The 57,671-nt window shown below is 64.5% G+C and carries 53 protein-coding genes, 1 tRNA gene and 1 riboswitch (2 of these 55 only partly in view); of the genes, 45 read left to right on the top strand and 9 right to left on the bottom strand.

Annotated elements, in window-relative coordinates; genetic code table 11:
* Both sucB and lpdA read right to left on the bottom strand, forming a co-directional pair.
* Window positions 1-394 carry the start of a 2-oxoglutarate dehydrogenase, E2 component, dihydrolipoamide succinyltransferase gene (sucB, locus tag CYJ22_RS01025; protein WP_101600405.1) on the bottom strand. Its footprint begins 1,373 nt before the window's first position, so only the first 394 of its 1,767 coding nucleotides appear in the window; its start codon is at window positions 392-394; the stop codon falls past the left edge of the window.
* Window positions 395-421: 27 nt separating this feature from the next.
* Window positions 422-1,795 (bottom strand): dihydrolipoyl dehydrogenase, encoded by a 1,374-nt coding sequence (gene lpdA / locus CYJ22_RS01020; protein WP_007589040.1) that lies wholly within the window; start codon window positions 1,793-1,795, stop codon window positions 422-424.
* A gap of 212 nt (window positions 1,796-2,007) precedes the next feature.
* Here lpdA and CYJ22_RS01015 point away from each other — a divergent pair, with 212 nt between their 5' ends.
* The gene (locus CYJ22_RS01015; RefSeq protein WP_007589065.1) at window positions 2,008-2,499 is read left to right on the top strand and encodes a hypothetical protein; all 492 of its coding nucleotides are present in this window, start codon (window positions 2,008-2,010) and stop codon (window positions 2,497-2,499) included.
* Between the two features lie 87 nt (window positions 2,500-2,586).
* On the opposite strand, the gene CYJ22_RS01010 is transcribed toward CYJ22_RS01015, so the two are convergent.
* Together CYJ22_RS01010 and CYJ22_RS01005 are read right to left on the bottom strand one after the other, a co-directional pair.
* Window positions 2,587-3,048, bottom strand: a complete 462-nt coding sequence (locus CYJ22_RS01010; RefSeq protein WP_034496702.1) for a tRNA (cytidine(34)-2'-O)-methyltransferase — start codon at window positions 3,046-3,048, stop codon at window positions 2,587-2,589.
* Window positions 3,049-3,053: 5 nt separating this feature from the next.
* Window positions 3,054-3,581: a YbhB/YbcL family Raf kinase inhibitor-like protein gene (locus CYJ22_RS01005; RefSeq protein WP_007589109.1), complete on the bottom strand. Its 528-nt coding sequence runs from the start codon at window positions 3,579-3,581 to the stop codon at window positions 3,054-3,056.
* A gap of 130 nt (window positions 3,582-3,711) precedes the next feature.
* Between CYJ22_RS01005 and CYJ22_RS01000 the strand changes: the two genes are divergently transcribed.
* The 3 genes from CYJ22_RS01000 to CYJ22_RS00990 are packed head-to-tail and all read left to right on the top strand — an operon-like array spanning window position 3,712 to window position 8,928.
* Window positions 3,712-4,194: a hypothetical protein gene (locus tag CYJ22_RS01000; protein WP_034496701.1), complete on the top strand. Its 483-nt coding sequence runs from the start codon at window positions 3,712-3,714 to the stop codon at window positions 4,192-4,194.
* Window positions 4,195-4,203: 9 nt separating this feature from the next.
* Window positions 4,204-5,757, top strand: coding sequence for a DNA polymerase Y family protein (locus CYJ22_RS00995; protein WP_101600402.1), 1,554 nt, complete (start codon window positions 4,204-4,206; stop codon window positions 5,755-5,757).
* A gap of 39 nt (window positions 5,758-5,796) precedes the next feature.
* The gene (locus CYJ22_RS00990) at window positions 5,797-8,928 is read left to right on the top strand and encodes a DEAD/DEAH box helicase (RefSeq protein ID WP_101600400.1); all 3,132 of its coding nucleotides are present in this window, start codon (window positions 5,797-5,799) and stop codon (window positions 8,926-8,928) included.
* Here the strand turns inward: CYJ22_RS00990 and CYJ22_RS00985 are convergent.
* Window positions 8,925-9,989: an alcohol dehydrogenase catalytic domain-containing protein gene (locus tag CYJ22_RS00985; protein ID WP_101600398.1), complete on the bottom strand. Its 1,065-nt coding sequence runs from the start codon at window positions 9,987-9,989 to the stop codon at window positions 8,925-8,927. The two genes, CYJ22_RS00990 and CYJ22_RS00985, sit on opposite strands and share 4 nt — an antisense overlap.
* A gap of 115 nt (window positions 9,990-10,104) precedes the next feature.
* On the opposite strand from CYJ22_RS00985, the gene CYJ22_RS00980 reads away from it, so the two are divergent.
* Window positions 10,105-13,392 (top strand): error-prone DNA polymerase, encoded by a 3,288-nt coding sequence (locus CYJ22_RS00980; RefSeq protein ID WP_101600396.1) that lies wholly within the window; start codon window positions 10,105-10,107, stop codon window positions 13,390-13,392.
* On the opposite strand, the gene CYJ22_RS00975 is transcribed toward CYJ22_RS00980, so the two are convergent.
* On the bottom strand, window positions 13,389-14,057 hold the full coding sequence (locus CYJ22_RS00975; protein WP_207760485.1) for an HAD hydrolase-like protein: 669 nt from the start codon (window positions 14,055-14,057) through the stop codon (window positions 13,389-13,391). The two genes, CYJ22_RS00980 and CYJ22_RS00975, sit on opposite strands and share 4 nt — an antisense overlap.
* A gap of 88 nt (window positions 14,058-14,145) precedes the next feature.
* On the opposite strand from CYJ22_RS00975, the gene CYJ22_RS00970 reads away from it, so the two are divergent.
* From CYJ22_RS00970 to CYJ22_RS00945, 6 genes are all read left to right on the top strand, one after another.
* Window positions 14,146-14,634, top strand: a complete 489-nt coding sequence (locus CYJ22_RS00970) for a MarR family winged helix-turn-helix transcriptional regulator (RefSeq protein WP_007589085.1) — start codon at window positions 14,146-14,148, stop codon at window positions 14,632-14,634.
* A gap of 78 nt (window positions 14,635-14,712) precedes the next feature.
* A tRNA-Leu gene (locus CYJ22_RS00965) sits at window positions 14,713-14,799 on the top strand.
* Between the two features lie 71 nt (window positions 14,800-14,870).
* Window positions 14,871-15,542 carry a DsbA family oxidoreductase gene (locus tag CYJ22_RS00960; RefSeq protein WP_034496711.1) on the top strand — a complete coding sequence of 224 codons (672 nt, stop codon included), beginning with the start codon at window positions 14,871-14,873 and terminating at the stop codon, window positions 15,540-15,542.
* On the top strand, window positions 15,539-16,033 hold the full coding sequence (locus tag CYJ22_RS00955) for a nucleoside triphosphate pyrophosphohydrolase family protein (RefSeq protein WP_101600394.1): 495 nt from the start codon (window positions 15,539-15,541) through the stop codon (window positions 16,031-16,033). Before CYJ22_RS00960 ends, CYJ22_RS00955 begins: the two co-directional genes overlap by 4 nt.
* Window positions 16,034-16,125: 92 nt before the next feature.
* The gene (locus tag CYJ22_RS00950; RefSeq protein WP_007589111.1) at window positions 16,126-17,223 is read left to right on the top strand and encodes an NAD(P)/FAD-dependent oxidoreductase; all 1,098 of its coding nucleotides are present in this window, start codon (window positions 16,126-16,128) and stop codon (window positions 17,221-17,223) included.
* Between the two features lie 33 nt (window positions 17,224-17,256).
* Window positions 17,257-17,535 (top strand): hypothetical protein, encoded by a 279-nt coding sequence (locus CYJ22_RS00945; RefSeq protein ID WP_007589090.1) that lies wholly within the window; start codon window positions 17,257-17,259, stop codon window positions 17,533-17,535.
* A gap of 147 nt (window positions 17,536-17,682) precedes the next feature.
* On the opposite strand, the gene CYJ22_RS00940 is transcribed toward CYJ22_RS00945, so the two are convergent.
* Both CYJ22_RS00940 and CYJ22_RS00935 read right to left on the bottom strand, forming a co-directional pair.
* Window positions 17,683-18,618, bottom strand: coding sequence for an aldo/keto reductase (locus CYJ22_RS00940; protein ID WP_101600390.1), 936 nt, complete (start codon window positions 18,616-18,618; stop codon window positions 17,683-17,685).
* Window positions 18,619-18,622: 4 nt separating this feature from the next.
* Window positions 18,623-19,477, bottom strand: coding sequence for a RecB family exonuclease (locus CYJ22_RS00935; RefSeq protein WP_101600461.1), 855 nt, complete (start codon window positions 19,475-19,477; stop codon window positions 18,623-18,625).
* A gap of 79 nt (window positions 19,478-19,556) precedes the next feature.
* On the opposite strand from CYJ22_RS00935, the gene CYJ22_RS00930 reads away from it, so the two are divergent.
* Genes CYJ22_RS00930 through nusB form a run of 12 tightly spaced genes read left to right on the top strand, consistent with a single transcriptional unit; the run spans window position 19,557 to window position 30,872 of the window.
* Window positions 19,557-20,606, top strand: coding sequence for a tRNA (adenine-N1)-methyltransferase (locus tag CYJ22_RS00930; RefSeq protein WP_101600388.1), 1,050 nt, complete (start codon window positions 19,557-19,559; stop codon window positions 20,604-20,606).
* Window positions 20,599-22,143, top strand: a complete 1,545-nt coding sequence (arc, locus tag CYJ22_RS00925) for a proteasome ATPase (protein WP_101600386.1) — start codon at window positions 20,599-20,601, stop codon at window positions 22,141-22,143. Before CYJ22_RS00930 ends, arc begins: the two co-directional genes overlap by 8 nt.
* Window positions 22,140-23,660 carry a depupylase/deamidase Dop gene (gene dop / locus CYJ22_RS00920; protein WP_007589287.1) on the top strand — a complete coding sequence of 507 codons (1,521 nt, stop codon included), beginning with the start codon at window positions 22,140-22,142 and terminating at the stop codon, window positions 23,658-23,660. Before arc ends, dop begins: the two co-directional genes overlap by 4 nt.
* Before the next feature lie 25 nt (window positions 23,661-23,685).
* Window positions 23,686-23,862, top strand: coding sequence for a ubiquitin-like protein Pup (locus CYJ22_RS00915; protein ID WP_007589199.1), 177 nt, complete (start codon window positions 23,686-23,688; stop codon window positions 23,860-23,862).
* Window position 23,863: 1 nt separating this feature from the next.
* Entirely contained in the window at window positions 23,864-25,249 is a 1,386-nt protein-coding gene (gene pafA, locus CYJ22_RS00910; protein ID WP_007589270.1) for a Pup--protein ligase, read from the top strand.
* Window positions 25,246-26,286 (top strand): FKBP-type peptidyl-prolyl cis-trans isomerase, encoded by a 1,041-nt coding sequence (locus tag CYJ22_RS00905; protein ID WP_007589257.1) that lies wholly within the window; start codon window positions 25,246-25,248, stop codon window positions 26,284-26,286. The genes pafA and CYJ22_RS00905 overlap by 4 nt, the downstream gene beginning before the upstream one ends.
* Window positions 26,287-26,346: 60 nt before the next feature.
* Window positions 26,347-27,558, top strand: a complete 1,212-nt coding sequence (gene aroC / locus CYJ22_RS00900; protein ID WP_007589302.1) for a chorismate synthase — start codon at window positions 26,347-26,349, stop codon at window positions 27,556-27,558.
* Window positions 27,555-28,064 (top strand): shikimate kinase, encoded by a 510-nt coding sequence (locus CYJ22_RS00895; protein ID WP_007589202.1) that lies wholly within the window; start codon window positions 27,555-27,557, stop codon window positions 28,062-28,064. Before aroC ends, CYJ22_RS00895 begins: the two co-directional genes overlap by 4 nt.
* Window positions 28,061-29,143 (top strand): 3-dehydroquinate synthase, encoded by a 1,083-nt coding sequence (gene aroB / locus CYJ22_RS00890; RefSeq protein ID WP_007589230.1) that lies wholly within the window; start codon window positions 28,061-28,063, stop codon window positions 29,141-29,143. Before CYJ22_RS00895 ends, aroB begins: the two co-directional genes overlap by 4 nt.
* Window positions 29,140-29,664: a shikimate kinase gene (locus CYJ22_RS00885; RefSeq protein WP_101600384.1), complete on the top strand. Its 525-nt coding sequence runs from the start codon at window positions 29,140-29,142 to the stop codon at window positions 29,662-29,664. The genes aroB and CYJ22_RS00885 overlap by 4 nt, the downstream gene beginning before the upstream one ends.
* A gap of 24 nt (window positions 29,665-29,688) precedes the next feature.
* Window positions 29,689-30,252, top strand: coding sequence for an elongation factor P (efp, locus tag CYJ22_RS00880; RefSeq protein WP_007589238.1), 564 nt, complete (start codon window positions 29,689-29,691; stop codon window positions 30,250-30,252).
* Window positions 30,252-30,872 (top strand): transcription antitermination factor NusB, encoded by a 621-nt coding sequence (nusB, locus tag CYJ22_RS00875; protein WP_101600382.1) that lies wholly within the window; start codon window positions 30,252-30,254, stop codon window positions 30,870-30,872. Before efp ends, nusB begins: the two co-directional genes overlap by 1 nt.
* Window positions 30,873-30,945: 73 nt before the next feature.
* Here the strand turns inward: nusB and CYJ22_RS00870 are convergent, their stop codons facing one another.
* Entirely contained in the window at window positions 30,946-31,242 is a 297-nt protein-coding gene (locus CYJ22_RS00870) for a DUF2249 domain-containing protein (RefSeq protein ID WP_101600379.1), read from the bottom strand.
* A 357-nt stretch (window positions 31,243-31,599) separates the two neighbouring features.
* Here CYJ22_RS00870 and pyrR point away from each other — a divergent pair, with 357 nt between their 5' ends.
* From pyrR to lnt, 22 genes are all read left to right on the top strand, one after another.
* On the top strand, window positions 31,600-32,163 hold the full coding sequence (pyrR, locus tag CYJ22_RS00865) for a bifunctional pyr operon transcriptional regulator/uracil phosphoribosyltransferase PyrR (protein WP_003792391.1): 564 nt from the start codon (window positions 31,600-31,602) through the stop codon (window positions 32,161-32,163).
* Between the two features lie 3 nt (window positions 32,164-32,166).
* Window positions 32,167-33,153, top strand: coding sequence for an aspartate carbamoyltransferase catalytic subunit (locus CYJ22_RS00860; protein ID WP_007589266.1), 987 nt, complete (start codon window positions 32,167-32,169; stop codon window positions 33,151-33,153).
* On the top strand, window positions 33,146-34,465 hold the full coding sequence (locus CYJ22_RS00855; RefSeq protein WP_101600377.1) for a dihydroorotase: 1,320 nt from the start codon (window positions 33,146-33,148) through the stop codon (window positions 34,463-34,465). The genes CYJ22_RS00860 and CYJ22_RS00855 overlap by 8 nt, the downstream gene beginning before the upstream one ends.
* The gene (gene carA / locus CYJ22_RS00850) at window positions 34,462-35,649 is read left to right on the top strand and encodes a glutamine-hydrolyzing carbamoyl-phosphate synthase small subunit (protein WP_007589201.1); all 1,188 of its coding nucleotides are present in this window, start codon (window positions 34,462-34,464) and stop codon (window positions 35,647-35,649) included. Before CYJ22_RS00855 ends, carA begins: the two co-directional genes overlap by 4 nt.
* Window positions 35,649-38,948, top strand: a complete 3,300-nt coding sequence (gene carB / locus CYJ22_RS00845; protein WP_101600375.1) for a carbamoyl-phosphate synthase large subunit — start codon at window positions 35,649-35,651, stop codon at window positions 38,946-38,948. Before carA ends, carB begins: the two co-directional genes overlap by 1 nt.
* Entirely contained in the window at window positions 38,945-39,811 is an 867-nt protein-coding gene (pyrF, locus tag CYJ22_RS00840; protein ID WP_007589276.1) for an orotidine-5'-phosphate decarboxylase, read from the top strand. Before carB ends, pyrF begins: the two co-directional genes overlap by 4 nt.
* A 101-nt stretch (window positions 39,812-39,912) precedes the next feature.
* Window positions 39,913-40,224 (top strand): integration host factor, actinobacterial type, encoded by a 312-nt coding sequence (gene mihF / locus CYJ22_RS00835; RefSeq protein WP_007589281.1) that lies wholly within the window; start codon window positions 39,913-39,915, stop codon window positions 40,222-40,224.
* Between the two features lie 27 nt (window positions 40,225-40,251).
* A complete protein-coding gene (gene gmk, locus CYJ22_RS00830) occupies window positions 40,252-40,809 on the top strand; it encodes a guanylate kinase (RefSeq protein ID WP_101600373.1) in 558 nt (185 codons plus the stop codon).
* Between the two features lie 36 nt (window positions 40,810-40,845).
* Window positions 40,846-41,112, top strand: a complete 267-nt coding sequence (gene rpoZ, locus CYJ22_RS00825; RefSeq protein WP_003792400.1) for a DNA-directed RNA polymerase subunit omega — start codon at window positions 40,846-40,848, stop codon at window positions 41,110-41,112.
* Window position 41,113: 1 nt separating this feature from the next.
* Window positions 41,114-42,343 (top strand): bifunctional phosphopantothenoylcysteine decarboxylase/phosphopantothenate--cysteine ligase CoaBC, encoded by a 1,230-nt coding sequence (coaBC, locus tag CYJ22_RS00820; RefSeq protein WP_101600371.1) that lies wholly within the window; start codon window positions 41,114-41,116, stop codon window positions 42,341-42,343.
* Window positions 42,340-43,527: a methionine adenosyltransferase gene (gene metK / locus CYJ22_RS00815; protein WP_007589210.1), complete on the top strand. Its 1,188-nt coding sequence runs from the start codon at window positions 42,340-42,342 to the stop codon at window positions 43,525-43,527. The genes coaBC and metK overlap by 4 nt, the downstream gene beginning before the upstream one ends.
* Window positions 43,524-44,159: a vitamin K epoxide reductase family protein gene (locus CYJ22_RS00810; RefSeq protein ID WP_007589261.1), complete on the top strand. Its 636-nt coding sequence runs from the start codon at window positions 43,524-43,526 to the stop codon at window positions 44,157-44,159. Before metK ends, CYJ22_RS00810 begins: the two co-directional genes overlap by 4 nt.
* 42 nt (window positions 44,160-44,201) lie before the next feature.
* A complete protein-coding gene (locus CYJ22_RS00805; protein WP_101600369.1) occupies window positions 44,202-46,184 on the top strand; it encodes a primosomal protein N in 1,983 nt (660 codons plus the stop codon).
* Window positions 46,185-46,218: 34 nt separating this feature from the next.
* Window positions 46,219-47,163 (top strand): methionyl-tRNA formyltransferase, encoded by a 945-nt coding sequence (locus tag CYJ22_RS00800; protein WP_101600366.1) that lies wholly within the window; start codon window positions 46,219-46,221, stop codon window positions 47,161-47,163.
* Window positions 47,160-48,632: a transcription antitermination factor NusB gene (locus CYJ22_RS00795; RefSeq protein ID WP_101600363.1), complete on the top strand. Its 1,473-nt coding sequence runs from the start codon at window positions 47,160-47,162 to the stop codon at window positions 48,630-48,632. Before CYJ22_RS00800 ends, CYJ22_RS00795 begins: the two co-directional genes overlap by 4 nt.
* A gap of 10 nt (window positions 48,633-48,642) precedes the next feature.
* Window positions 48,643-49,305 carry a ribulose-phosphate 3-epimerase gene (gene rpe, locus CYJ22_RS00790; protein WP_007589304.1) on the top strand — a complete coding sequence of 221 codons (663 nt, stop codon included), beginning with the start codon at window positions 48,643-48,645 and terminating at the stop codon, window positions 49,303-49,305.
* Between the two features lie 111 nt (window positions 49,306-49,416).
* Window positions 49,417-49,546, top strand: a riboswitch (FMN riboswitch).
* Window positions 49,547-49,602: 56 nt separating this feature from the next.
* Window positions 49,603-50,376 carry an ABC transporter permease gene (locus CYJ22_RS00785; RefSeq protein WP_101600361.1) on the top strand — a complete coding sequence of 258 codons (774 nt, stop codon included), beginning with the start codon at window positions 49,603-49,605 and terminating at the stop codon, window positions 50,374-50,376.
* Between the two features lie 12 nt (window positions 50,377-50,388).
* Entirely contained in the window at window positions 50,389-51,438 is a 1,050-nt protein-coding gene (locus tag CYJ22_RS00780) for an ABC transporter substrate-binding protein (RefSeq protein WP_007589226.1), read from the top strand.
* A 49-nt stretch (window positions 51,439-51,487) separates the two neighbouring features.
* Complete coding sequence (locus CYJ22_RS00775) at window positions 51,488-52,420, top strand: helix-turn-helix transcriptional regulator (RefSeq protein WP_101600358.1); 933 nt, start codon at window positions 51,488-51,490, stop codon at window positions 52,418-52,420.
* Window positions 52,413-53,351 (top strand): helix-turn-helix transcriptional regulator, encoded by a 939-nt coding sequence (locus tag CYJ22_RS00770; RefSeq protein WP_101600356.1) that lies wholly within the window; start codon window positions 52,413-52,415, stop codon window positions 53,349-53,351. Before CYJ22_RS00775 ends, CYJ22_RS00770 begins: the two co-directional genes overlap by 8 nt.
* Window positions 53,348-56,116, top strand: coding sequence for a DEAD/DEAH box helicase (locus CYJ22_RS00765; protein WP_101600354.1), 2,769 nt, complete (start codon window positions 53,348-53,350; stop codon window positions 56,114-56,116). The genes CYJ22_RS00770 and CYJ22_RS00765 overlap by 4 nt, the downstream gene beginning before the upstream one ends.
* 15 nt (window positions 56,117-56,131) lie before the next feature.
* Window positions 56,132-57,671, top strand: the 5' portion of a protein-coding gene (lnt, locus tag CYJ22_RS00760) for an apolipoprotein N-acyltransferase (protein ID WP_101600352.1). It continues 80 nt past the right edge of the window; 1,540 of the gene's 1,620 nt are visible here — the first part of the coding sequence; the start codon lies at window positions 56,132-56,134; the stop codon falls past the right edge of the window.

Here is a 57,671-nt window from a genome sequence, read left to right as displayed (position 1 = left end):
TGACGGATTCGCCCAGAGCGGGCATGCGCACCTCTGTACCCTGCGCGGGAGCAGAGGCAGGGGCAGCCGCAGTCTCGACAGGAGCTGCAACGGGGGCCGCAGGAGCCTCGACGGGAGCGTCCGCGGGTGCAGCTGCGGGGGCTGCCGATGCCTCGGACGCGTCGCCAATACGAGCGATTTCGGTGCCGACCTCGACGGTCTCGTCCTCGGGGACCAGGATCTCCAGCAGGACGCCGGCCACGGGGGAAGGGACCTCGGAGTCGACCTTGTCCGTGGACACCTCAACGATGGGCTCGTCGAGCTCGACGGTGTCGCCGACCTGCTTGAGCCACGTGGTGACGGTGCCCTCGGTGACGGACTCGCCCAGAGCGGGCATGGTCACTGAAGTTGCCATGTGTGTTCTCCTATTAAAAAATTTCGGTCAGTTGTGGACGTGGAGCGGCTTGCCTGCCAGCGCCATAGCCGCTTCACCAAGCGACTCGTTCTGGCTGGGGTGTGCGTGGATCAGGGAAGCGACATCCGAGGGGTATGCCTCCCAATTCACCATGAGCTCGCCCTCACCAATCTGTTCGCCGATGCGCGCGCCGATGCCGTGGAAGCCCACGATCGGACCGCCCTCAACCGAGACCAGCTTGATGATGCCCGATGTGGCCAGGATAGACGACTTTCCGTTGCCGGCGAGGTTGTACTCGACGGTGCGCACCTGGTCTCCAAACTTTTCGCGTGCCTGCTTCTCGGTCATACCGACGGAGGCAATCTCCGGCTCGCAGAACGTCACGCGCGGGATGTTGATATCAGCCTGCATGGTCGGGTTCAGGCCGGCGATCTCTTCGGCGACGAAGATGCCCTGCATGAAGCCGCGGTGTGCCAGCTGAAGGCCGGGAACGATGTCGCCGACCGCGTAGATGTTTCCGACGCCGGTGTGCAGGCGGTCGTTGGTGATGACGAAGCCGCGATCCAGCGTGATGCCGGCCTGCTCATAGCCCAGGCCCTCGGTGACGGGGCCGCGGCCGACTGCGACGAGGAGGACGTCGGCGTCGAAAGCCTTGCCGTCTTCAGTCGTGACGTGCACGCCCTGCTCGTTCTGCGTGGCCGAGGCGAAGCGAGTGTTCGTGTGGAACTTGATGCCGCGCTTGCGGTAGGCGCGCTCGAGCTGCTTGGAAATGGCCTCGTCCTCGTTGTTGGCGAGGTGGGGGAGGGCCTCGATAATCGTGACCTCGGCGCCAAAGCTGCGCCACACGGAGGCAAACTCCAGGCCGATGACGCCGCCGCCAAGAATCACGGCGGAGGAGGGAACCCAATCCATCTGAAGGGCCTGGTCGGAGGAGATTACGCGGCCGCCGATCTCGAGGCCGGGGATCGAACGCGAGTAGGATCCGGTCGCCAGAACGATGTTGCGGCCGGTAATGCGCTGGCCGTTCACCTCGATGGTGTTCGCGTCGGCGAGGCGGCCCCAGCCGGAGATGACCTCGACGTTGCGAGACTTGAGCAGGCCCTGCAGGCCCTTGTACAGACCGGAAATAACGGAGTCGCGGTACTTACCCACCTGAGCCATGTCAATGCCGTTGAAGGTGGAGGAGACGCCGAACTTGGAGGACTCGCGCACGGCCTCGGCCGTTTCTGCAGCGTGCAGGTACGCCTTGGTGGGGATGCAGCCGCGGTGCAGACAGGTGCCGCCCACCTTGTCGCCGTCGATGAGGGCGACCTTCATGCCCAGCTGCGCAGCGCGCAGGGCGGTCGCATAGCCGCCGGAACCCGCACCCAGAATGACGATGTCGTAGGTCGATTCGCTCAAGGTTTAAAACTCCTCGCTGATGAGCCGAAGCTCAGATGGTTGTTTTCATGGCGGGCCTCACGGTCCTTATAGGCCCATTGTCCCACGTTTGTGCAACGCTGTCTTGAAGCTCGGTGTTCCATCGTGGTGCTTCAGGCCACATGGCGCGATAGCCTGCGGCGTAGATGTCCGATGCAATGCGCAGCGTTCGTTGCCTCGGTAGGATCGGTGTTGTGCACGGACAAGACACGACGAACGAGGCCGTCGGTGCGCGCGATCAGCGCCCGCCGTCCCTGGGCCTCGGCCGCATTATTATCGCCATGTTTTGGCTCCTCGGAGCCTGGATTCTCGTGATGGCGATCATCGACCTTTTTCATGCGCAGGGACAGCCCTGGGGTCCGCGTATCGTTGCGCTCCTCGCGGGTATTGACTATCTCATCGCGGCGACGGCGCTCACCCATAACGGGCGACGGATGCGTGTGGTTGGTTGGGTGACGATTGCCCTGTCGATCGCCATTCCGGTCATTTTGTGGGTTGCTTCGCTCGGTCTCGATGAGCTGAATTCCGCCCGCTCCGCCTGGACCGGCTTTGGTATGGACTTCTACTATCTGCCCCTCGTCGTGTCGATGATCGGCTTGATCTGGATGTGGCGCTCGAACCCGCGCAGGATCGTTTCTCTCGCTGAGCAGGTTGAGCGCCCGTCCTCGCCATGGAAAGCAGGTTGAGGCGCGGCCTGACTGAGTGATGATGCGCAATAAACGAGGCCTGGAGCAGTGAATCGCTCCGGGCCTCGTTTCTGTTGCCTATCCGGCTTAGACGCCACCCGGGAACCCGAGTTGGCGCCATGCTTCGTACAGGACGATCGATGCAGAGTTTGCCAAGTTCAGCGAACGCACCCCGCCAACCATCTGAATGCGCACGCGATCCTCCACGCGCGGATGATGCATCGCATTCTCGGAGAGGCCGACCGACTCACGCCCAAAAAGGAGACCGTCTCCATCGGCATAGGAGACGTCGGAGTACATGGTGGTTGCGTGGCCCGTGAGTGCCCAGACGCGCCCTGGAACCTCGGCGAGTGCCTCGTCCAGGGAGTCGTGAACCTTCACGTGTGCAAGGTCGTGGTAGTCCAGGCCCGCACGGCGGAGCTTCGCGTCGTCCATGTCGAAGCCCAGTGGCTTGACCAAGTGCAGCATTGATCCGGTGCATGCGGACAAGCGAATAGCGGCTCCCGTATTGCCGGGGATTTCCGGCTCCCAAAAAATAATGTGCAGCATCGTCCTCAGGCCTGGTGGGTAACGGTCAGGGATGCGCGTGCGATCGTATGCTCGAGCGCCGCGAACGAGGCCATGGCTGGGGTCGCGTCGTCGTCGAGCCCCAGCGAATCCGTATCGAGGGCGTGCACCGTGAACACGTAGCGGTGGGGGCGGTCGCCGGCGGGGGGAGCGGCTCCGAAGTAGGACGCTTCTCCCGCATCGCCGCGCAGGTGGAAAGCCGGACCGTCCAGCATGAGGTCGGATGCTCCGGCGCCCGCCTCCAGGTGGGTCATGGACGACGGGATGTCAAGAATTGCCCAGTGCCACCAGCCCGAGGGGATCGGGGCATCCGGGTCAAAACAGGTCAGCATGAAGCTCGCCGTGTCCTCGGGGAAACCGTGCCACGTGAGATCCGGGGAAAGGGATCCGGCCTCGGCGGTCGCCGACTCGGGCATGGGTGCACCGTCGGTGAGAACGCTCGATGACAGCGTAAACGTGGGGACTTCCAGGCCCTCGTAGGGGCTGGGGGCAAGGGGGCGCTGGTCGATGTTCATGCATGCTCCTTTTCTCGGTGTTTTCCATTGTGACCTATTCGCGCGTGATCGGCGTTCGGGACGCAGATGTATGAGCGGGGTTCTACACTTCCAGTATCGAACACATGTTCTATTGCTGGGAGGGGGAGTTATGGCCGATGCGCACGCGCGACTACTGGCGGCGCGCGACGTGTTGAACCGTGCCGAACAGGCTGTTGGCCTGCGAGCGCGTGACGATATCGAGCACGTGCAGGCGGGGATTTCTCCCGTCCTTCTGGGGCCGACTGGCAGAGCTGAACTTATCCGATTGCTGATCGATGCATGTCCCTCCGAGGGGTGGATCGGCGTATGCGGAGTGAGGAATATCGGCTGGGAATGGGCCTCACAGCAGGGGATGGACCTCGACCGTGTACTGGTATTAAATGCGGGGAAAGATCACCAAGTGGGGGACCTGTGTTCCCTTCTGATAGAGGCCTGCGATGTTGTCTGCCTTGATATTCCTGAACTGTCCGGCGCACAGCAGCGGGCCCTGGCGGCTCGGGCCCGATCGATGGGACGCACCATCGTGACACTGCGCCCCTGGCCGGGGCTATCTCGTGAAGCGCTGCGCCGACGAATGCGGCTGGTGGTCTAGGTGCGTGACATGGTGGTGTGGGTGCCCGATTGGCCCGTCCACTGCCTTGTGGTCGATCTGCCGCCGGGTGGCACCGGGGCTGTTGCGCACAGCGAACGCATCGAGGTCGCCAGTGCTGCTGCTCGGAGCGCCGGAGTGAGGAGCGGCATGAGCGTACGAGAGGCGACGTATGTGTGCCCCGATCTCATCTGCTTGCCTCGCGACCCTGATCGCGAGGCACGAGCGTTTAGCGCCGTTGTCGATGCTTTCGATTCGGTGGCGGCCGGGGTGGAGTGCGTGCGCCCCGGGGTGGCCAGGTGTCGGGCGCGCGGTCCCGCCCGTTGGCATGGGAGTGAGGAGGCCGCGGCCTCGGCTCTGGTGTCGGCGATCGAAGAGGCCGTCGGGGTTGAATGTTTTGTTGGCGTCGCCGATGGTCCGGTCGCATCCCTGGAGGCGGCTCGCGAGGGGCGCATTGTTCCTGTCGGAGAAAACCAATTATTCCTGGGGCGCATCCCGTTACATCGTGCCCTGTGGGCCGTTCCTGCCGCGATGACAGACAGGGCAGCTGACACTCTTGATCTGTTGCAGGGCCTGGGCATCAACACCTGTGCGGATTTTCTGGCACTGGGGCGAGGCCGTGTGTGCGAGCGCTTCGGCGACGTCGGTGAACAACTCTGGAATCTCGCCTCCGGAGGCGACAGCGCCATCACGCTGGCCGGTCGCATTCAGCCAGACATCACGATGGAGTGCGTCATTGATGTGGGCGGAGAATCCATCGATACGATGATGGCGCCCATTCACCGCATCGCACGAGATCTGTCTCAGAGGCTGGGGCGGGGCGGGCTCGTCTCGCAGACCCTGCGCATCGATGTGGAGGATGCCGGGGGCGGTCAGCGCACTCGCACCTGGAGCGGATGCGACGTGTGCGTATCCGACGACGTTGCGCTGCGTGTCCGGTGGACGCTCGCGGGGTGGACTTCGGGTATTGAAGGGCCCAGTGGCGCGGTGACCTGCATACGCGTCACCGCGTGCGATCCGCGGGTGGGGCGCAGTGCATCAGCACTGTGGGGGCGATCAGACCGCGAGCGCGATGTCTCGCGCAGCGTCGTGCGTATCCAGGGGATGGCGGGGCCGGATTCTCTGATGATCCCGCGGGTGCAGGGCGGATACGATCCGCGCAGCCGTGTTGTGATGGCCAGATGGGGGAGCGAGTCTCTCCTTCGCTCGCATGAGGGGGCGTGGGAGGGACGCATCGCTCATCCTCCGGCGACGCTTTTTGACGAGCCCGTGCGTGTGAGGATTGTTGGCGCATCGGGTGCCTTCGACGATGTGCGTGTGGACCACCGAGGGGCCTTGAGTGCCACACCCGCCTACCTCGTGAGCGAGCGTGATACCTCGCAATCAGTGCCGGGGAGGGGACGCCGTGCGGCTATCGCGCGAGTGGAAGGGCCTTGGCCAGTGGGAGGTCGGTGGTGGGCGCAGGAGAGACCGCGCGCCTACATGAGGGCTCTGCTTGAGGATGGACGGGACATTCTCCTCGTCTGGAAGGAAGGGGAGTGGGCGATCGAGGGGCTGGCCCAGTGAGCCGGTGCTGGGGATGGGTGGGTGCCGTAGACTGAAAGGATGGTATCTCTGTCGCACACGCTGGCCTCACTGTCGGATGATGACATGATGGCCCTCGTTGGCCCGGCGGCGTGGGCGAACGGCCTGCGTTTAGCGCGCAGTGGCGCGGTGCGTGAATTCTCCTGGAGCGAGGATGGGGAACAGGCTGAAGCGCGCGTGAAGGAAGCCGGGCTGACCTATCGCGTGCGCGTCGCACAGGGCGCTGTGCGTCCATCCCTCGCGTGTGCATGCCCGCTGCGCAGTGACTGTCCCCATACGGTCGCGACGCTCATCGTCGGACGCGAAGATGCCCGCGACAAGCAGCGCTCGGTGCCTGAGTGGAGTCGCGTCCTCGAGCAGATGCTGGGCTCCGACCGGGACCGCCTGGGCGAGCCGTTGGCCCTCGTCGTCGATGCGCATGATCCCGGGGTCGAGCCGTCTCTCATCCCGCTGCGCCGAAGCTCCTCATCCGGGTGGACGACGAAGAGGGCTTCGTGGCTCGATCTGACGGCCACGCAGTGGGCGTCGGTAACAGATGGGCTAGATCCCACGCACGTCTCTCTCATGCGTGAGGGCTACCGCCTGTCGCGTGAATCGCGTTCGTGGCACTCGCGCACGGAGGTGACGCTCAGTTCGCTGGGTGAGCATGCCTACGCGTGGCTGGCACGCCTGGTGCGCGCCGGGGTTGAGCTCTACGCCTCACCTGAGGCCGATGAGAAGGTGGTGCTCTCGCACGCAACGTGGGACGCGGACATTGATGTGCGCTCCGGTGACGACGGCCTCGACGTCAGAGTCGTCGCGCGTAACGGAGACGAGGTGATCACGAGGCCGCGCATCGACCGCGATGCGAGTGTGCTGTTGCTGGATGGAGGGCGCGCAATCGCGCGTATTGAGGGGGTGGGAACGCTCGACGGCTTTCCTCTCGATCGAGGCCTGCATATTCCTGCCGCTGATGTCGCGCAGTTTCGTGGCACGTGGCTGCCCGCCCTCCTCAGGCGTTTTTCGATGGCGTCCTCCGATGGCAGTTTTGACGCTCAGGCTCGCCCGGACGTGTCCCTCGTGGGCACAGTGCGACGCGACGGTGAATCTGTCGTTGTGCGCTGGTGGGCCGAGTATCGTCAGGGTGAGTCGCGCTCGCGCACTCCTGTCGCCCACTGCGCGGACGACGAGGCCGTGGCAGAGATCGTGGGGCGCGTCGAGTTGTGGGGACGCGGGTTGGACTCCGCCCTGTGGACCGCGCCTCCGACGACCGGGAGGCTGTCTCCGTGGCGTATTCCTGCCTTCTTGGAAGCGGTTGTCGATTCCGAGGGCATTGATGGCCTCGTGTGGGACGTAGCGGAGGATGTGCGTGCCATCGACGTGCGAGAAGACGGATTCGATGTCGATGTGAGCGTTGATCCGGCCGAACGCGACTGGTTTGACCTCAACGTGCGCCTGCGCCTCGGTGCCGTCACGATCAGCGTGCGCGATGCGCTCGAAGCGATCGTAGGCGGGCAGGAGTATGTCGAGGTCGAGGGAACGTGGGTACGCCTTGACGGCGAACGTATTCGATCCTTGGCGACGTTGCTGGAAGAGGCGCGCACTCTGGCGGGGTGGGACGGCGAGGGGTTCAGGCTCACGCCGATGCAGGTCGGCATCGTCGATCTATTCGCGAGCGCATCCGACCACGTGAGTATCAGCGACGCGTGGAGGAGGCGGATTGCCCCGCTGGGCGACGGCTCCGCGGATAAAGGTGTGCCGCCGGTGCCGTCGCTGAGTTCGATCCTGCGCCCGTATCAGCGCCGTGGGCACGCGTGGTTGACGGCTCGCCTGTCCGGTGGCATCGGTGGAATTTTGGCTGATGACATGGGCCTGGGTAAAACCGTTCAGATCCTGTCGGCTGTGGCAGCGCTGCGAGCGCATGCACCCGCCGGTGATCCCTCCCCGGTTCTCGTCGTGGCGCCGACCTCCGTCGTCGGCGTGTGGATAGACCAGGCGCGTACCTTCACACCGCACCTACGCGTGCGCGCAGTGACGGAAACCGCCTCGCGCCGAGGCACGACGATTACAGAGGAGCTGACCGATGCGGATATCGTCGTCACCTCCTACACGCTCGCCCGCCTGGAGGCGGAGCAGTGGAACCAGGTGCGCCTCGGCGGAGTCGTCATCGATGAAGCGCAAGCGGTAAAAAACCCTCGCACTGCGACCTACCGTGCGCTTCGCGATCTTGAGTCGCCCTGGAAGTTGGCGGTGTCCGGCACCCCCATCGAAAACTCGCTGGGAGACCTGTGGTCGTTGCTTTCCTTAACGTGCCCAGGCCTCCTGCCCCCGTGGGAAACGTTCCAGCAGCAGGTGCGCAGGCCTATCGAAAACGGCGCGGACCCGGCGATGCTCGGGCGTCTGACGGCGTACGTCGCGCCCTTCGTCCTGCGACGCACGAAGGAGGAGGTCGCTCCGGATCTGCCCGACAAGATCGTCGACATTGTGCGCGTCGATTTGGGTAAGGAACACCGCCATATCTACGATCAGTACCTGGCCCGCGAGCGGGCGCGGATTCTCGATCTGCTACGCGACGTGGATGCGAACCGAATGAGTGTGCTCGCGTCGATTACGAGGCTGCGTCAGCTTGCGCTCGATCCGGCTCTCGTCGAGGAGTCGTACGCGCACGTGGGGTCGGCAAAAATTGAGTACCTGGCGGATCGGCTGGACGAGATCGTGCCTCTCGGGCATCAGGCGCTGGTGTTCAGCCAGTTCACCTCGTTCCTGGAACGCATCCGGCACATGCTTGAGCGCCGTGGAATATCCGTCGTGCAGCTCGATGGGTCGACGCGTGGTCGCGCTGAGGTCATCGAAAAGTTCCGCTCGGGCGATGCCCAAGTATTTCTCATCTCACTGAAGGCTGGCGGCTCCGGATTGACCCTCACCGAGGCGGACTACGTCTACGTCATGGATCCTTGGTGGAATCCTGCCGCCGAGGAGCAGGCGATTGATCGCGCGCACCGCATCGGTCAGACCAAGAAGGTCAATGTCTATCGAATGGTTGCGACTGACACGATCGAGGCGAAGGTCGTGGAACTTCAGGATCGCAAGCGCCAGCTCATTTCTTCGGTGATGAACGGGACCGGAACGGGCGCTCGCCTGAGTGAGGCGGACCTGCGCGGGCTCCTCGACTAAAGGGCGGCGAAGCCTTTCGGGCGCACGGCGACCTTCAGGCCGGCGCGTGTGCGCACGGCGTCGAGGGCGTCGCTGACGTCGGACAGCTCATACTCGTGTGTGATGAGTGGCGACAGGTCAATGCGTCCGCTCGAGAGCGCTTCGACGGCCGCCGCGTAGTCGTCAAGGGTCGCGTTCGCACTGCCGCTGATGGTCAGCTCCCGGTAGTGCACGAGGTTTGGGTCGATCTGAGTCATCGCTCCCGCGGGGAAGCCGGCGAAGAAAGAAATGTGGCCGCTGATGCGCGCGCATTGAGCGGCAATGGGGACGAGGTCTGGGGCTCCGACTGCGATGATGACGACGTCTGCTCCAACACCGTCAGTCCACGTCAGGACCTCACGCACAAGATCCTCGCCTTGGGCGCTGGTCGTCAACTCGGCTCCCATCGCTCGCGCGGGTTCGAGGCGTGCCTGCCGTCCGCACGCCATGACGCGTGCGCCGACAGAAACCGCGAGCGCGCAGTGGATGAGTCCGATCGGTCCCGTTCCCAGAACAAGTACGCGGGAGTCGGATTCGATGGGCAGTCTTCTTGTTGCGCGCAGGCAGCACGAGAGCGGCTCCGCGAGCGCAAGGTGAGGTGGGGTGATCTCACCAGCGACGGGGGTAATGCACGCGAGCGCTTCTTCGGGGATGAGGACGAGGTCGGCGAGGCCTCCATCCACCCCAGTTCCGAACAGGCGCATGTTTGCGCACACGTTGGAGCGCCCACTCGTGCACGGTTCGCAGCGCCCGCAGGCAATCTCCGGAGCGAGTCCGACCTGCGTGCCCGGAGCGGGAACGTCAACGCCTGCAGTGAGTTCGTCTCCGATGCGCCAGACGCGAGCAGCAATTTCGTGGCCGAGAACGACTCCGGGGGTGACGCCGTTGGTCTTCTGTCCCGTCGCGATGCGCAGGTCCGTGCCGCATAGGGTCGTCGCTTCCACCGCGAGAAGAACATCGCGGGGGCCAAGTGTCGGGACGGGGCGTGTGTCGACGACCAGATCGCCAGGGGAACGGAGCGACGCTGCGAGCATGGAGTCCATGCCTCCAGCATACGGCTTGTGCGTCTGCGACAGGAGCCCGCTCGATGCACCTGGCTCTGTCAGCCTGAATCGTCACCGACAAATCAATCGAACACATGTTCGATATAATGTATGGGTGACCACGGAACGACGCTACGCAGAATTGCACGCGCACAGCGCTTTCACTTTCCTGGACGGGACCGATGAACCCGCGCGGATGGTGGAAGAAGCTGCGCGCCTGGGACTCGATGCTCTCGCTATTCTCGACGTTGACGGCATGTTCTCGACGGTCCAGACGACCATGGCCGCCCGCGAAGCTGGCCTGCCCATTGTCTACGGGGCCGAGCTGACGCTCGCATCGAATGCTTGTGGAACATTTGTTCCCGGCTCATCTGCTCCGGGCTGGGGACTCGCTTCCGGAGCAGACGAACCGGGGATACGCCTTCCCATTTTGGCGGCCAGCCCCAGCGGCTACGCGAATCTCGTGGGAGCCATGAGTAAGCGAGCGCTCTCCGCGCCAGGCGAGCGCAACCCCCGCTACAGCCTCGTTGATCTCAGTGAAGCTGGAGGAGACCTCATCGTCCTCACCGGCGGCAGGCGGGGCCCACTCATGCGGGCTCTACGAGCAGGTGGTATGCCGTCCGCGCGCCGAGTCCTCGACGGCCTCGTGGATGCGTTTGGGCGCGACCATGTCCTCGTCGAATGGCAGGCGTCGCGCGGGGACGAGGACGAAGTCGGAGACGTGCTCGCGGAACTTGCGCGCGCGAGCGGAACTCGCCTGGTGGCAACGAGTGGAGCGCGCATGTCCTCACCCTCGAAGCAGGCACTCGGCGACATTTTGACCGCAACCCGCTTGGGATCGTCCTTGAATGAAGCGGAGGCTCACCTGGGCGCGCACCGCGCCTTTTTGCGTTCGCCCACGGAGATGGCACGACTGCACAGGGCGCACCCGCAGGCACTCGACAACACGTGTGAGGTCGCTGCCTCGTGCGCTTTCGACCTACGCCTCGTCGCCCCGCGCCTACCCCGGACCCGTGTCCCCGACGGGCACACCCCGGACAGCTGGCTCGCGCACTGCACCTACGAGGGTGCGAGCGTGCGCTACGGATCACGCGCGCAGCATCCCCGGGCGTGGGAGACGATCGATCACGAGCTGGGGATTATCGAGCGCCTCGGCTTTGCGGGCTACTTCCTCATCGTCAAAGACATCGTTGACTTTTGCGCCCGCAACGGCATCCTGTGCCAGGGGCGGGGTAGTGCCGCCAACTCCGCGGTGTGCTACTGCCTGGGAATCACGGCGGTGGACGCGGTGCGCCACAATCTTTTGTTTGAGCGCTTCCTGTCGGATGCGCGCTCGGGCCCACCCGACATCGACGTCGACATCGAAGCCTGCCGACGAGAAGAGGTCATCCAGTACGTGTACGACACGTTTGGGAGGGATCGCGCGGCTCAAGTCGCGAACGTCATCACGTATCGCCCGCGCTCGGCAATCCGCGACGCTGCACGGGCTCTGGGCTACCCCGCAGGTACGTCCACGGCCTGGTCTCAGGGCAGGGGAGAGGCCCCCGAACTTGTGAGAGAAGCGGCCCGCGCGCTGTCGCGACTGCCTCGACACATGGGAATCCACTCGGGAGGCATGGTGCTCACCGATCAGCCGGTGTCACGAATTTGCCCGGTTGGCTGGGCAGCTATGCCTGGGCGCACAGTCCTCCAGTGGGATAAGGAGGACTGCGCGGATGCGGGACTCGTGAAGTTCGACCTGCTGTCGCTCGGCATGCTCACCGCGCTGCGCGTCGCCTTCGACGAGCTGCGAGCATCTGACGCGCAGGAGGACGGATACGTTCGTCCACAGCTGCGTGGCTGGGCGCCACGAGTCGTGCAAGGACGCGAGGGCCAGCCCCTGGGCCTGCACACCCTGCCGGAGGAGGATCCGAGGGTCTATGACTTGCTGTGTGCGGCTGACACGGTGGGCGTCTTCCAGGTGGAGTCGCGCGCGCAAATGAACACGCTTCCTAGGCTCAAACCGCGCTGCTTCTACGACATTGTCGTGGAGGTCGCTCTCATCCGCCCGGGCCCAATCCAGGGGCGCTCAGTCAACCCCTATTTGCGGCGCCGATCAGGTCGCGAGGAAGTTACCTATCTGCACCCGCTCCTCGAGCCAGCGCTGCGGCAGACGCTCGGCGTGCCACTCTTTCAGGAACAGCTCATGCGCATCGCGACAGATGCCGCAGGCCTGTCCGGCGCGCGTGCTGATCAGCTGCGCCGTGCAATGGGGGCCAAGCGCAGCCCCGAGCGCATGGAGGCCCTCAAGGGGGACCTCATGGCTGGCATGGAGGAACGGGGGATCGATGCGCCCACGCGCGAGCGCATTTTTGAGCAGCTCAAGGGCTTCGCAGACTTCGGATTCCCGGAGTCTCATTCTTTTTCGTTCGCGCACATCGTGTACGCGTCCTCCTGGCTGAAAGTGCACGCCCCCGAGCACTTTTACGCCGCGATTTTGGCTTCGCAGCCAATGGGCTTCTACTCTCCTGCAACCCTCGTGCAGGACGCCCGCAGGCACGGGGTGCGCGTCGTGGGACCGTCGGTCAACGATTCACTCGTCGACGCGAGCGTGCAACGCGTGGAGGATACAGATGCGGGGGAGACCTACCTCGAGGGGTGCGCGGAGTCGCTTCCAACGCGCGGTGTCGTTCCCCTCGATGTCGATAGCGACCTCGCGGTGCGCATCGGTCTCTCGCAGGTACGAGGCCTCGGGGCCGCCGCCGAGCGCATTGTCGCAGCCCGGCGCGAGGGAGCGTTCATGAGCCAGGCGGACCTGGCTCGCCGCGCACACGTGAGCTCCTCCGACATGGAAAAGCTTGCGATGGCCGGAGCTCTCGGATGCCTGGGGGTCGGGCGGCGCGAGGGAGCATGGGCAGCCGGGGCGCTCGCGCAGCCACGCGCTCATGCCGGTCAGTGGCAGCCGTTTCTTCCGGGAACGGAGGTGGGGTCCCGCGTACCCGAGCTGCCTCCGTTATCGGAGGTGGAACGCATGCGCTCAGATGTCGCTTCGACGGGGGTAACCCCGGGGACACACTCTTTCACCTACGTGCGCGGCTCGTTGCCTGAGTCTGTCCTGCGCGCCGGTGAACTGGGGCAGCACCTCGCCGGGCGCATCGTCGACGTCGCCGGAGCGGTGACCCACCGCCAGCGCCCCCACACGGGCGGGGGGATCACGTTCCTCTCCCTTGAAGACGAGACGGGTTTCGTCAACGTCTCGGTGTCGGTAGGTGCGTGGACAAAATTCCGGCGCGTGTGCCTGGAGTCGAACGCGCTGCTCGTCCGCGGAACGCTCGAGTGGGGAGACGGCGCGATCAATATTCAGGCCTTCAAGATCACGCCCGTTGCGCTCCCCATCGAGGTGAAATCACGAGATTTTCGTTAGCGTGTGCGCCTTGCCACCCCATCGAGTATGAAGGAACGCAGCTCCTCGACCGTCTCGCACACGGCATCCGCCTCGTCGAGGCCATCCTCGGTTGCGTAGCCCCAGCCAACGCCGATCACCGGGATTCCGGCTTCTTGTGCGCCGCGCACATCCCAGATCGAATCGCCGATGATCACGGGGTGAGAGGTGTCGACGCCGCGGGCCTCCAAGAGCGTCAAAGCCTCGCGAATGACGGTTGCTTTACTCGATGCGGGATCGGGGGTGGCACCAGCAATCACGTCAAAAACTTCGGATAATCCGAGGTGCTCCATCTGCGCAAGCGCCATCGGGGCCTGCTTCGACGTTGCGGTCGCCAGCGGAATACCCGCGCGATGAAGGTCGTGTAGCAATTCAATGACGCCGGGGAAGGGCTCGGGATCGAGATAGTGAGCGTGGTATCGGGCGCGATAGCCGCTCACCAGGTTAGCCAGAAGCTCATCCTCGTAGCCCAGGTCGCTGAAGGAATACCACAGCGGAGGGCCAACATACGTGCGAAGGCGCTGATCGTCGGGGATCGGTAAATCGTAGTCTGACAGTGCGCCACGGAAAGCGTTCATCACAGCTGGAGCGGAATCAACAATTGTTCCGTCTACGTCAAAAAGGACAACAGAAATGGATAAAGACACGTGGCTCCCCCGTGTTGTTGGTGCTTTCTTAGTCACTATGCCCTATTATCCCGAGAGAAGCATCCGACACGACCACGAGGAGGGAGACATGGAATCACGAGTACGATTGACACCAATCGTCGAAGCCAATAGCGCGCGCGCTGCCGCATGGCGAGTCTTCTTCGAGGCGTCCGGGCGCCTACAGGGCATTCTCGAGACGCGCCTCAAGCGCACCTACGGCGTCTCTATGCCTGACTACAACATTCTCTTGGCGCTCTGGGAGGCTCCCGGCCACCGCCTGCGCATGGGGGAGTTGGCTGATCGCGTCGTCTATTCGCCGTCGCGTGTCACCTACCTCGTCTCGAACCTGTCACGTGACGGCTGGGTGGAGCGCATTCCCTCCGAGACTGATCGCCGCGGATATGACGCGTGCCTGACCACTCAGGGCATCGAAACTGTGCTTGCTGCCACAGAACTGCATCAGCAGACCGTCAGTGAGTACCTTCTGGACGGCATGACGGACGCCGATATCGATGCAATTGCAAAGGTTTTTGCGACTCTCGATGCGCGTCTGCGCGGCGGCGGAAAAGACTCCTAGTTTCGATTGGCGTATGTCGCCCACATCGTGTTAAGCTTCTACTCGCTTGCGGATCGCAACGGTTCGCATCGCTCACCTGCGCGGGTGGCGGAATAGGCAGACGCGCTAGCTTGAGGTGCTAGTCCTCATTTTACGAGGGTGGGGGTTCAAGTCCCCCTCCGCGCACGAGATACCCCGGGGCCGAAAGGCTCCGGGGTTTTCCATACCACCGACGAGGAGGCGCCGTGCGTATTGATATGTGGCTCGACACCTGTGATCCCTGGAGTTACCTGGGACTGCGGCATTTGCGTGCTGCTCTCGAACAATTCGACCATCGCGACAACGTTGAGATCTTCCTACACGCATTCCTCCTCGACCCCGACCTGGACGTGGCGGTCGACAAGCCGCGGATTGTCGCCCTCGTAGAGGCCGGTGCCGCAACGCTCGAAGAAGTACGCGAGGCCGACGAACGCATGCAGGCACTGGGTGCGCGCGAGGGAATCCGCTTCGATTTCGATAACCTCGTTATCGCTCCAACCTCGCGCGCGCACCGCGTGATCGCTGCCGCTCACGACGCGGACATTGACGCAGATACGGTCGCTGGCCCGTCGTCTCTGCACGTGAAGGTGGCCGAGGCGATCATGCGTGCTCACTTCGAAATGGGGCTCGACGTGTCACACCCCGAGGTTCTCATCGGATGTGCGCAGGACGTTGGTATGCCACCGGAACTCGCCGCACTGGCCGTCGGCGAGGAAGAATGGGCTTCCCGCGTTTATTCTGACTTCCAGATGGCGATGCATATGGGGGTCACCTCCGTTCCAACCTACGTGTTTGATGCCCAATTCCTCGTCGACGGACATCAGACGACAACCGCATTTACCAACATCCTGGCCACCGCCTGGGAGCAGTCTCGAAAGGATCTTGCATGACCGAGAAGGACACCATTGCCTCGAACATCGCCGGGGGAGCGCCCAGCCCCATGGAGCTCGTCCAGGAGTTCCACCGCACCTACTCGATGCCGATTCGATCATTCGGCGATCCGACGCTGTCCTACGATCGTCTCGGCATGCGCATGAGCCTCATCGCCGAGGAATTCGCGGAGCTGATAGGTGCCGTCTACGGCAAGCGCGCCCGCGCCATCATCGAGGCGGCGACCGCCGAGGCTGTCGCGGCGGACGACAGCGAACGCGACGTCATCGAAGCGGCCGATGCGCTCGCAGACCTCATCTACGTTATCTACGGCATGGCGATCGAGTCGGGAATGGACCTCGACTCCGTGCTCGCTGAGGTGCAGGCATCGAACCTGTCCAAGCTCATGCCGGATGGCTCCGTCAAGCTGCGTGAGGACGGAAAGGTGCTCAAGGGGCCCAATTTCTTCCCGCCGAATGTTGCGCGAGGCCTGGGCCTCGAGCGCGACTGACGACGATACGGCTCGGACTTAAGTCCCTACCACGCGCATTCGTGCCCGCCAGGTGACACAATAGACGCGGTCCACTCATAAGGAGGAAAGACATGGCACGCGTCGCAGTCATTGGCGGAGGATACGGAGGCGTCACGGTCGCCAAGGGGCTTGATCCCCTCGCGGACGTCGTTCTCATCGAACAGAAGGATCAGTTCGTCCACCACGCAGCGGCTCTGCGCGCCGCTGTCGATACGGTGTGGGAGCACGCAATCTTCATGCCCTACACGAATCTCCTGAACCGCGGCGAGATCGTGCGCGGCACCGTCTCGCGCGTCGACGGCACGACCGTTCATGTGTTCGGCCACGATCCTATTGAGGCTGACTACGTCGTCTTCGCCACCGGCTCCACCTACCCCTTCCCGGCCAAGTACTCGTCGTACCGTTCGTCCGTGGCCAAGGCCCGCCTCGAGCAGCTGCACGAGAACCTGGGCCGTGCGCGCTCGGTGATGATCGTCGGCGGCGGTACGGTCGGTATCGAGCTCACCGGTGAGCTGGCAAACGCCTTCCCGGGGCTCGACATCACTATTGTCGAGGCCTCCGACCAGATCTTGGGCACGCCCGGCTACACGGACGCCCTCCGTGCGGAGATCAGCGAGCAGCTGAGCACCCTCGGCGTGCGCGTCGTGACCGGCTCCGAGCTTGCCTACCTGCCTCCGCAGAACGTCGGCGACCTCGGTCACTTCATGGTCGAAACCAAGAACGGCGAGGTCATCGAGGCCGATCTGTGGTTCCAGTGCTACGGTGCGCGGGCCAACACCGGCTTCCTGATCGGCAGCGACTACGAGTCCGTCATGAACCCGAACGGCACCATTCGTGTGGACGGCACCATGCAGGTCGTCGACCACCCGCACGTCTACGCCGTGGGTGATCTGACGGACGTGCGCGAATCCAAGCGCGCCGACGCAGCTCGCCAGCAGGCGCGCGTCGTCATCGCAAACATCACTGCGCAGATTGAGGGAGAGACGCCCGACGCCATCTACCAGCCGACGAAGGAATGGGTCATCTTGCCCCTCGGTCCGAACATGGGCGCGTCGCAGCTGCTTGACGCGGACGGCCAGACCCGCATTCTCGGTGCCGATCAGACCGCCGAAATCAAGGGAACTGACCTCATGGTGTCCGTCATTCGTTCGCAGCTCAACCTCCCCTGATAAAGTGCGCCGTCTCACGGTAGAATGAGTGCCATGACTGGAGATCCTCGCCGCGCGCTGACGCGCCTGCTGAACGCCTTCGAGAACCACTTCGACATCGCCCGCGATGGAGACGAGGCCGACGACGCCGCGCTCGAAGCAGCCGAGCTGGCGCTGCGCGACGCCTTCTTCACCTACGACGACATTCTCTTTACCCAGCTCGGGGTCGAATTGCCCTTCGACATCCTCGATGATTCTGACGAGGACGACTACGAGGATGAGGAGGAGACCGAGGAAGAGGACGACGACGATTTCATCGAAGTCGACGACTGATTGATCTTTTCGGTTTTTAGACGCAGGGGTGGGCCCGAACCAACCGGTTCGGGCCCACCCCTATGCCGACCCTCCAGATCGAGCGACTGCACCAGTCATCGCATCCCCAAGGATCTGTGATGGCCAGGCTCTTTGCAGGGGATCCGGCTACAGCACGGCGACCTCCGTCAGCACCTGGCGGATTGGCTCCGGCAACGGATCTGAATAATCAAGGAGAGCTTCCAACTGTCGGCAGGTACGAGGCCCAACGAGCGCGGCACTCACGCCGGGGAAGTCGCGTACCCACGCCAACGCAACGTCGCCGGTCGAGCGCTCCAGACCTGCACCCGCGCGCGATGCCGCCTCGATAACGGTGCGTGCCTGTCCCCCCAGATAGGGTTCGACCATGTGACGCAAATGCGGTGATGCTGCACGCGAATCCGCTGGAGTGGTGTGACGATATTTGCCGGTCAGCGCGCCTCCCGCCAGAGCCGAAGCAGCGATGACGCCGACGCCTCTGTTCGACAGCTCTGCAACTGTCTGCGCCGCGGAGGTATTCGCCAGTGAGAACGCTACCTCAACGACCGAGATGGGAGCGGAGGCGCCCAATACACCGCGCGTCACGGCCTCGGCGAGTTCCCATTCGGATGCGCGCGATAATCCCACGTAACGAGCACGGCCGGTGCGGTAAGCCAGCGTCGCCGCCTCGAGCGTCTCCTCGAGTGGGACTTCCGGACGCGGCTCGACGAGCCACATATCGACGTAATCCGTGTCGAGCCGGGCGAGCGCGTCATCAAGGCTCCGCAGAAGATCTCCACGGCCCGCGGCGCTCACCCACGCACCTTCCCCGGCGCGCCGCACTGCGCCTCGCCACGCGAGAGCGACGCGGTGGCGACCAACAGTCGACAGAGCATCTGAGAGGACGTCAACGGCAATTCCGTCACCGTGAGCGGGCGAGCACTCGACCAGGTTTCCGCCAGCATCGACGAAAGTCTTGAGCATGTCGTGGGCTTCGGGCCCATCGGTATCGCGCCCCCACGTCAGGGTGCCCAATCCGAGCGCGGACACGTACAGCCCGCTATGTCCACATTGCTTCAGTTCCATGCTTCTAGCCTAGCCGAGTGCGCGCCAGCCACTGCGCGTGTTGCGGCGGCATCGGCGGAGTGGTCCCACCGAATACCGGGCACAGCGAACGTACGCCGCACCAGTTGCACAGCGGATTTTTGCGCGGCGCAAACGAATCCTGCTCAATATCGCGTTCAATACGATCCCACAGCTGATCGATCTGGCGCTCAAAATCATGGATTTCTTCGGCCGTCGGGTCCAGCGTGATCACTTGCCCAGCTCGCAAGTAGACCAACTGCATGCGTGAGGGTAATACCTGTGTGCGCGCAAGCAGCAGAGCGTAGAAACGCATTTGATAGAGCGCCTCGCCGACATAGCGTGGACCGGGTGCCTTCCCAGTCTTATAGTCCACGACGCGCAGACGGCCGTCGGGTGCCTGATCGACGCGGTCGATGAAGCCCAGCAGCCGCACCCCGCGCTCGGTCGTTGTCGTCACCCGCTGCTCTCGTGCCGCTGGTGCAATCCACTGGGGCGCCTCGATCGCGAAGTATCCGTCGATGAGGGATCGCGCATCGTCAAGCCACGCCTGCAGGTCCGCTTCGTCTGAGAACAAGCGCGAGACCTCTGGATTCTTTGCCGCAAACGCCTCATACTGCGGCGTGACCTGCGCGCGTGCGTTCTCGCGTGTGCGCTGCTGCGGCTCGAGGGCGAACAGCTCCTCCAGAACCGCGTGCACGACTGTCCCCAGCGCTTTAGCGCGGGTCTCCGGCTCCCGGTAGCCGTCGAGTACGTGAAGACGGTACTGGAGCGGGCAACGCTCGTACTCTTTGGCGCGCGACGCGGATAACGCGGGTTCCCACGTGCGGGCGTCGGGTGAGGGGGCGATCAGCTCTGTCATGAATACCACGCTAACCCCTATCGCCCTCATCTGTGTCCTGCCATGGGCGCAGCTGGAAGCAAGCGGTATCCTTTACGTAATGTCTATTCAGCGTAATACTTCGATGTCGGCCACCGACTTTGGCCCGCCCACCCGCCGAGGCGTCCTTTCCGAGGGCGACCGAGTTCAGGTTCGCGACCCCAAGGGACGCTTTCACCAAGTGATTCTCGTCAGCGGCGGTCGTTTCCAGTCCAACCGTGGCGGATTCAACCATAACGATGTCATTGGGCGTCCCGACGGCCAGGTGATCGTCACGGAAGAAGGCCGCCAGTTCCAGATCCTGCGTCCGCTCCAGGTCGACTACGTCATGTCGATGCCGCGCGGCGCTGCGGTCGTCTATCCGAAGGATGCCGGCGTCATCACCCACATGGGTGATATCTTCCCCGGCGCGACCGTCGTCGAAGCAGGGGCGGGCTCGGGTGCCCTGTCCATGGCACTTCTCGATGCGGTCGGCCCGCAGGGCCGCCTCATTTCCGTCGAACGTCGCCAGGACTTTGCCGACATTGCCGCCGCCAACGTCGACCTGTGGTTCGGCCGTCGCCACCCCGCGTGGGATCTGCGCGTCGGCGACGTCGACGAGGTGCTGTGGTCTGCCGAGGAAGGCAGCATTGACCGCATCGTGCTGGACATGCTGGCTCCCTGGGAGAACATCGAGGCCATCACGCACGCGCTTATCCCGGGCGGCGTCCTCGTTTGTTATGTCGCTACCGTCACCCAGATGTCGCGCCTCGTCGAGGACCTGCGTGCCTCCGAGCGCTTCACCGATCCCATCGCGTGGGAGGACATGCGCCGCGAGTGGCACCTCGACGGTCTCGCCGTGCGCCCCGAGCATCGCATGGTCGCTCATACCGGATTCCTCGTCGTCACCCGTCTTCTTGCGCCCGGCGTGACGCCCCAGGAACGTTCGACGCGCCCTGCGAAGGCTGCCGAAGGTCAGGGTGGCGCGTGGGACGACGAGCAGGATTGGTCGCTGGAGAAGGTCGGACAGCGAGTGAACTCCGAGAAGAAGGTGCGCAAGGTGCGCCGCGACGTCGTGGCACAGGCCGACACGTGGGCATCTGAGGGACGTGAGGCAGCAACCGATGAGTGAGGTCGAAGCCCGTCAGGCTCTCGAACGACGCCTGATATCACTGGAGGAAAAGAACGGCCGACTCACCACCGCGCTGACGACCGCGCGCACCGAGTTGATTCGGTTGCAGGGCGAGCTGGCCGATGTCTCGCGGCCTCCGCAGACCCTGGCCACGTTCGTGCGGGCATTCCCCGCGTCGCGTCAAATCGAGGTCGTCACGGGCGGTAAGCATATGCGTGTCGCCGTCACCCCGAAGCTCGATGTCACTGACCTGTCGTACGGGCAGTGGGTCCGCCTCGACGACACGATGATCGCCGTTGCCGCAGACGACTTCCCGCGCAGCGGGCAGGTCGTGTCCGTGCTTGAACTGGTTGGCGCAGACCGGGTGCTCGTGGCGGCGGAGGGCGGCGCGGAGACCCTGCTGGAGCTGGCAGGCCCTCTACGCCACGGAAACCTGCGTCCGGGCGACTCCCTCGTTGTGGATGCCCGCTCGGGTATCGCGTTCGAGCGCATCGTGCGCGAGGACGTCGAGCAGCTGCTGACCCCCGAGGTTCCCGACGTCACGTATGAGGACATCGGTGGCCTCGACGATCAGATTGCGCAGGTCCGGGACTCCATTGAGATGCCTTTCAATCACCCCGAGCTGTACCGGCAGTTTGGTCTGCGTCCCCCCAAAGGCATTCTCCTGTACGGGCCTCCCGGCTCGGGCAAGACCCTCATCGCAAAGGCCGTCGCGAACTCGCTGTCCAAACGCGGGGGAGCATCGACGTTCTTCCTGTCCATCAAGGGACCCGAACTGCTCAACAAGTTCGTCGGTGAGACCGAGCGTCAGATCCGCGCGATCTTCGCTCGTGCGCGCACACTGGCAGCCGGTGACACTCCCGTCGTCATTTTCTTCGATGAGATGGAAGCCCTGTTCCGCACGCGTGGTACGGGCGTGTCCTCAGACGTCGAAACGATGATTGTTCCGCAGCTGCTCGCCGAGATGGACGGCGTCGAATCCCTCGACAACGTCGTGATTATCGGCGCCTCCAACCGCGCGGACATGATCGACCCGGCCGTGTTGCGCCCAGGGCGCCTCGACGTGCGCATCCGTGTCGATCGTCCTGACCGCGCAGGTGCCCTCGATATCTTCTCGAAGTACCTCACCCCGCAGGTGCCGATTCACGCGTCGGAAATCGAGCGTTTCGGCGGTATTGACGAGGCCGTGGCTGGGATGAGCGTACGCGCGGTCGACGCGCTCTACGCCCGCAACGAGACGACGGCGCTGTTCCTTGCGACCCTCGTGAACGGCGACCACAAGCGGATCTACCTCTCCGACCTTGTCTCCGGCGCTCTGATCGCAGGCATTGTCGAGCGCGCCAAGAAGTACGCGATCAAGGATGCTCTGACGGGCGTGTCGTCGGGTTTGAGCATGGAGCACCTGCTGCGCGGTGTCCATGAGGAAATGAACGAGTCGCTGGAGCTCGCGGCCACCTCGTCGCCCGAAGACTGGGCGCGCACCAGCGGCCTGGCTCCCGAGATTGTTAGCGTAAAGCCGATTGGAACGGTGAAATGAGCAGCGAACGCATTATCGGTACCGAGACCGAATACGGTGTCTATCGTCCCGGCGATGCATGGGCGAATCCCATCGCTCTATCGACGAAGGTCGTGACCACCTACGGCGACATCAGCCGCCTCGGCACACCCGCCGAGGGCGCCGGTGTCGTGCGCTGGGATTACACGGGGGAGGACCCCCTCAACGATCTGCGTGGCATGCGTATGTCCCGCGCCGCAGCGGACCCGTCGCTGCTCACCGATGACCCCTACCATCTTGCACCCTCGGGCGGATCCGAGCGGGTCGCTCGCCCCACCGCCGAGGAGCTCGCACTTCCGGCGGCGACGACAGCGGTTTTGACGAACGGCGCACGCCTGTACGTTGATCACGCTCATCCCGAGTATTCCGCACCAGAAACGCTCGGAGCACGCGATGCGCTTGTGTGGGATCGCGCGGGTGAAGTCATCGCTCAGCGCGTCATGGCGCGTCTTGAGGAGCAGGGCGAAGAACCCATCGTTCTCGTCAAGAACAACACCGACGGTAAGGGCGCGGCCTACGGCACACACGAGAACTATCAGATGCCGCGTATCACCGATCTCGACGCTATCGTCCGTGGCCTCACGCCCTTCATGGTGACCCGCCCGGTCATCTGCGGCGCTGGCCGTGTCGGTCTTGGCCAAAAGAGCGAAGTTCCCGGCTTCCAGATGTCGCAGCGCGCAGACTTTGTCGAAAACGAGGTCGGACTGGAGACAACGTTCAACCGCCCGATCATCAACACCCGCGACGAGCCGCATGCGAATCCAGCACAGTTCCGCCGCTTGCACGTGATCGGCGGCGACGGCAACATGTTCGACGTATCCGCCTTCCTGCGTTTCGGTACAACGTCGCTCGTTCTGTGGGCGATCGAGCAGGGCACCGACCTGCGCTGGGATTCACTGGTGATGGACGATCCGGTTCAGGAGAACTGGAATGTCTCCCATCACCCGGACCTCGACTACAAAGTGACCACTGCTGGGGGCGCGTACACGGCGGCCGAGCTTCAGCAGATCTACCTCGACCTCGTTGTGGATACCTTCGAGGAGACGGGAACGACGCCCACAGCAGCGGATCAGGAGATTCTCACCCTGTGGCAATCCGTCCTCGACCGCATGCGCGCCGACCTCTTCTCGGTTGCGAGTGACGTCGAGTGGGTGGGCAAGTACCAGCTCATCAAGCGCCAGAAGGAACGCGCCGGACTCGAGTGGAACGACCCGCGTCTGGCCGCCATCGACCTGCAGTGGGCAGACTTGCGTCCCAGCCACGGCCTCGTCTACCGCCTCGCCGCAGCGGGTATGGTGACGCGCCTCGTCTCCGATGAGGAAGTGGAGCGCGCAGCCGACGTTGCTCCAACTAACACGCGTGCCCATGTGCGCGGCTGGGCGGTCGCTAGCCGCCCCGACCTCGTGAAGGCCTCGTGGTCATCCCTCGTCTTTGATCCCGGCGAAGGGGATCTCATCCGTTTCCCGATCGCCGACGCACGCGACACATCGACCCGATGAACGCAGAAAGAAAGTAGGAAGAACTATGTCGAATCAGATTTTTGCCGGAGGTCCCACCCCCGAAGACGACGTCACCGAGACCGCGGGGCAGGTTCAGGCGCGTACCTCGTCGATCGATTCTCTCCTGGACGAGATCGACTCTGTCCTCGAGACCAACGCCGAAGCTTTCGTGCAGGGATTCGTGCAGAAGGGTGGCCAGTGACGTGAGGCGTCGAGTTTTCGGCATCGAGACGGAGTACGGGCTGACGGCCGCGTCCCCCAGCGGTGCCAAGCCGATGGATGCCGAGCACGCTGCGCGTCAGCTCTTCGAGCCGCTCCTGCACCAGGGACGTTCGTCGAATCTCTTCCTGCGTAACGGTGGCCGCCTGTATCTTGATGTGGGCGCGCACCCCGAGTACGCGACCGCTGAGTGTGATCGTCTGGAAGACATGCTCGAGCAGGATCGAGCGGGTTCGAACATGCTCGCCGACCTGGCAACCCAGGCCGACGAGGCCTTGTCAGAGCTCGGCACGGATCTGCGTCTGCATCTCTTCCGTAACAACCTGGATTCGCAGGGCAACTCCTACGGCTGCCACGAAAACTATCTCCTGCACCGACGCCGCGACTTTCGCCATGTCGCAGACGCCCTCGTCGCGTTCTTCGTGACCCGTCAGATCCTGGTGGGCAACGGCTGGATCAACACCGCTGCGGCTGCTCCACGTCTACAGTTCTCCCAGCGCGCCGATCAGATGTGGGATGCCGTCTCGTCCGCGACGACACGCTCGCGCCCCATCATCAACACCCGCGACGAGGCACTGGCTGACTCCGGTGCATATCGCCGCATGCACGTGATCGTCGGCGACACGAACGTCGCCGAACCCACCACCGTCTTGAAGGTCGGCATGACGGAGCTCCTCATCCACGCGATCGAGGATGGACTTCAGATTGAAGACCTGGCCCTTGCCGATCCTATGCGTGCCATCCGGGAGATCAACGCAGACCTGACAGGATCGGCCACCATTGAACTAGCAAACGGACGGATGACGACCGCCGTGGCCATGCAGCGCGAGATCCGCGAGCGCGTGCTCACGCGGATTCCCGTCGCTGACCTTGACCCCATGCGCGCCTACGTCGTCGATCTGTGGGGCAGGGGAGTGGATGCGATTTCCAGCGGTGACTGGAGTGGTGTGGACACGGAGCTCGACATCGCCATCAAGCGCAAGCTGCTCACGTCCTATTGCGCACGCAGCGGAGCGACCCTGGCCGATCCTCGCGTGGCTCGACTCGAGTTGTCGTACTCGGAGATCACGGCGGATGGCCTGCGCGAGCGGATGGAAAACGCCGGCCTCATGCGACGCCTGACGAGCGTCGAAGGTGTTCGCCGGGCGCAAACTCACGCACCGGCGACAACCCGCGCGAGCTTGCGTGGACGCATTATCGCTGCCGCTGAGGATGCGCGTGCCGATCTGAGCGTCGACTGGGTCCACGTGCGTCTCGACGAATCGCAGACAATTCCGCTGTCCCTGCAGGATCCGTTGGCCACCAGCGACCCGCGGGTTGATGCCCTCATCGCGCAGATCGACGCGTCGTCTCCTACGATTCCCGCATGAGCACCGAGTCCTCGTCCTCCGATTCGCCCAGCACGCGTCGCGTGAAGGGGTCGTCGCAGCGCGCCGCTGCGAGGGCGTCACGCTCGCGGGGGTCCTCTCGCGGCGGTCTGTTCCTGCGCATCGCCCTGGCTCTCGTCCTACTCCTCGTTGGTGGTGGCCTCACGTGGTGGGCATTGAAGCCTGCGCCGACCGACGAAGCAGCTCTGACTCCCGAGGCTGCGGCACAGTCGACGACGCTTCCGCTCTTTGACCGTGTCGCCGTGTCTGGTCGTGTGGGGGCTACCCCCACGATCGACATTAAGGCACCAGTGGAGATCGACGGTTTCAAGGCTCGCGTCATCGAAGAGGGTAGCGGGCGAGAGATCACCGAAGGCTCTCCCGTCCTCGTCGCCATCACGGCGTTCGATGCTAGCAGCGGACGCATGCTCTCCGAGTCCGGCCGTCCTCAGATGAGCCTCGGCATCGTCGGCTCTGATGAGATCAATTCGGACCTTGCCATGCTGGTCACCGGCAAGCGCGAGGGATCGCGAATCCTCGCGTTCCGCACCATTACGATGGGTGATGGCTCGCCCAATGCGATGGAGATAGATGTCGTCGACATTCTGCCTTCAATCGCCACAGGTACGTCGGTCGATGCCACCGTCGGTCCCATGAGCGTCGAGATGAGCCCGGAAGGGCCGCTCATTAGCCATATCTCAACGCTGCCCGGCGGCGTCACAACCCAGGCTCTGATCAAGGGTGACGGCGTCCAGGTCCACGAGGGTGACCGTGTCGTCGCACAATTTACCGTTGTCGGTTGGACAGATGGCGTCGTTCGTGTGTCCACCTGGGAGACGGGCGTGCCCGCCGTCGTCAACCTCAACACGGCGATGAAGGGCCTTGCGAACGCACTCGTCGATCAGAAGGTTGGATCACGCCTGGCGATCACGATTCCGCCGGATCTCGCGGCTGGCGATGACACGCTCTGCGTCGTTATCGATATTCTCGGCACCGAACCGGGCAGCGCTCCGACGGGGGATAACGCTTCGCAGTCCTGATCGTTCACCCCGTGAGAGCCGACGGGCGTGTGCATTGCGGCGTGTGGGACACTGGGAAGCATGCTGAGATGGATGACCGCCGGAGAATCGCACGGACCCGCACTGATCGCCACGATTGAGGGGCTTCCCTCCGGCTTGCATGTGACGACGGAGGACCTGCGCCGTGGCCTCGCGCGCCGCCGCCTCGGGTATGGCCGTGGCGCGCGCCAGAAGTTCGAGGCCGACGAGGTTTCGATTCTCGCTGGCGTCCGTCACGGGGTGACCACGGGAGCGCCGGTCGCGATTCGTATCGGTAATTCCGAATGGCCCAAGTGGGAAACGGTCATGAGTGCGGATCCCGTCGATCCTTCCGCTCTGCTCATCGATGCTGGAACGGGCGACGAACGCGAAATCGCACGAAATCGACCGCTGACAAGGCCCCGTCCCGGTCACGCGGATCTGGCCGGCATGCTGTCCTACGACCTGCCCGAGGCTCGCCCCGTCCTTGAGCGCGCGAGCGCACGTGAGACTGCCGCGCGCGTCGCGCTCGGTGTGCTCGCCGAAGCTCTCCTGGAGCAGGTTGCCGGCGTTCGTCTCGTGTCCCACGTCGTCTCCGTCGGGGCCCAGCGCACTGTGGCCTCGTTGACGCCTACTCCCGCGGACGAGGTGGCGCTGTCCGAGGCCTCGATGCGCACACTCGATCCGGAGGATAACGCCCGCTTCGAGGCAGCCGTCGACGCTGCCAAGCAGGCGGGCGACACGATCGGCGGCGTCGCCGAAGTGATTGCGTACGACGTTCCCATCGGCTTGGGTACTCACGTGACCGCGCGCGAGCGCCTCGACGCGCGGCTGGCCGCCGCACTCATGTCGATTCAGTCCGTCAAGGGCGTTGAGATCGGGGATGGTTTCGCGCAGGCCGCTCTGCTCGGCTCCGCGGCTCACGACGAGATCGTGCGGGGCGAGGATGGCCACCTGACCCGCACCTCCAACCACGCCGGAGGCATCGAAGGGGGGACGTCCAACGGCGCGCCGATCGTCGCGCGCGCTGCATTTAAGCCGATCTCGACGGTTCCGCACGCGCTGCGCAGCGTCGACCTTGCAACGGGTGAGGAAGCCGTGGGCCTGCACCAGCGCTCCGACACCTGCCAGGTCGTGCCCGGCGCCGTCATCGCCGAGGCCGAGGTGGCCCTCGTGCTCGCGGACGCTCTGTCTGATCACGCGGGTGGCCGATCGGTTGGTGAGATGCGCAGGAATCTCGAGGCGTATCTCGCGGTGGTGGGGGAGCGCGCATGAGTGCTCAGGGCCCCGTCGTCCTCGTGGGTTTGCCCGGTGCGGGCAAGTCCAAGGTTGGGCGCTTGCTTGCCGAGCGGTTGGGCGTTGACCACATCGATACAGACGCCCTCGTCGTTGAGCGCGAAGGCCGTCCGATCGCTGATATTTTCGCCACCGACGGAGAAGCAGCTTTCCGCGTGATGGAGACCAAAGCGGTCGCCGAGGCCCTCACGCACGAGGCCGTCGTCTCGTTGGGTGGGGGAGCTGCAGCAACTCCCGCCGTTCGGAACCTTCTGTCCGGGCGCACCGTCGTCTACATTGACGCGCCCCATGATGAGCTCGTTCGTCGCACGGCCTCGAAGACGCATCGGCCGTTGCTGGCCCAGGATCCGTCCGGGACCCTCGCGCGCCTGCGCACCGAGCGCGAGCCTCACTACCGATCCGTCGCCACCATCGTCGTCGAGTCGGGGCCCGGTCCCGTCGACGACGTCGTCACCGCCATCGCCCAGCAATTGGAGCACGCATGAGCACGATTATCCGCGTCACCGGAGAACACCCTTCAACTATTACCGTCGGACACGGGCTCGGCTTCGAGCCGATTCGTGAGGCGCTCGATGAGGCCGCGACCAAGGCACTCATCATTCACGCGCGTCCCCTCGCTCACCGTGCCGAAGCCCTGGCGCAGTACCTGCGTGAACAGGGGATTGAGGCCTCAACTGCCGACCACCCCGATGCCGAGGCCGGCAAATCGATCGAGGTCGTCGCCTCCCTGTGGGACGAGTGCGGTCGTCTTCAGCTCGGGCGTAAAGACGCGATCATCGCCATGGGCGGGGGCGCGACGACCGACATGGCCGGTTTCGTCGCCGCCACATGGCTGAGGGGCATCACGCTCATCAATGTTCCGACGACGCTGCTCGCTATGGTCGACGCAGCCGTTGGTGGTAAGACGGGAATCAACACATCCGTCGGAAAGAACCTCGTCGGTTCGTTCTATCCGGCAACCTCGGTGGTTGCCGATATGGATCTTCTTGAGAGCCTGCCCGCACCCGACCTGGCGGCTGGTGCAGCCGAGGTCATCAAGTGCGGTTTCATCGCGGACCCGGAGATCCTGCGCATCGTCGAGGAGACGGAACCGAGCGAGCTTCTGCGATCGAACAGCCCGCAGCTCGCTGAGATCACCACCCGCGCTATCGCCGTCAAGGCCCGCGTCGTGTCGGCCGATCTGACTGAGGGTGGCCTACGCGAAATCCTCAACTACGGACACACGCTCGCGCACGCCATCGAGCGCGCGAACGACTACACCTGGCGCCATGGTGATGCGGTGGCCGTCGGCTGCTGCTTCGCGGCACGTCTGGCTCAAGCCCGGGGGCTGCTGAGCGCTGACGATGTTGCTCGCCACGACCAGCTTTTCTCACGTGTCGGGTTGCCGACGCGCTACGGGGGAAGCACTCTCGACGAGCTCACCCACATCATGCTCTCCGACAAGAAGGTACGGCGCGGAATCCTGCGCTTCGTCCTCCTTGAGGGAATCGCACACCCAGCGACAGTCTCCGTCGATCCGCAGGAGCTGCAGGCCCCCGCCTCGCAGATTGGCATACGCGCATGAGCCTCATCGTGCTCATCGGAGTGACCGGAGCCGGCAAAACTACCGTTGGACGCGAGCTTTCCCGCCGCCACCAACTGCCACTCTACGAAGTGGACGAGGCTGTCGAGGAACGCCTGGGCGCACCTATGCGCACGCTCGTTGTCGGACGCGATCCGCGCTTGGCCACCACAGCACGCGAAGAAGCCGAGCGTCTCCTGCGCATCGACGAGGGCATTGTCACGCTTGGGGCCTCTCAGCCGCTCGACCCAGCCACTGCCTCGTCAATCAATCGGGCGCGCGCAGACGGCGCGGTCATCATCGAGCTCAGCGCCGATCTTTCCGCGGTATCACGCCGAGAAGGCCTCGGCGCTCCGCGCTCGGTCGGCCTGGGTGCACCCCGCGCCGTGCTCACCCAGCTGATGAAACAAGCGCGCGAGGCATACGCCTCCGTGGCCGACACAACAGTGGATACGAGTGCCCGCACCCCGCAAGAAGTCGCGGATTTGGTCGCGCGCACGTGTAAACTGACCCCTGATTACTGATTCCTTCACAAGTGAGGTACCCCTGTGGCAACGACCAATGATCTGAAGAACGGCCTGGTTATGGTGATCGACGGCCAGCTCTGGCAGGTTGTCGAATTCCAGCACGTGAAGCCCGGCAAGGGCCCGGCCTTCGTGCGCACCAAGATCAAGAACGTCCTGTCCGGCAAGACCGTCGACAAGACCTTCAACGCGGGCCTGAAGATCGAGACCGCGACCGTCGACCGTCGCGACATGACGTACCTGTACCAGGACGGCACCGACTACGTCTTCATGGATCAGTCCACCTACGAGCAGATCAACGTTCCCGCCGAAACTGTGGGCGACGCCCGCAACTTCATGGTGGAGAACCAGAACGTTATCGTCTCCCAGCACGACGGCACCGTCCTGTTCGTCGAGCTGCCCGCGACCGTCGTTCTGACCATCACGCACACCGAGCCCGGCCTGCAGGGCGACCGTTCTTCCGCCGGCACCAAGCCCGCGACCCTCGAGACCGGCTACGAGATCCAGGTTCCCCTCTTCATGGAGGAAGGCACCCGCGTCAAGGTTGATACCCGCGACGGCTCGTACTCGGGTCGCGTGACCGAGTAATGTCGAAGCAGCACCGCTTCACCTCGCGCACCAAGGCTCGCAAGCGCGCGGCCGACGTCGTTTACGAGGCCGACCAGCGCGGCATGGGGTCCAATCCCGACGTGCTGCGCGATCTCCTGCGCGAGCGCCGCGTCATCACCGCGGCGCAGACTCCGCTCCCGGAGTTCTCGATCCAGATCATCGGGGGAGTGGCGGATAACCTGCGTCGTATCGACTCGCTAATCTCGGCGCACGCTCGCGTGCCCGGCCTGGATCGCATCGCCGCCGTCGACCTCGCGGTGATGCGCGTGGCGGTGTGGGAGATGCTCGAGAACGACGAGGTCTCGCCGATCATCGTCATCGACGAGGCAATTTCGATTGTTCGCTCGATCTCGACCGACACGTCGCCGTCGTTCGTGAACGCGGTTCTCGACGCGATCCGCAAGGATCTTGCGTCCCCCGCGTGGTCGCGTCGCAGCTCCGACGAAGAGGAAGCGCACGTTTCCGATGAGGCCGAGTCGTCGTCTGACGATGAGCTGCCCGCACAGGAAGCGCCCGCGCGCGCTCTGCCTGCCGGTGCCAAGCCGCTGGATGGCGGCAGCGTCGAAGACGAGCTCGACGAGCTCCTCGAGGAGTACTGAGCGCTCGCTCCATATTGATGGTGAAGGCCGACTCTCATGCGAGAGTCGGCCTTCACCATGTCATGAGGCTTTGTCACAGAGACAGGCGAGTCGTTCGCACGTCCCAGAATTCGGGGCCGTCGACGATGACCTCAAAAGTCCACTCGCCGGGCAGCTGTGCGATCTGAGCAAGCAGCGGACGAGGCAGGTGCGGAGCGCGAATGATGAAGGACTCACCGGCGTTCATCGACTGGGCAGCGCCGAGGACAGCCGCGTGACGCAGACGGTGGGGGATAGCGGTCGCATCAATGGTCGGCTCGACAACATCGTGTTCACCGCAGCCACAGCCGCCACCGTGGACCTCGGGGTGGGGAAGCTGTTCGATCGTCATGGTGTGGCCTTTCTATAGTGAAGTATCTGAGGCGCCGTCGGCGCATTCATAATTTTACCGGCTTTACCCCTCTCATACCGCATATAGTGCTGGCTCGTATTGCGATGGGAGACGGTATACCCGGTAGGGGTAATACAGAATACCCCTACCGGGTATGATGCTTCGCGCCCTCTGTGGAACTTCGTCGTTTTCATTGGGCGTCGAACGTGGCGCCACGACGTCACCTCCATCCCCAACCGACCACGCCACGTGGCCTTTCTTACTCGAAGGCGTCACACCGGCTCCTGACGAGGAGCGTAGGATGGATGTACGACAGATCCTTTAATGACCGTCCCGTGAGGCGGGGAAGGAGTGAGCGTGGCCGAAGTGCACGCAGATCGCGCATCGCGCGGCAAAGAAGTATTGGGAGTGGGCGACGTCGCACGCTCCCTGACCCGTATCGCCTATGAGATCGTCGAACGAAACGGCGGCAGCGATAACCTCGTCATTGCAGGCATCCCCACTCGTGGCGCAACGCTCGCGCGTCGTCTCGTCAATCGCATTCGGGAAGTCTCCGGCACCTACGCGGAACTCGCAATCATCGACACCACGATGTATCGCGACGACCTGGCCTCTCAGCCCCTGAGGGCTCCGAAAGAGACGCTGGTTCCACGCACCGGCATCAACGGCAAGACCGTCGTCCTCGTTGACGACGTGCTGTACACCGGCCGCACCATCAAGGCTGCGCTCGATGCTCTTACTCGTATCGGTCGCCCTGCGGCCGTTCAGCTCGCAGTCCTCGTCGACCGTGGCCACCGCGAGCTTCCGATTCGCCCGGACTACGTCGGCAAGAACCTGCCGACCTCCCGCGACGAAATCGTCACCATTCTGCTCGACGAAACAGACGGGCGCGATGGCGTCCTTCTGGGGAAAGGCCTGTAAACGATGAGCCTGAGCCATCTCATTTCGATCCGTGACTTGACGCGCGAGGAGGCGATTCTGATCCTCGACACGGCGGAGCAGATGGCCGCCACTCAGCGCCACGGCGTGAAGAAGCTTCCGACGCTTCAGGGCAAGACCGTCGTCAACCTCTTTTTCGAGGATTCGACGCGCACCCGCATCTCCTTTGAGACCGCCGCCAAGCGCCTGAGCGCCGACGTCATCAACTTCCAGTCCCGCGGCTCCTCGGTCTCCAAGGGTGAGTCCCTCAAGGACACCGCGCTCACACTGGAGGCCATGGGTGCGGACGCGGTCATCGTGCGCCACTCCTCGTCGGGCGCCGCACACCGTCTCGCGCACGCCGGCTGGATGAATCTGCCGGTCCTCAACGCGGGTGACGGCACCCACCAGCATCCGACGCAGGCGCTCCTCGACGCGATGACCCTGCGCCGCCACTACGCTCCGTCGCTCGGCGAGGATGGAACGCCCGCCCCCGGCTCCGGCCTCGACGGCGCACACGTCGTCATCGTCGGGGATGTTCTCCACTCGCGCGTGGCGCGCTCCAACGTCGATCTCCTGACGCTCCTGGGCGCCCGCGTCACCCTCGTGGCACCCCCGACGCTCCTGCCGATCGGGGTGGAGACCTGGAACTGCGACACCTCCTACAACTTTGACGAGGCCCTGGCGGCCAAGCCCGATGCGGTCATGATGCTGCGCGTGCAGCGCGAGCGCATGTCGAGCGCGGGCGGTGGTTTCTTCCCGTCGCCCGGCGCCTACCACGCGGAGTACGGCCTCACCCCGGCACGCTTCGCCACACTGGCGCCCAACGCCGTCGTCATGCATCCCGGCCCGATGAACCGAGGCCTCGAAATCTGCGCCGAGGCAGCCGACTCAGACCAATCTGTCATCGTCGAGCAGGTGTCGAACGGTGTGTGCATCCGCATGGCCGCCCTCTACCTGCTTCTCGCATCGGAAGGACACAGCAATGACTGAACAGACCCGTGACATCCTGATCACCGGCGCCTCGCTGCTCGGCGGCGAGCCCACCGACATTGCGCTGTCCGGTGGCACCATCGTCGCGATCGGCGCCGACGCCCGCAACGCCCTGCGTGACCCGCGCATCATCGACGCTGAGGGCCTCATCGCCCTGCCCGGCCTCGTCGACATCCACACCCACCTGCGCCAGCCCGGCGGGGAGGACGCCGAGACCGTCTTCACCGGCACCCGTGCGGCTGCAGTCGGCGGCTACACCGCTGTCCACGCAATGGCCAACACGACGCCCACGCAGGACACGGCAGCCATCGTCGACCAGGTGCTGCGCCTGGGCGAGGAGGCCGACTGGGTCGAGGTGCGTCCTGTCGGTGCCGTTACCAAGGGCCTGGAAGGTAAGCAGCTCGCCTCCCTCGGTTCGATGGCCCGTTCACGCTCGAAGGTTCGCGTCTTCTCCGACGACGGCAAGTGCGTGTCCGATCCCGTCCTCATGCGCCGCGCCCTCGAATACGTCAAGGGCTTCGGCGGCGTGATCGCCCAGCACAGCCAGGATCCGGCCCTTACCGAGGGCGCTCAGATGAACGAGTCGACGCTGTCCGGCGAGCTCGGTCTGGCCGGTTGGCCGGCCGTCGCCGAAGAGGCGATCATCGCCCGCGACATCCTGCTCGCCAAGCACGTCGGCTCGCGCCTGCACGTGTGTCACCTGTCGACCGCAGGTTCGGTTGACCTCGTGCGCTGGGGTAAGGCACAGGGCGTGGATATCACGGCCGAGGCCACGCCTCACCACCTGCTCCTCACCGAGCAGCTGGCCGCCACCTACGACCCGCTCTACAAGGTGAACCCGCCGCTGCGCCGGGCTGAGGACGTCGAGGCGGTGCGCGAAGGCCTCGCCGACGGCACGATCGACTGCATCGGCACCGATCACGCGCCCCACCCGCTGGAGATGAAGGACTGCGAGTGGCAGGCCGGCGCGTTCGGCATGACCGGCTTGGAGACTGCGCTGCCGATCATCATTGAGACGATGGTGAACACGGGCCGCATGGACTGGGCGGACGTTGCTCGCGTGATGTCGACGGTTCCCGCCCAGATCGGCCGCGTGGAATCGCAGGGCCAGGGCCTGGTCGTCGGTGCCCCCGCACACGTCACCCTCGTGGATGCAACGGTGCGCGTGACGGTTGACCCCGCCAAGCAGTGGACACGCTCCACGAACTGCCCCTTCCGCGGCATGGAACTGCCCGGACAGGTGCGCTACACGATCTACAACGGCGTCCCGACGGTCGTCGACGCCACCCCGATTGCCAAGGAGGACCGATGACCACGTCCGATATCGCTCTGCTCGTCCTGGAGGACGGCACCGTTTTCAAGGGCCGCGCATGGGGTGCGCAGGGCCGCACGCTCGGCGAGATCGTGTTCTCGACCGGCATGACGGGCTACCAGGAGACGCTCACCGACCCGTCGTACCACCGCCAGATCGTCGTGATGACGGCCCCGCACATCGGCAACACCGGTGTCAACGACGAGGATCCCGAATCCTCGCGCATCTGGGTCGCGGGCTTCGTCGTGCGCGACGCGGCCCGCCGCGCCTCCAACTGGCGCTCGCGCCGCGAGCTCGAGGACGAGCTGATCTCTCAGGGCATCGTCGGCATCGCGGACGTCGACACCCGTGCGATCACCCGCCACATCCGCGAGCGCGGAGCGATGCGCGCCGGCATTTTCTCGGGTGACGCGCTGCCCGTGGGCGCGCAGTACCTGGGGGACGAGGCCGTGGCCTCCCTCGTGCGTATCGTCGCCGAGTCGCCGGCGATGAGCGGCCAGGCGCTGGCCGCCGAGGTATCGACGGACGAGACCTACGTGGTAGAGCCCCTCGGCGACTTCGAGGGCAAGGAACCCATCGCGCGCGTCGTCGCTGTCGACCTGGGTATCAAGTCGCGCACGCCGTACCACCTGGCCGCGCGTGGCGCGCGCGTCTACGTGGTGCCCTCCACCGCGTCCTTCGCCGACATCGAGGCGCTCAAGCCGGACGGCGTCTTCTTCTCCAACGGCCCCGGTGATCCGTCGACGGCCGACCGCGAGATCGGAGTGCTGCGCGCGGTCCTCGACGCGGGTATTCCGTACTTCGGTATTTGTTTCGGTCACCAGCTCTTCGGTCGTGCGCTTGGCTACGGCACCTACAAGCTGGACTATGGTCACCGCGGCATCAACCAGCCGGTGCAGGACGTGGCCACGGGCCGCGTGGAGATCACCGCTCACAACCACGGCTTCGCCGTGGACGCACCGGTGGGGGAGCCTTCGGTCGCTCCCTTCGAGTCGGGCCGCTACGGGCGCGTCGAAGTCTCGCACGTCGGCCTCAATGACGGCGTCGTCGAGGGCCTGCGCGCCCTGGACATTCCTGCCTTCTCCGTTCAGTACCACCCCGAGGCAGCTGCGGGCCCGCACGACGGCGAGCTGCTCTTCGATCGCTTTATTTCCCTGATGACTGCCGCTAAGGAGACCCACTGATGCCCCGCAGGAACGATCTGTCCTCCGTCCTCGTCATCGGATCGGGCCCCATTGTCATCGGCCAGGCGTGCGAGTTCGACTACTCAGGCACGCAGGCATGCCGCGTGCTGAAGGAGGAGGGCCTGCGCGTCATCCTCGTCAACTCCAACCCGGCGACCATCATGACCGACCCCGGCATCGCCGACGCCACGTACGTCGAGCCGATCACCCCGGAGGTCGTGGCCTCGATCATCGAGAAAGAGCGTCCCGACGCACTGCTTCCCACGCTGGGCGGTCAGACGGCGCTGAACACGGCCGTCGCGCTCTCCGAAATGGGCGTTCTTGAGCGTTTCAACGTCGAGCTGATCGGCGCATCCATCGACGCGATCCGCGCCGGCGAGGACCGCGAGGAGTTCAAGGAGATCGTCGAGCGCTCCGGTGCCGAGGTCGCCCGCTCGTTCATCGCCCACACGATGGAGGAGTGCCACGCGGCCGCCGCCGAGCTTGGCTACCCCCTCGTCGTTCGTCCCTCCTTCACAATGGGCGGCCTCGGCTCCGGTTTTGCTTACACCCCCGAAGACCTCGAGCGCATCGCCGGCCAGGGTCTGGCCGCTTCGATTACGACCGAGGTTCTCCTCGAGGAATCGATCCTCGGCTGGAAGGAATACGAGCTCGAGCTCATGCGGGACAAGGCGGACAACGTCGTCGTCGTGTGTTCGATCGAGAACGTCGACCCGGTCGGCGTGCACACGGGCGATTCCATCACGGTCGCTCCGGCGCTGACCCTCACCGACCGCGAGATGCAGCGTCTGCGCGACATCGGCATCGCCGTCATTCGTGCCGTGGGCGTGGACACGGGCGGCTGTAACATTCAGTTCGCGATCCACCCCGAGACGGGCCGCATTATCGTCATCGAGATGAACCCGCGCGTGTCGCGTTCGTCCGCGCTGGCCTCGAAGGCGACGGGCTTCCCGATCGCGAAGATCGCCGCGCGCCTTGCCACCGGCTACACGCTCGACGAGATCCCGAACGACATCACGGGCTCGACCCCGGCCTCGTTCGAACCGACGCTCGACTACGTGGTCGTTAAGGTCCCACGCTTCACCTTCGAGAAGTTCCCGGCCGCCGACCCGACCCTCACCACCTCGATGAAGGCCGTGGGCGAGGCCATGGCGATCGGTCGCTCCTACACGGAGGCACTGCAGAAGGCCCTGCGCTCGATCGATAAGGGCGGTGTGCAGTTCCACTGGGACGGAGAGGCACCCACCCCCGAAGAAACCCGCGCCCTGGTTGAGGCCGCCGCAGTCGGCACCGAGGGACGTCTCGTCCAGGTCCAGCAGGCGATCCGTGGTGGCGCGACGCTCGAGGAGCTCTTCGAGTCGACGAAGATCGACCCGTGGTTCCTCGACCAGATGTTCCTCCTCGACGAGGTCGCGACCCGCATTCGCGAGGCCGAGGCGCTCACGGGCGACGTCCTCGCCGAGGCGAAGCGCCACGGCTTCTCCGACCGTCAGATCGCAGCGATGCGCGGCCTGTCCGAGGACACGGTGCGCGAGGTGCGCGGCGCGTTTGGCATCCACCCCGTCTTCAAGACGGTCGACACCTGCGCCGCCGAGTTCGCGGCCCGCACGCCCTACCACTACTCGACCTACGACCAGGAGAACGAGGTCCGTCCGCGCGAGCGCGAGGCCGTCATCATCCTGGGCGCTGGTCCCAACCGCATCGGTCAGGGTATCGAGTTCGACTACTCGTGCGTGCACGCGGCCATGTCGCTGCGCGAGCACTACGAGACCATCATGGTCAACTGCAACCCCGAAACGGTGTCGACCGACTACGACATCTCGGACCGCCTCTACTTCGAGCCCCTCACGCTCGAAGACGTCCTGGAGATCTACCGCGCCGAGTGCGCGGCCGGCCCCGTCAAGGGCATGATCGTCCAGCTCGGCGGCCAGACCCCACTGTCGCTCGCCGCAGATCTCGAGCGCGCCGGCGTTCCGATCCTGGGCACCAGCCCGCGCGCCATCGACCTGGCCGAGGACCGCGAGGAGTTCGGCAAGGTTCTCGAGGCCGCGCAGTGCCCGGCTCCCGCGCACGACACTGCGAACACGCCCGAGCAGGTCATCGCCGTGGCTCAGCAGGTCGGCTATCCGGTTCTCGTTCGCCCTTCCTTCGTGCTGGGTGGACGCGGCATGGCGATCATCAACGACGAGCCGGCGCTCCGCGAATACCTCGCAAGCCACGACTCCGAGCTGCTGTTCTCGCGCGGTCCGCTCCTCATCGACCGCTTCCTGGACGCGGCCATTGAGATCGATGTCGACGCCCTGTACGACGGCGAGGAACTCTTCATGGGCGCGATCATGGAGCACATCGAGGAGGCTGGCATCCACTCGGGTGACTCCTCCTGCGTGCTGCCGCCCATGACCCTGTCCGCGCGCGAACTCGAACGCATCACGGCCTCCACAGAGGCGATCGCGCGCGGCGTCGGCGTGCGCGGCCTGATCAACATTCAGTTCGCCCTGCTCTCCGACACCCTCTACGTTATCGAGGCGAACCCGCGTGCCTCGCGTACTGTTCCCTTCGCGTCGAAGGCGACAGGCGTGCAGCTCGCAAAGGCCGCTGCTCTCATTCAGGTGGGTGCGACAATCGCCTCGCTGCGCGAGGAGGGCCTGCTGCCCACCCACGACGCCCGCGAGATCCACGACGGTGGCTCGATTGCCGTCAAGGCCGCCGTTCTGCCCTTCAAGCGCTTCCGAACGGATAAGGGCGAGATCGTTGACACCGTCCTCGGTCCCGAGATGCGCTCGACCGGCGAGGTCATGGGCATCGACCGTGACTTCCCGACGGCATTCGCCAAGTCCCAGCTCGGCGCATCGACCGACATGCCGACGTCGGGTACCGTCTTCATTTCGATTGCGGACACGGACAAGCGCGCTATCGTGCTGCCGGCAGCACGCATGCACGAGATGGGCTTTAACATCCTCGCAACCTCCGGAACGGCATCGGTTCTGCGCCGCAATGGCATCGAGGCTCAGGCTGTTCGTAAGTCCTCCGAGGGCCGTGGCGACGGCGGCGAGCCCACGGTCGTCGACCTCATTAACGACGGCTCGATCGACATGGTTGTTAACACGCCTCAGCGCAGCGCCCCGCGTAATGACGGCTACCAGATCCGCGCGGCCGCAGCCTCGCAGGATCGACCGGCCGTGACCACGCTCCAGGCATTTAACGCGATGGTCCAGGCCATCGAAGTGCGTATGCGCGGAGCCTACTCTGTGCGCTCCCTGCAGGAATGGGATTCGATTCGATCGGAGGAGACACGATGACTACTGCCGCAATCAAACCTGGTGCCGCCGCCTGCTTCGGCGACCGTCTCTACGCCGCCATGCGCGCGTATGGACCCGTGTGCGTGGGCATCGATCCTCACGCGGGCCTGCTGCAGGAATGGGGACTTGACGACAACGCGAACGGTGTGCGAGAGTTCTCTCTTCGCGTCATCGAGGCGCTCGGCGGTCGCGTCGCCGCATTTAAGCCCCAAGCCGCCTTCTTCGAACGGCACGGATCTCGCGGTGTCGCGGTCCTCGAAGAGGTTATCGCCGCCTGCCGCGAGGTCGGCACGCTGTGCATTGTGGATGCGAAGCGCGGTGACATCGGCTCGACGATGGACGGCTATGCGCAGGCATTCCTGTCGGATTCTTCTCCGCTCGCCGGCGATGCGGTCACGCTCTCGCCCTACCTCGGCGTCGGATCGCTGACCCCCGCCCTTGAGTTGGCGCGACAGACCGGCAGGGGAGTGTTCGTCTTGGCGCTCACGTCCAACCCCGAGGGAGCCTCCGTGCAGCACGCCCGCGGCGAAGATGGAACCAGCGTCGCAGGCCGTGTCGTGTCCCAACTGGCGGACTTTAACAGTCATTGTGACCAACACCATCTCGGCCCCGCGGGCATCGTCGTCGGGGCCACGGTCGGCGATGCGGTGAAGCGTTTGGGCATCGATCTCGCGTCGCTGAATGGCGCTTTTTTGGCTCCAGGAGTGGGTGCACAGGGCGCTGGCCCGGCGCAGGTCAGGGAGGTTTTCGCCGGAGCCGAAGATGCTGTCCTTGCCTCGTCTTCCCGTGCAATCTTGCGCTCCGGCCCGAGTATCGCCGGCCTTCGAGACGCCTACCGTGCAACGGTCGATTCGCTGCAATAATCTGCTGTGTTACTAAAGAAGCAGCGTTTTGGTCTGGCACTAGTGGTCTGGAAGGTGACATAGTTTATTTACCGAAGATCCCAACCGAGGAGATGATCAGAATGGCACTACCTGATCTCACGCCAGAACAGAGGGCGCAGGCTCTCGAGAAGGCAACGCAGGCACGGAGGCGTCGCGCCGAAGTGAAGAACGCGCTCAAGGCGCGCTCGATGAACCTGTCGGAGGTTTTGGAACTCGCTGATTCAGACGAAGCAGTCGCGAAGATGAAGGTCGTTTCGCTACTGGAGTCGCTGCCGCGCGTCGGCACGAACACGGCTGCCGTACTGATGGACGAGTACAAGATCGCCCAGAGCAGGCGTGTGCGTGGCCTCGGCCCCGTCCAGCGGAAGGCGCTCGTCGAGCGTTTCGGCTGACGCAGTCGAGCGTGGCACACTTGAGTCATGACTAAGGCTCAACTGACTGTCCTCGCTGGCCCTACAGCCGTTGGAAAGGGAACTGTTGTCGCTGCGCTCACAAAGCGCTACCCGACGCTCAACGTGTCGGTCTCGGCAACAACTCGCGATCCTCGGCCCGGTGAACTGAACGGCGTCCACTACTACTTCGTTTCCGCCCAAGAGTTCGATGCAATGATCGAACGCGGAGACATGTTGGAGTGGGCGCTTGTTCATGGAAAAAACAAGTACGGTACGCCTCGCGGACCCGTCGATGAAGCCCTCGCTGCTGGCAAGCCCGTGCTTCTTGAGATCGACCTGGCCGGCGCGCGCCAGGTCCGCACCAACAGGCCCGACGCGCAGTTCATTTTCCTCGCTCCGCCTTCGTGGGAGGAGCTCGAAAGTCGCCTGATCGGCCGCGGCACGGAAGGCCCCGAGGAACAGGCTCGCCGTCTGGCTACCGCCCGTGTTGAGCTCGAGGCCGCCTCGGAGTTCGACCAAGTTGTGATCAACGACGACGTGGAGCGCGCGGTGGATGAGCTGGCTCGGCTCATTGGCCTGGAGTAGTATCTATCTGAATCCGCCACTGAGAGGAATACACGCATGTCCGGAATTGTTGCCCAGCCCGTGGGCATCACGTCCCCGCCCATTGACGATCTGCTGGAGCACGTCGATTCCAAGTACGCGCTGGTTATCTTCGCCGCGAAGCGTGCGCGCCAGATTAACTCGTACAATCTGCAGCTTCAGCAGAACATGATCCAGTTCGTGGGTCCGGTCGTCGACGTGCAGCCGGATGAGAAGCCGCTTGCGGTTTCCCTGCGTGAGATCAACGAAGGCCTCCTGTCTCTCGAAGCTAACCCCGAGGCCTGACATGGCAACGATCGTCGTCGGAGTCACCGGCGGCGTCGCAGCCTTTAAAGCACCCATCGTGGTCCGCGAGTGTCAACGCGCGGGCCACGACGTGTATGTCGCTGCGACGCGCGCGTCTTTGGATTTCGTTGGCCGTTCCACCTGGGAGGGCATCACGTCCCGCCCGGTCGCCGTGGATATTGCGGGGGAGGGGCGCGCCGAGCACGTGGAGCTTGCTCGCGTCGCGGATCTCATCGTCATCGTGCCCGCGACCGCGAATTCTTTGGCGCGCCTTGCTGGCGGCTTCGCCGACGACATGGTGTCGCTGACGGTTCTCGCATCGGACGCTCCCGTTGTCGTTGCCCCTGCGATGCATTCCAACATGTGGCTGGCGCCCGCTACGCAGGCGAACGTTCAAACGCTTCGTGAGCGCGGCTTCCACGTCATCGAACCTGCTTCTGGCGCGCTTGGTTCCGGCGACAGCGGTGTCGGCCGCCTTCCCGAACCTGTGGACATCGCGCGTGCGGCTCTCGAGGTCCTCGATGCTCACGAGCAGGCATCGAGCGCTCTTGCTGGTCGCACGGTTGTTATCACCGCCGGCGGCACGCGTGAACCCATCGATCCGGTACGTTTTCTGGGCAATCAGTCGTCCGGCCGTCAGGGACTGGCGATCGCGTCGGCAGCGGCGCGAGCCGGCGCATCCGTACGCGTGATCGCCGCAAACGTCGAGTCGGCTTTGCTCGCAACATTGCCAACGGCCGTGCAGGTGACCCGAGTGGGGAGCGCCCTGCAGATGCGTGAGGCAACAATCGCTCAGGTGGCCGATGCCGATGCTCTTGTGATGACGGCAGCCGTCGCGGACTTTCGGCCCGAAGCCGCCTCGGAGTCGAAGATCAAGAAGGACCCATCCAACGAGGAAGCTCCGACAATTCGCCTGGTTCGTAATCCCGATATCCTCGCCGAGATCGGGCACAGCGAGCAGCGCCCGCCCCTCGTCGTCGGATTCGCTGCAGAGACCGGCACCGAGGAGGAGATTCTCGCCTACGGCGCTGATAAGGCAGCACGAAAGGGAGCTGATTTCATCTGCCTGAATCGGGTGGGGGAGAGCGTCGGATTCGGCGACGTCCCCAACGACATTCGCCTCCTTGATGCACGCGGGGCCATCGCTGGCCGTTACGTCGGCTCAAAGGATGAGGTGGCTGCTGGTCTTGTCGGCCATATGGCTTCATTCCTTGATAATCTAAAGCGGTGAGTCAACAGCTTTTTTCTTCTGAGTCCGTTACCGAAGGTCACCCCGACAAGGTCTGTGACCGTATTTCCGATGCGATCCTCGACGCGCTGCTTGCCGCCGATCCCCGCTCGCGCGTTGCCGTCGAGACGATGGCGGCCACCGGTCTCATCCACATCGCCGGTGAGGTGACGACCGAGGCGTACGTCGAGATCCCGGAGATCGTTCGTCGCGAGATCCTGTCGATCGGCTACGACTCGTCACGCGTTGGCTTCGACGGTGCCTCCTGCGGCGTGTCCGTGTCGCTCGACGGCCAGAGCCCCGACATTGCCGGTGGCGTTGATGAAGCTCTTGAGGTGCGCGGCACCCAGGGCGGTGACCCGCGCGACCGTCTCGGCGCGGGCGACCAGGGCATCATGTTCGGCTACGCTTCTTCGGACACCCCGGACCTCATGCCCGCCCCCATTTGGCTGGCACACCGCCTCGCGAAGCGCCTGACTGACGTTCGCAAGCAGGGCATCGTTGAAGGGCTGCGTCCCGACGGCAAGACCCAGGTGACTCTCGCGTACGAGGACGGTCGCCCGGTGGGTATCGACACGGTCGTCGTGTCCACCCAGCACGACGAGGCGCTGTCGCAGTCGGCGATCGCCGACGCTGTGCGTGACTACGTCATTCACCCCGTCATCGAAGAGTCTGGCCTGGCGTTGGCGACCGACTCCATGAAGACCCTGATCAACCCCTCAGGTCGTTTCGTCCTGGGTGGTCCCGCTGCTGACGCCGGCCTCACCGGCCGCAAGATCATCGTCGACACCTACGGCGGCATGGCCCGTCACGGCGGCGGCGCCTTCTCCGGCAAGGACCCGTCGAAGGTCGATCGTTCCGCTACCTACGCCGCCCGTTGGGTGGCTAAGAACGTCGTTGCCGCCGGCATCGCTCAGCGGTGCGAAATTCAGCTTGCCTACGCGATTGGACGCGCTCGCCCGATCGGCCTATATGTCGATACCTTTGGGACCGCTTCGGTGCCCGAGGAGCGCATCGCGGACGCCATCCGCGAGGTCTTCGACCTGCGTCCCCTCGGCATGATCGAGGACCTCGATCTGCTGCGTCCGATCTACCGCGAGACCGCTGCCTACGGCCACTTCGGCCGCGACCAGTTCCCGTGGGAGGCGACCAACCGCGTCGACCAGCTCAAGGCTGCGCTCGCATGAGCGAGGCCTTGGCAGCCGAGGACTACCTGCCTTCGTACGAGACCGAGGACGCTCGGCGCGCGTGGCGTCGGCGCACGAGCCTGGAGATGATCATCTCCGGCTTCATCGGCCTCGTCACGTCGTTCGTCCTCTCGATCGAGGCATGGCAGCTGGCCGCTGATTCTTCGGCGCGCTTCGGCTGCGATATTTCATCCGTCTTGTCGTGTTCGGCGGTTGCGCAGACGTGGCAGGCACGGATCCTCGGCTTTCCCAATGCTTTCCTCGGCATCTTTTTCGAGGCCGTGGTTCTCGCGATTTCCGTCGCCATTTTCGCGGGCGTGAAGTTCCCGCGCTGGTACATGCTGGGCACGAACCTGCTGTACACAATCGCGCTGTTCTTTGCGTTCTGGCTGTTCGGACAGTCGTATTTCATCATCCAGGTGCTGTGCCCGTGGTGCCTGCTGATCACCCTGACGACAACGCTCGTCTTCGGAGGAATTACTCGCATCAATATTCGCGATGGCGTCATCCCGGCGCCCGAGGGACTGCGGCGTATCGTCGCCCAGGGCCTCGACTGGGCCCTGTGGGGTCTGATCGTCTTTGGCGTGCTCGCCATGGTGGTCGCGAAGTACGGGCTGAAGCTTCTCGGCTGAGAGCGGGACGCAGATGTGTGCTGGCCGTGATTCACTAGGATCATGACTTCCCAACAGGGCATGCTTGACGGTTTTGATCCGCCGCGGTCTCGGGCCGCGGAGATCGCTCGCGTGCTCGTTGACGTCGATCTGCCGCACGTGGATCGGCCGCTCGATTACGTCGTTCCTGACAAGTTCATTGACGAGGCCGAGGTCGGCCGCGCAGTTCGCGTACGGTTTTCCGGGACTCGCGTCGACGGCTGGATCGTTGAGCGTACACGTCGCGATGTGCTTGACGACACCGCGCAGATCGAATCGGTATCGTCTGCAATCCCAGTGCTGACGCCCGCACTGTACGAGGTTGCACGTCGCATCGCGACGCGGTTTCTCGCAACGACCTCGCAGGTCCTGTCGCTCGCTATCCCACCCCGACATGCGCGCGGCGAAAAGACCGTCGTACAGGCACACGAGTCGGTGTGGCCATCCGTTCAAGCTCCGACTGTTTCCGAAGGCTGGGCATCGTATCGTGCTGGCGACGCGTTGCTTCACCGCCTTGCAGCCGGAGAGTCTCCGCGTGCAGTCGTGACCGCGCTGCGTCCCCGGATGCGCGCGTGCCTGTCGGATGCCGTCGCTGCCACTGTTTCGTCGGGGCGCAGCGCCATCATCGTGACTGCCACCGGAGAGGACGCCGCACGATACGCACGTGCACTCGAGGAGGACCTCGGGGTGCCCGTCGCTGTCACAGGCGGTGAGGTGTCGCCCGAGGAGCGTTACCGCATCCACGCAGCCGCGACACTCGGGCGTCTTCCGATTGTGGTCGGCACGCGCTCGGCAGTGTGGGTTCCCTGTGCGAAGCTGGGCCTCATCGTCATCTGCGACGACGGCGACGATCGGCTGCGTGAGCGCCGGTTCCCGCGCTGCGACGTTCTCGACGTTGCCGTTCAACGGTGCGCGGTGGAGGGCGCGGGACTCCTTGTTGCTTCCTTCGCACGCTCGGTGAAGGCACAGGCTCTCATCCGTTCTGGATGGGCGGTCAGTCTCGATCCGGTGCCCGGCGCGCTGCGCGACGCGACTCCACGCGTGCATCTGCACGGCGCGACGGAAGCAGAACGTGAGGGCGCCAGCGGTCACATGCGCATCCCCCCGGCAGCGTTGCGCATGATTCGCCAGGGCCTGCGCGAAGGCCCCGTTCTCATCCAGGTCGCTGCGTCCGGCTATTGGCCCACGGTCGTGTGCCGCCGTTGCGGCGAGCGTGCGCGCTGCCGCCATTGCTCAGGTCCCCTCGCAGTCAATAGTGGGGGAGAGGTCACCTGTTCGTGGTGTGCCCGCGCCACTGGTACTTGGCGGTGCCCACACTGCTCGGGAACTGAGCTACGCGCAGCTCGCGTGGGGTCTACACGTACCGCCGAGGAGATTGCACGCAACCTCCCGGACGCGTCGGTCCTCGAGTCATCGGCTGCCCACAGAATCAGCCGCCAGCTGCCCTCACGCCCCACGGTCGTTGTTGCGACGCCGGGCGCTGAGCCAGACGTGGACGGTGGCTACGCCGCCGCCATCATCCTCGACGCGCACGCATTGGCTGGGCGAGCCGAACTGTGGGCCCCTGAGGAGGCTGCTCGGCGGTGGCTCAACGCGCTGTCTCTTGTCCGCCCAGGCCACCACGGCCTCGTTGTCGGGACGATTCCCGATGCCTTGGGGCAGGCACTCGTGCGCTGGGCTCCCACCGACTACGCCGACCGGCTTCTCGACGAGCGTGAGGCTCTCGGCTTTTTCCCGGCTACGACGATGGTCGCCCTCGATGGGCCAGCGGCTCAGGTCCGTCAAGTTGCCGAACAGGTCATTCGCGATGGAGGAGCGGAGCTGGTCGGCACCGTCGTGCGCCCGGCGACGCGCGAAGGCGAGGAAAACGAAGTGCGCACGCTGGTGCGAAGCCCGTTGGCCGGGGCAACGTCGATGCTCGCCGTTCTTACCGAGATTCGACGCTCGCGCAGTGCCCGCAAGGTTCCGCTCGTCAAAATGAGCGTGAACCCACCCGAGCTCTTCTGAGTCATGGCCTGCGCAGTGCCGTAAACTGGCGGCCGTGCGCATTATTTTTGCTGGTACCCCCGAGGCCGCAGTTCCCACGCTGCGGGCCCTGCTGTCGTCGTCCCACGAGGTCGCCCTCGTCATCACTCGTCCACCGGCTCGGCGCGGCCGCGGAAAGACGATGTACCCGTCACCGGTGGCGGAAGTCGCCGCCGAATTCGGCGTGGAACTGTTGGAGACAACGACGCTGAAGACCCCCGACATCGCTCAGCGTATCGAGGACGTGCAGGCGGACCTCGGTGTCGTTGTTGCTTACGGCGGCCTCGTACCCCCGATCGTGCTCGCAATGCCCGTACACGGGTGGGTAAACCTGCATTTCTCGGATCTGCCGAGGTGGCGCGGAGCTGCTCCTGTCCAGTGGGCGATTCGCGAGGGGGATGCGACGACCGCGTCCTGCGTGTTCAACCTCGAGGAGGGCCTGGATACGGGCGACGTCTATTCGCGCGTCGAGGTTCCGATCGGACATGAGAGCGCGGGCGAGCTGCTCTCATCCATGGCCGAGGCCGGGGCGGACCAGGTGCTCGGCGTCGTCGATGCGCTCGCTGCTGGCCATGCAACCGCGACACCGCAGTCGTCGGACGGCGTGACGCATGCACGCCGCCTCGAGCACGTCGACGGCTACGTGTCGTTCACGCACGATGCCGGGTACGAGGATCGCATCATTCGTTCTGTGACGCCCAATCCCGGCGCCTACACGGTGTTGCCGGGCGGGGCACGCATGAAGCTCGACAAGGCAACGCCCGTGGAGCGAGACGATCTCGAACCCGGGCAGCTCGAAGTGACGAAGAAGCAGGTCACCGTCGGGTGTACGAGCGGTGCTCTCGTGCTCGGAAAGGTGGCGCCGGCCGGTAAGTCCTGGATGGACGCTGCCGCCTGGGCGAGGGGAGCGCGGCCTTCCGAAGACCTTCGCCTTGGCGGAGAGCTGGAGGGAGAGCGATGAGCGAGAAGCGTTACGCGGACGGCTACCGCAAGCTGCGCAAGGCCGATGAGCCTCGTCGTATCGCCTACGACGTTCTTCACGAGGTCGAGACCCAGGGCGCGTTCGCGAACATCGTGTTGCCGAAGGCTCTGCGCCAAGCCCGGCGCGACGGTCACTTCTCCGATCGGGACGCTGCCTTCACCTCCGAGCTCGTCCACGGCACGCTGCGTGCGATCGGCCGACTCGACTGGGTGATCTCCCGTCACATCGATCGTCCACTGGCTGATCTCGATCCACGCGCGCTCGTCATCCTGCGCATGGGCGCCCACCAGCTCCTCGACATGCGAGTGCCTGATCATGCTGCTGTGTCGGCGACTGTGGACGTCGCACGAGAGCACCTGACGGATGGCCCCGTGCGTTTCGTTAATGCCGTGTTGCGCTCGATCACTCGCGAGGATCCATCCGAGCGCGAGGCAGCTATGGATGCCATCGCCGACGAGGATCAAGCCCTCGGCGTACGCTACTCGCACCCGGCGTGGATGGTTGCTGCGTTCCGCGACGCCCTGAAGGCCCACGGCTACCCCGAGGAAGAACTTCTCGACGTTCTCGAGGCTGATAACGAGGTTCCCACGGTCACTCTGGTGGCGCGCCCGTCGCTGATGAGCGTCGACGAACTCGCCGACGAGGCCGAGGATATTCTCGACACGCGCGTCGCCCTGGGTGCTGTCTCCCCGTATGCAGTGCTCCTTGAATCCGGCGATCCCGCGCGCCTGCCCTCGATTCGCGACGGCCGTGCCGGCGCACAGGATGAGGGGTCGCAGCTCGCTGCCCTTATCGCTGCGTCCGCACCGCTCGAGGGCGACACCGACGAGCGCTGGCTCGACCTGTGTGCGGGTCCCGGTGGCAAGGCCGCGCTTCTGGCCGGCCTCGCTGCAGGCGTGGGAGCACGCGTGACCGCCAACGAGATGCACCCGCACCGCGCCCGCCTCGTGGAGCGGACGACACGGCAGTTCGACTCCATCGAGGTCGTGAGCGGCGACGGTCGTACCTTCGGTGGGGGCCAGAGTGCATGGCCGCTCGGTTCTTTCGACCGTGTCGTCGTCGATGCCCCCTGCTCGGGCATGGGGTCGATGCGCCGACGCCCCGAGTCCCGTTGGAACCGCACGCCCGCAGACGTGGAGGAACTGACGGTCCTCCAGCGCGAACTCCTCGATCGAGCAGTTGCGCTGACACGCCCCGGAGGCGTTCTCACGTACATCACGTGTTCGCCGCACGCAGCCGAGACGCGTGAACAGGTCGAGCGTCTGCTCAAGGCTGGCGAGGTTGAACTGCTTGACACCGTGGCGCTCGCAAACGAATGCGCACCCGAGGCGCTGGACGTGCCGGCATCTGCGGGCGTCATCAAGGGCTTTAGCGGTCGGACGCTCCAGCTCTGGGACCACCGTTTCGGCACGGATCTTATGTTTGTAGCCTGCCTGCGCAAGCGCTAGCATATGCGTTATGAACGCCACAATTAGCCCGTCGATTCTCAACTGCGATATCGCTGACCTGCGCGGTGAGCTCACCAAGATCGCAGGAGCGGACATCGCTCATGTCGACGTCATGGACAACCATTTCGTCCCCAACCTCTCGTGGGGTCTGCCCGTCGCGGAGGCCGTCGTCAAGTCCGGCATTCTCCCGGTCGACGCGCACCTCATGATCGAGGACCCGGATCGCTGGGCGCCGCAGTATGCGGAGGTCGGCTGCGAGTCCGTCACCTTCCACGCAGAGGCCGCAGCAGCACCGCTGCGCCTGGCACGCGAACTGCACCGCATCGGTGCACGCGCCGGCCTGGCTCTCAAGCCCGCGACAGACATCGCCCCCTTCGTGGACATCCTCAACGAGTTCGACATGATCCTCATCATGACGGTTGAGCCCGGCTTCGGCGGCCAGTCCTTCATCGAGCAGATGATCCCGAAGATCAAGCGCACGCGCGCCGCCATCAACGCCGCGGGGCTGCAGGTGTCGATCCAGGTCGATGGCGGCATTTCCCGCGCGACCATCGAGCGTGCGGCCGAAGCCGGCGCCGACAACTTCGTCGCGGGTTCCGCAGTCTTCCGTGCGGAAGACGCTCATCGTGAGGTCGAGGCGCTGCGCGAACTCGCCAACGCCCATTCACACTGATCGCACACGTATTTCGGCGGCCGGAACGGGACGAGATCCCGTCCGGCCGCCCTTTTTCTTTCATAGCGGATACGCCTCGCGCAGCACGCCGGTCGGTGGCACAATGGCACACGAGTACTCCGGGGTCGGTGAAAGTCCGAACCGGCGGTGATAGTCCGCGACCCGCCTTCACAGAACGAGGGCGGTTGAGCCGGTGAAATTCCGGCACCGACGGTTAAAGTCCGGATGGGAGGAGTGCATGAGGCGCATCCGTGCGTCTGCTGTGCTGCGCGTACCCCCGGTGTCGGAAAGTAAGTCGTGGCAATTCGGAACAAGCCCCGCGGTGCGCTCACCGTCGCGGCACCGATCATCTTCCTTGCCCTTGTGCTGGCGGGATGGTGGCTGACGACAACATTGACCGGCATCGAAGCCTGGCGTCTGCCCGATCCGCTTGCTGTTGCCCGAAAAGGCGTGGCACTGCTCCAGCGCCCTACCACCTGGCGCCAGATTGCGGTGACGGGAGGCGAGGCCATCGCGGGGTGCGCGCTCGGAACGGTCGTTGCGCTGCCGTTAGCGTACGCGATCTACCGCTGGCGCCTGTTGGCTGCGGCGGTGGAGCCCTTCCTTGGAGCAACCCAAGCGTTGCCCGCCATCGCAATCGCCCCCATTCTCGTGCTGTGGGTCGGGTATGGCATCACGCCGGTTATCGTACTGTGCGCGCTCATGGTGTTTTTCCCGATCCTTGTATCCACCGTCGTCGGCTTGCGTCATATCGATCGCGAGTTGCTCGAAGCTGCTGCACTTGACGGCGCGACGGGCTGGACGATGGCCGCACACATGGAGCTACCTCTTGCCGCGCCCGCCATTCTGGGCGGCCTGCGTAACGGGTTTGCTCTGTCTGTCACGGGCGCAGTCGTGGGGGAGATGGTCATGGGAGGGTCCGGGCTCGGGCAGGTACTCACTCAAATGAGAAGCAACGTGGACACCGCCGGCATGTTTGTCGTCATCACGATCCTGTGCATCATGGCAACAGTTTTGTATGTCATCGTGTATCGCATTGAGCGGTCAAAGCGTTACGCCATCACGCAGTGAAGGAGACATCCCTTGAAGCTTTCCACTTTCGTTCGCGCGACCGTTATTGGGGCCAGCGTCTCGCTGACACTGGGCGCTTGCACAGCCGGTCCCGGCGCAACGCAGTCGGACGCGTCCTCGAAGGGCGCCTCGGACGTGACGATCGGCCTGACCTACATTCCAAACGTGCAGTTTGCTCCCGTCTATGTCGCTGATTCTCAGGGGCTGTATAACGACGCCGGCATCACGCCCACCGTTCGCCATCACGGCTCGGACGAGGGTCTGTTCACGGCGCTTCTCGCCGGCCAGGAGGACGTGGTCATTGCCTCCGGCGACGAGGCTGCGGTTGCCGCCTCGCAGGGCATGGACCTCGTGTCGATTGGCCAGTATTACGCGACCTACCCGGGGAGTGTCATCGTCCCTGCCTCGTCATCGATTACAAGCCTGGCTGACCTCGCCGGAAAGAACATCGGTATTCCGGGTGAGTATGGTTCGAGCTACTATGCCACCCTTGCCGCTATCAAGGCCGGTGGCCTGCAGACATCAGACGTGACCATTTCGTCGATTGGCTACACGCAGCAAGCGGCCCTCGCGGCTGGCCAGGTGGACGCAGTCGTTGGCTTTACCAACAATGACGCGGTGCAGATGAGACTGGCGGGCATCGACATCCGGGAGATCCCGTTGGATGGTGCCTCGACTCCGCTGGTGGCGGCCTCGATTATTACGACACGCGAGTGGGCGCAGGCCCACCCTGATGCGGCACGCGCGGTCGTGTCCGCAACCACCGAGGCGATGAACGCGATCGCAGCCGATCCTCAGGTCGCGATTGACGCGACGGTGAAGTGGGATACGACGCTCAGCGACGAGACGTCGCTGGCCGCAGCCAATGCCGTACTCGCTGCGACCGTTCCTCTGTGGCTCGGAGACGATGCCCACGCTGACGGCGTGCAGGATCTCGCCACCTGGTCTTCCATGGTGTCGTTCCTGACGTCGATTGGGGTCCTCGAAGGAGACGTCGATCCGACCGTCATCGTGACCAACGAGTACGCGAGCACGGCTGATGCCGCGTCGCCTCAGTCCTAAACGGTGCGCCGTATGCTCGGGACGCGCGCGTTTCGCGTAGGGTAGGCGGGTGAGTACCGCTGTCAACGCTAACGTGCGCGTCCTTGAGCTTTTTGTCGAGCTCCTGGGCGCGCGTCCCGGGCGCACGAAGGCGCAATTGCGTGCTCTTCCCGGATATCAGGGGCTCGCGGACGATGCCTTCGAAACGCAGTTCCAGCGTGACAAAGATGCATTGCGCGACGCTGGTGCCCACATGACGATCCAGTCGGGGGAGCGCTACAGCATCGCCTGGGATTCTTTTGCGCCCGGCATCGAAGTGACGAGTACCGACCGCGCGCTCATGTCGCTGGCCGCACGCGCGTGGGACAGCAGCGAATTTTTCGCCGACGCGATCGATGCGAAGGCAGCTGCAGCTTCCTCCGAGGACGTTCCTGCTCCCGCTATTCGTCTGGGTCTCACCGGTATCGGGGCCGCCACTGTCTTGTCGCAGGCCATTCGCGAGCGGCGCGTGGTGTGTTTCGAATACCCTGGCTCGCGCGAGCTCACTGAGCGCTCCGTCGAGCCGTGGGCTCTGTCGGTGCAGGGTCGCGCCTTGTACTTGTGGGGGTGGGATCTCGACCGAGGGGACGAACGCACCTTCCGTGTGTCGCGCATACGCTCGCAGATTTCCTTCATCGGAGAGCCAGGCGACGCTTCGCTTCCACCCGAGGGAGCGGCGTTTCCTCGCGTGTCATCGTTTGTCTCTCCCGTTGTCCACGTGCGCGCGGACTCCACTGCGCGCACGCTTCTCCACGGTCACGAGGCCGGGGCATCGTCTGAGGAGCACAGCTCGCCTCGGCACGGCTGGGAACGTATCGCGCTTGAAGGCGCAGAGATGGGAACGTGGATAGGCCGTCTTCTTCCATTGGCAGACGACGTCATCGTCGTCGCACCCGAGCCGCTGCGAGACGCGATGGTAACGCGTCTGCGTATTGCTGCTACGTGGGGTGAGCACGATGCCTGAGAACGTTCAGCTGGCCGTCGTCCGGCTTGCCTCGATGGTGGCGTGGATGAGCGAGCACCCGGGCGCGAGCGTCGATGAGATCGCTGCGCATTTCCATCGCACTCGTCGGCAGGTGCGTCGCGACGTCGAATACCTTGCCTCTGTTGGAGATTCACTGCCCGGCGCGTCCTTTGAGCTCGATTGGGAGCTGTACGAGCAAGAACAGCGTGTCTCACTGCGCTCGACGCTGGGTGCCTCGGCACCGCTGCGGCTGTCAACGCTTGAGGCGCAGGCTCTTCTCATTGGCCTATCTGCGATGACTCCGCTGCTCGGCAAGGAGCTCTCCACGCATGTTCCGCATGCAGCCCTCGTTGTCTGCGCGCTCGGTGGCTTGAAAGAGGCTGAGGCCGAACAGCACGTGGAAGCGATCCCGTCTCTGGCCTCGTCAAGCGCGAGCCTTGAGACTCTGCGCGACGCCCTCCTGCGCGAAGAACGAGTGTCTTTCTCCTATGTGTCCGCTTCAGGCGTTCGCACGCGCCGCATCGTCGACCCGTGGTCGCTCGAGGCGAGCGCGAGCGGCTGGCTTCTGCGCGGATGGTGTACTCGCTCGGGCGAGGCGCGCAGCTTTGCGGTCGCGTCCATCAGCGACGTGCGCGGCGAGGGGCCACGCGTCGAGGAGCCGCGCCGCATGCGTCATGACGCACCCTCCTGGACGCTCGACGTCGATCGCGATGCTCGGTGGATCGCCGACGAATACGACGGTCACATCATTGCCGAGCTGGACGGCGGGGGAGCGCGCATCACCCTGCCCGTCTGGAACGAACAGTGGGGCCTGAGCCTCCTCATCGACATTGCCCCACACCTGCGCGCAGCAACGCCGGATATGCGCGAGGAGGCCGCACGCCGTGCGCGCTCAGTTTTGTCGACCTGGAACCGAGAGGATGCATCGTGAGCCCCAAACGACGTCGCCACCGCACCCGGGATGCTGACCACATGACCCAGCGCGAGGAGGAAGTCGGCCTCGGCGTGGGCAGTGCAGCCCAGCGCTACGCCGCGTACAAGGCCGAGGCGCAGGCTGCCTCGTCGCTGCGCGCCCGTTGGGTGTCCACGCTAAGTTTCACCCCTGACCCATTCCAGATCCAGGCACTCGATGCCGTCGAGGCCGGCAGCTCTGTCCTCGTGGCCGCTCCTACGGGCGCGGGTAAAACCATCGTGGGCCAGTTCGGCGCATACGTCGCGCTCGAGCAGGGAATGCGCGCGTTCTACACGACGCCGATCAAGGCTTTGTCCAACCAGAAGTACCTGGAGCTGTGCGACCTCTACGGTGCGGACAACGTCGGCCTGGCAACCGGCGACACGTCGGTGAACTCCGGTGCCCCGGTCGTCGTCATGACGACAGAGGTCCTGCGCAACATGATCTACGCTGGTGCAGCCCTCGATGACCTGGGCGTCGTTATCCTCGACGAGGTCCACTACCTGGCGGATAAGATGCGCGGCCCGGTGTGGGAGGAAGTGATCATTCACCTGCCCACACACGTTGCGATCATCGCGCTGTCTGCCACGGTGTCCAACGCCGAGGAGTTCGGGGCGTGGATCCGTGAGGTGCGCTCCACCTGCGAGATTATCGTCTCTGAGAAGCGTCCCGTCCCGCTCTACCAGCACATGATTGTCGGCGAGGACATCTTCGACCTGTACGCGCCCACCGGTAAGGGGAAGCTGAACCCCGAGCTCGTGGCGGCGACGCGCGACTCAGGGATGCGTGGCGGGCGCGGCTCGCGCTCGTGGAACCACGAGGTCCGGGTACGTCGCGAGTCGCGCCCCTCGACGCTGATTTCTCTTGACCGTGCGCGGCTGCTGCCCGCCATCACCTTTATCTTCTCGCGGGCAGGATGCGAGGACGCGGTGCGTCAGATCCTCTCCACGCGCATCACGCTGACGACGCGCTCGGAGGCCGCCGAGATCGAGAGCTACGTGGATGAGGTCATCGCGCTTCTTCCTCCCGAGGATGCCATTGTTCTCGGTACCGAGGCGTGGAAACGCGGCCTCATGCGCGGCATCGCTGCCCACCACGCTGGCATGCTGCCCCTCATGAAGGAAAGCGTCGAGCACCTGTTTTCGCGCGGCCTCGTCAAGATGGTGTACGCGACGGAAACGCTGGCACTCGGCATCAATATGCCCGCTCGCACGGTCGTCATCGAGTCTCTCACGAAGTGGAACGGCTCGGCGCATGTCTCTCTGTCTGCTGGCGAGTACACGCAGCTCTCGGGACGCGCGGGGCGTCGCGGTATTGACACCGAAGGGCACGCTGTCGTCTCGCATCGTGGGGGAGTGGCACCCGAAGAGGTCGCAGCCCTCGCGTCAAAGCGCACGTACCCGTTGATTTCCGCGTTCACTCCGACGTACAACATGGTCGTCAACCTGCTCGCGCGCTCGACGCGCGCCCAGACTCGCAAGGTCTTGGAGTCCTCTTTCGCGCAGTATCAGGCCGATTCCGCTGTCGTCGCGCTCGCGTCGCGACTAACCGAGTTGGAGGCTCAGCGCGACGCGACGGCCGAGGACCTGTCGTGTTCGCACGGCGATGTCCGCGAGTACCTGACGCTGCGCGACCAGTTGGGTCAGGCGGAGAAGTCCGGCGCACGAGCGCGCAAGCGCGAGGCACGTGATGAATCGCGTCGTCTTCTGTCCGGCGTGCGCCCGGGTGACGTCCTCGCACTGACTCGTGGCCGCAAGACGCGGCTGTGTGTCGTTGGGGCAAAGGCGACCAGCGCCTCGGGCAGAGTTGAGGTCTCGGTGATCGGGGAGGACGCCACGTGGAGGGCACTGGCCCCCGAAGACGTGCGCGGTGCAATTGCTGTCGTCGGCCATATGTCCATTCCCGGTGGCTCGGCACTACGGCGCACGAAGGAGCGCACGCGCATCGCCGGAGAGCTGCGTTCCGGCGCAGCCAGGGGCCTCTACGAGGTCCCAGCAGATTCCACGCAGGCCTCTGATGCGGTCTCGGCACTACGTCTCGCGATGCGTCAGCATCCGGTGCACCGCTGCCCGCATCGCGAGGAGCACGCTCGAGCCGGCGCCCAGTGGGCACGCCTGGCGCGCGAGATCGATCGTCTCCGCTCGTCCATCGACTCCCAGACGGGTTCCGTGGCTGCCCAGTTTGATCGTGTCTGCGCGGTCCTCGAACGTCTCGGATTTTTGGCGGGGGATGAGGTCACAGACGCGGGTCAGCGCTTGCGCCGAATCTTCGGTGAGCGCGACCTGGTCGTCGCCATGTCGATGAATGAGGGCACGTGGAATGAGCTCGACGAGGCAGAGCTTGCATCGATGGTCTCGGCCCTCGTGTACGATTCACGTTCCGACGACGATGCCCAACAGCTGGCACCCGCAGGTGTGGGCATGCGTGTGCAGGAAGCCTGGCACGAGAGCCTCGCGACCCTGGAGCGCGTGCACCGCGTCGAAAAGGCCTGTGGCTGCGACCTGACCCCGAGCCTCGACGCCGGTCTGATGGCTGCCACACTTGCGTGGGCGCACGGCTCGACGCTGGCCACAGCTATTGATGCCACGCCGATCCAGGCCGGAGACTTCGTCCGCTGGATGCGTCAGGTCATGGACTGCCTCGGTCAGATCGCGTCGGCGTCGTCTAGCGGCGAGCTTGCACGTAAAGCCGAGGCCGCGAAGGACCGCATCGGACGCGGTATCGTTGCGTGGTCGACGATTTAAGAGAGCGGAGGGCTCGTGGGGCATCAGGAGATCTTGCGACGGGTCTCGTTCGCACACATCTGCGGTGATTCGATCATCGCCGCTGTTGCGGGACTCGCGCTGTATGCGTCGTTCCCGCCGCTGGGCTGGTGGTGGCTCTCGGTGCCCGCTCTCGCACTGTACATTTCACGCATCGACGAGGCCAGGGCACCGCGTGCGCTGACGGTTACCTTCGTGTTCGGCATGAGCTTCTGGATTCCGCTCATCGACTGGATTCCTTTGGCGGTGGGTACGAGGCCTCCCTGGTTCGTCCTTGCGTTCGTCCAGACTCTTTTCCTCATGGCATGGGCGTTATTCGCGCGTTGGACACAGCTGTGGGCATGGGCACGGGGACCCATCATGCAGGCCCTGTTCTACGCACTCACGTGGGCCGGTGTTGACGCCGCGCGCTCGCGCTGGCCGTGGTCGGGCTTTCCCTGGGGGTCGGTGGCATTGCCGCAGGTCGATTCATCCCTTGGCCGCCTGGCTCCCTACGGGGGAACCACACTGATCACTGTCGTCGTTGTTTTCCTGGCGGTTCTGGTTCGGCGTGCTTGTGCCGCTCGCGATGCCAGCGTCGTGCGCGAGCATTGGTTTTCGCGTCCAGCCCTTGCCCTGATCGTGGCAGGCGCGTTTATCGCTCCGCTTGCGGTGACGCTACCGAATCAGGCTGAGAACGGAATGCTGCGTATCGGTGTCGTCCAGGGCGATATCGCGTTGCCGGGCGCTCAGGCCTACAGTCGTGAGGGCGAGGTGACCGACAACAACGTGCGGGCATCCCTGGAGCTCGCGAGTTCGCCGGAGCTCGCGCACGACCCGATCGATCTTGCAATCTGGGGCGAAGGATCCGTTGACCGCGATCCGCTTGCATTCCCTGCGATTGGCCAGGCCGTCGATCGAGCCGCCACGGCGCTCGATGCGCCGATCCTGATCGGCTACACGAACCTGAACGAGCGCGACCGCGTGAAGAACTGGCTGGCGGTATGGGACCCGGGCACGGGAATGGACGAGGCCGCACGTTACTCCAAGCACGTTCCCGTTCCCTTTGGCGAGTTCATTCCTTTCCGGGACTTCATTGCTTCGTTCGCAACCGAAGTTGCTCAGTCCAGCAAGGATATGGAAGCGGGGGAGGAGCCTCCCCTGATGACGATTGAGGCACGCGATGGGCGCAGCGTTCCTCTCGCGGTCGGTATCTGTTTCGAGGCCGCCTACCCTATGGTGATCGGCGATGGCGTGGCTCGTGGCGGACAGGCGATTATCGTTCCGTCGAACAACTATCACTTCCGTTCCTCGGGCGAGTCGGCCCAGCAGGGACAGCTGTTGCGTATGCGCGCGATGGAGTATTCGCGCAGCGCCGTCCAGGCTTCAACAACAGGTCATTCCTACGTGATTCGGCCCGACGGTTCGATTTTGGAGAGCACCGGTACCGAGCAGGCAGCAACACTCGCCGCCGATATTCCGCTGCGTTCGTCGCTGACAGTGACAGCGTGGGCGGGGGAGAGGGTTCCAGGCGCCGTCATGGCCGCCACGTTTGTTA

This window comes from Schaalia odontolytica (assembly GCF_002847525.1).
GTDB classification, from domain to species: Bacteria; Actinomycetota; Actinomycetes; order Actinomycetales; family Actinomycetaceae; genus Pauljensenia; species Pauljensenia odontolytica_B.
Note: the sequence above shows the minus strand (reverse complement) of the source record. Positions and strands in the feature narration are given on the sequence as shown.

Coding starts and splice junctions, on each gene's coding strand:
- carB (WP_101600375.1), top strand. CDS start 35,649: ATGCCCCGCAGGAACGATCTGTCCTCCGTCCTCGTCATCGGATCGGGC.
- CYJ22_RS00985 (WP_101600398.1), bottom strand. CDS start 9,989: ATGGACTCCATGCTCGCAGCGTCGCTCCGTTCCCCTGGCGATCTGGTC.
- CYJ22_RS00770 (WP_101600356.1), top strand. CDS start 52,413: ATGCCTGAGAACGTTCAGCTGGCCGTCGTCCGGCTTGCCTCGATGGTG.
- CYJ22_RS00945 (WP_007589090.1), top strand. CDS start 17,257: ATGACTGGAGATCCTCGCCGCGCGCTGACGCGCCTGCTGAACGCCTTC.
- pyrF (WP_007589276.1), top strand. CDS start 38,945: ATGACTACTGCCGCAATCAAACCTGGTGCCGCCGCCTGCTTCGGCGAC.
- arc (WP_101600386.1), top strand. CDS start 20,599: ATGAGTGAGGTCGAAGCCCGTCAGGCTCTCGAACGACGCCTGATATCA.
- CYJ22_RS00860 (WP_007589266.1), top strand. CDS start 32,167: ATGAGCCTGAGCCATCTCATTTCGATCCGTGACTTGACGCGCGAGGAG.
- CYJ22_RS00955 (WP_101600394.1), top strand. CDS start 15,539: ATGACCGAGAAGGACACCATTGCCTCGAACATCGCCGGGGGAGCGCCC.
- rpoZ (WP_003792400.1), top strand. CDS start 40,846: ATGTCCGGAATTGTTGCCCAGCCCGTGGGCATCACGTCCCCGCCCATT.
- CYJ22_RS00805 (WP_101600369.1), top strand. CDS start 44,202: ATGACTTCCCAACAGGGCATGCTTGACGGTTTTGATCCGCCGCGGTCT.
- CYJ22_RS00810 (WP_007589261.1), top strand. CDS start 43,524: ATGAGCGAGGCCTTGGCAGCCGAGGACTACCTGCCTTCGTACGAGACC.
- mihF (WP_007589281.1), top strand. CDS start 39,913: ATGGCACTACCTGATCTCACGCCAGAACAGAGGGCGCAGGCTCTCGAG.
- CYJ22_RS01000 (WP_034496701.1), top strand. CDS start 3,712: ATGGCCGATGCGCACGCGCGACTACTGGCGGCGCGCGACGTGTTGAAC.
- CYJ22_RS00950 (WP_007589111.1), top strand. CDS start 16,126: ATGGCACGCGTCGCAGTCATTGGCGGAGGATACGGAGGCGTCACGGTC.
- CYJ22_RS00905 (WP_007589257.1), top strand. CDS start 25,246: ATGAGCACCGAGTCCTCGTCCTCCGATTCGCCCAGCACGCGTCGCGTG.
- rpe (WP_007589304.1), top strand. CDS start 48,643: ATGAACGCCACAATTAGCCCGTCGATTCTCAACTGCGATATCGCTGAC.
- CYJ22_RS00970 (WP_007589085.1), top strand. CDS start 14,146: ATGGAATCACGAGTACGATTGACACCAATCGTCGAAGCCAATAGCGCG.
- aroC (WP_007589302.1), top strand. CDS start 26,347: ATGCTGAGATGGATGACCGCCGGAGAATCGCACGGACCCGCACTGATC.
- CYJ22_RS01005 (WP_007589109.1), bottom strand. CDS start 3,581: ATGAACATCGACCAGCGCCCCCTTGCCCCCAGCCCCTACGAGGGCCTG.
- CYJ22_RS00795 (WP_101600363.1), top strand. CDS start 47,160: ATGAGCGAGAAGCGTTACGCGGACGGCTACCGCAAGCTGCGCAAGGCC.
- dop (WP_007589287.1), top strand. CDS start 22,140: ATGAGCAGCGAACGCATTATCGGTACCGAGACCGAATACGGTGTCTAT.
- CYJ22_RS00935 (WP_101600461.1), bottom strand. CDS start 19,477: ATGACAGAGCTGATCGCCCCCTCACCCGACGCCCGCACGTGGGAACCC.
- aroB (WP_007589230.1), top strand. CDS start 28,061: ATGAGCACGATTATCCGCGTCACCGGAGAACACCCTTCAACTATTACC.
- CYJ22_RS00895 (WP_007589202.1), top strand. CDS start 27,555: ATGAGTGCTCAGGGCCCCGTCGTCCTCGTGGGTTTGCCCGGTGCGGGC.
- CYJ22_RS01010 (WP_034496702.1), bottom strand. CDS start 3,048: ATGCTGCACATTATTTTTTGGGAGCCGGAAATCCCCGGCAATACGGGA.
- CYJ22_RS00885 (WP_101600384.1), top strand. CDS start 29,140: ATGAGCCTCATCGTGCTCATCGGAGTGACCGGAGCCGGCAAAACTACC.
- nusB (WP_101600382.1), top strand. CDS start 30,252: ATGTCGAAGCAGCACCGCTTCACCTCGCGCACCAAGGCTCGCAAGCGC.
- coaBC (WP_101600371.1), top strand. CDS start 41,114: ATGGCAACGATCGTCGTCGGAGTCACCGGCGGCGTCGCAGCCTTTAAA.
- CYJ22_RS00940 (WP_101600390.1), bottom strand. CDS start 18,618: ATGGAACTGAAGCAATGTGGACATAGCGGGCTGTACGTGTCCGCGCTC.
- CYJ22_RS00855 (WP_101600377.1), top strand. CDS start 33,146: ATGACTGAACAGACCCGTGACATCCTGATCACCGGCGCCTCGCTGCTC.
- CYJ22_RS00915 (WP_007589199.1), top strand. CDS start 23,686: ATGTCGAATCAGATTTTTGCCGGAGGTCCCACCCCCGAAGACGACGTC.
- CYJ22_RS00990 (WP_101600400.1), top strand. CDS start 5,797: ATGGTATCTCTGTCGCACACGCTGGCCTCACTGTCGGATGATGACATG.
- CYJ22_RS00960 (WP_034496711.1), top strand. CDS start 14,871: ATGTGGCTCGACACCTGTGATCCCTGGAGTTACCTGGGACTGCGGCAT.
- carA (WP_007589201.1), top strand. CDS start 34,462: ATGACCACGTCCGATATCGCTCTGCTCGTCCTGGAGGACGGCACCGTT.
- CYJ22_RS00995 (WP_101600402.1), top strand. CDS start 4,204: ATGGTGGTGTGGGTGCCCGATTGGCCCGTCCACTGCCTTGTGGTCGAT.
- gmk (WP_101600373.1), top strand. CDS start 40,252: ATGACTAAGGCTCAACTGACTGTCCTCGCTGGCCCTACAGCCGTTGGA.
- CYJ22_RS00930 (WP_101600388.1), top strand. CDS start 19,557: ATGTCTATTCAGCGTAATACTTCGATGTCGGCCACCGACTTTGGCCCG.
- CYJ22_RS00870 (WP_101600379.1), bottom strand. CDS start 31,242: ATGACGATCGAACAGCTTCCCCACCCCGAGGTCCACGGTGGCGGCTGT.